This is a genomic window from Paenibacillus sp. YAE3 (genome assembly GCF_057546105.1).
In genome coordinates, this window is the sequence record NZ_BAAIYF010000011.1 from 57,672 (window position 1) to 115,342 (window position 57,671).

Sequence of the window (57,671 nt, forward strand, 5' to 3'; positions counted from 1 at the left end):
AGTTTTTCATCATCGACGATTATTACCTTCAAGGCTTCTCTCCTCCTGGGCAGCGCTGCATTCTCTTACTTTCATTTTAACAGCAAAACGTGCCCAGTTGAACCGAGAAACCCGACTCTTCTATGATTCTTTTTGCAGGATGCGATCCTCTGCTTCCTCTTGGATGACCGAACAATTTTCCCAATCGTCCATTGCCATGTACCCGCGCCGGACGAGCGCGAAAATGGTGTTGGTCGTGCAATACCATTCCAAATCGGACACGCTTGGAGAACGATCCCTTAATTTCGATACGGCTTCCTCATACGTCCAGTATCCGCCTTGCCTCCAGCGGACCAATTTTCCCCCATGCTGCTGCGCCTTATTCAGCGCCTCCTGCTGTATTTCAGATAACATTAATTGATCACCACACAAATCTTTTACGTTATTTGCTGCCAAGACAACCGATAAAATCATGCCGCCCCCCTCCCATTTCAGCGAGTACAAGGCTATTTAAACATAGGGCTCTGAATATATTCTGAAAAATGAACGCCTAGGACCAAAGAAACAGGTTCAGGGCGGCAAAAAACATGCCGAAAACATAAAAAGAGTGCTACAAAAAATTTTTCGAAATGACCGGGCATCCCCAATGCCAAAAAAGCTTGACCCGGTGCAAGCACCAAATCAAGCTTTTGTTTAATTTCTGCGCAGTACCTGTGCCAAAGCGCCTATAAAGATTTTCGGGGCCTGTCGGCCGTCCGGGTGGATTCCGCCGGATTTCGGCGTCCGGTCAACAACAGCATCAGGAACGAAATGGCGACAATGGCCGCGGTCCATGCCCATGCCATCGGCGTATTGCCCGCATCCACCGCCACGTAGATCGCCGTCGGGATGGTTTGGGTTTTGCCCGGGATGTTGCCCGCGATCATCAGCGTCGCCCCGAATTCCCCGAGCCCGCGCGCGAAGCCGAGGATAAAGGCGGTACCGACCGCATGGACGGCAAGCGGCAGCGTAATGTATCGAAACACCTGCCATTCGCTTGCGCCGTTTGCGCGCCCGGCGTTTTCGAGTTCGGGATCGACGGCGGCAAAGCCGTTTTTCATCGTTTGGTATACGAGCGGAAAGGAAACGACCACCGCCGCGATGACGGCGGCCCACCAGGAGAAAATCACCGGCGCGTTGAACAGCCGTTCGGCGGCCTGTCCGACCCAGCTTTTCCGCCCGAGCAGCACCAAAAGCAAAAAGCCGACGACCGTCGGAGGAAGCACCAGCGGCAGCATCAGGACGGTTTCGAGTACGATTTTGCCCTTGAACCTTTTTCGGGACATCCACCAGGCCGCCGCCGTGCCCAGGAGCAGCACGATCACGCTCGACAACGCCGCCACCTGAAGCGAAATGCGGACGGGGGGCCAAAAATCATGCCAGTTCATATCCACACATCCTTTTTACTCCGGAACGGAAAAGCCGTATTTGACAAAGACGTCAAGCGCAGCTTGCGACTGCAAATATTCGTAAAAATCTTCCGCTTCCCGCGCATGTTTGGTGGCTTTGACGATCCCGACCGGATATTCCACCGCCGAATAGGAGGCCTGGTCCACCGTAAACGCGATGCTGATTTTCGAAGAAGACAACGCGTCCGTTTTATAGACGAACCCGGCGTCGGCATTGCCCGTTTCGACGTATTGAAGCACCTGCCGCACGTCTTTGGCCTGGACCAGCTTCGACTGAAGCGGCTCCCACAGCTTCGCGTTCGTCAGCGCTTCCTTGGCGTAATTGCCTGCCGGAACGCTTTCCGGGATGCCGATCGCGATCCTTTTAACCTCAGCTTTGCCCAAGTCTCCGATGCTGCCGACCGGACTCGCGGAATCCGCCGGCACGACGGCGACCAGCTCGTTTTTCAGAAGGGTTTTCACCTTGCCGTCGGCCATAAGCCCCTGCTCGACAAGCGGCTTCATGTTTTTGACCGCGGCGGAGAGGAACAGGTCTGCCGGGGCTCCCTGCTCGATTTGCTTTTGCAGCGCGCCGGAGCCGCCGAAATTGAAATTCAGCTCCACGTTGGGATGGGACTTCTCGTAGGCGGCCTTGATTTCCTCAAGCGCATCGGTCATGCTTGCGGCCGCGGAAATCGTCAAGTCCGCTTGGGATAACGGCTCCGCATTCGGTGCCGCTGGGTTCGAACCTGACGCTGCTTGAGGGTTGGCATCCGTTTTCGACGCGTTTCCGCAGCCTGTCGCCAACGCCAGGATCAGCGCAAAAACAAACCAAACCATACTGTTTCGATACATTTTTCGCATGTCAGCACTCCAGATCATTATATTTAATAATAATTAGTTATAATTGATATAAATTATATTGGGCATTACACGCATTGTAAACCTATTTCAGAAATGTTTCACAATCGGACAACAAATCCGTAGGGCCGCATTCCGCTTGATGATCAAGAAGCAGTATGTTTCTTGGCTTTTTGCAAAATCGGCATGTTACAATGGAAGAAGAAGCATAAGGCTTTTGCCAAACGAGCGTTTGTTTTGAACGAGGAGGATTTCCATGTCAAGCGATATATCCTATACCACCGAAGAAATCGCCAAAATGCTGAAAATATCCAAGCTCACCGTTTACGATCTGATCAAAAAAGGTGAGCTTCCGTCCTACCGCGTCGGCAAACAGATGCGCGTGGACGCAGCGGATCTCGAAGCTTACAAGCAGCGGGCCAAAGGCATCCGAACGGCGTCCGTCCCCGTCCAAGCGGCCGGCAGCCTTCCCCTTTCCGCCGCGCCGGCCATGAACGGAGTTCGCCCGCTGGTCGTGACGGGACAGGATCTCAGCCTCGACATTTTGGTCAAATATATGGAAAAAGGCATCCCCGGCGTCCGTCCGCTGCGCGCCTACGTCGGAAGCCTGGACAGCCTGATCGCCATGTACCGTGGGGAGTCGGACATCGTCAGCACCCATCTGCTGGACGGCGATACCGGGGAATACAACATTTCGTACATCCGCAAGCTGCTCGTCGGCTCTTCCTACATGGTCGTGAACCTGCTGTCGAGAAACGCCGGGCTTTACGTGCAAAAAGGCAATCCGCGCGGGCTGTCCGGCTGGTCCGATCTGGCCCGTCCCGGCCTGCGGATGGCAAACCGAGAGAAAGGTTCCGGCGCCCGCGTTCTGTTGGACGAGCAGCTGCGCCTGCACGGCATCCGGCCGGAGCAGCTCGATGGATATGAAGAGGAGCAGACCAACCATATCGGCGTTGCGGCCAAGGTTGCGTCCGGCGACGCCGACGTCGGCGTCGGCATCGAAAAAGCCGCAGCGATCGTCGGGCAGGTGGATTTTATCCCGCTCATTCAGGAGCGCTACGATCTGGTGATGCTGAAAAAGCCGGAGAACAGGGCATGGATCGGGGCGCTGCTGGACATTTTGCGTTCGGAGGAGTTCCGGAAGGAGCTGCAAACGATCGCGGGGTACGACTTGTCGCGCACGGGGGAAGTTTTGTTCGAGACGTGACCGCCTTCCCTGCTTGGCCATAAATAAAAGGAGCTGCCCTGGGTCCAAATCGACCTATGGGACAGCTCCTTTTTAGTATAAGAATTTAAATTCTTCGGCCCCCCCGCAAAGAACCTGAATCTGCTTCAGAGCCATTGGCCCGGCTTTGCAGGGTTATTTCGCTATCCTTTGAGCAGCAACAAAAGCGTTCCCGCCGTCAGCAGCACCAATCCGGCCGTCGATTTCAGCGACAGCTTTTCCTTCAGAAAAACGAAGGCGAACAGCACCGTGATCAAAATGCTGAGCTTGTCGATCGGCACGACGACGCTTGCCGGGCCGTCCTGCAGCGCTTTGTAAAAGCATAACCACGACAGGCCCGTCGCCAGCCCGGACAGGGTGATAAACAGCCAGCTTTTGCGGTCGATCCGTTTGATCTCTCCCTGCTTTTTTTGGACAAACACGATCAGCCAAGCCATCAACAGCACGACGATCGTCCGGATCGCCGTCCCCAGGTTGGACTCCACGCCCTCGATGCCGATTTTGCCCAAAATCGAGGTCAATGCCGCGAATAACGCGGATAAACAGGCGTAAACCAGCCAGCTTCTGCGGACAGCGGATGCCGCTTTTTCCGATTTGCTTTTCTGGATCATCATATACGTGCCGGCCGCGATGACCACCATCCCGATGGCATTGATCCACGTCAGCCGCTCGCCGAGAAAAACAAACGCCAACATCATCGTCAGCACATTGCTCGATTTATCGACCGGCGTGACCTTGTTGACGTCCCCAAGCTGCAGCGCCCGGAAATAACAGATCCAAGAAGCTCCCGTCGTCAGGCCGGACAACAGGAGAAACAGCAAGCTTTTTCCGCTTAAAGCCGCGATCGTGTTCTGCGACCCGACCACAAAAACCATCAGCCAGGAGAAAATCAAAACGACCCACGTGCGCAGCGCGGTAGCCAGGTTAGAATCCACGTTGCGGATCCCGATTTTGGCAAGAATCGATGTGATGCCGGCGAACAGCGCCGCCCCAAATGCAAAGGCAATCCACATTGCCGATCAGTCCCCCTTTGATGCCAAGATGCCGCCGATCCGATCTTTATGTATCTGACCCTTAATTGTATATCATATGGATTTTAAAGCCGTTTACTCGCCGGGAGGCCCATAAATTCCCTGCCTCTTCACCATATCGGAAACGCAGTCAAGGCAGAAAACCCTTGCCGCAAAAGAAATCGCCCTATCCCTTGTCCGCCAAAATCTCTTCAAGCCTGCAGCAGGTCACACACGCCGCCCAGGGTTCCAGCACATAGCTAGTACAAATCACTTTCCGGTTAGGACCACAGCAAAGGACCATATGATGAGTGCCACCTCAAACGCTGTCTTGCTGACACCCTTTGGGCTGGTTGCTAATTTCGGCAACAGAGCTCTGAGTTGGTATTCAACAAACTGTTAAATGGGTTATTTTATTTAAATTCGTATTTACTGTAATCCACATTGATTCACACACTGCTGCTAAGGATTGTACAGATACATGCTCTCGAAAATCATCGTTAAAAATCCACTCCTTGGGGCTTATATTAAAAAAGTTCTGTGTGCTTAAATACGTTGATTTAATAAACTTCCAAGCCAGTTCTACTTCTCGATTATATGTTTTTGAAATTAAAGATAGATTAACATTATACACTTGGGAATCGTATTGTGGAAAATTAGTGATAATTTTCTCTTGGCAGTCTGATCCATAGATATCAATCAGAAAGTCGGTAAGTTCATTATTATATAAGGATTTTATAAACGTTTCCCTTGATTCCTTGCGTATTTTTTCAATATTAATATAAGTTAAACTTGGATAAGAAATTTTTAGGACATCCTCGAAATGCGGGGCAATCTCAGAAACAACAATTCTATAGTCAGTCTTTTTTTTGATAGGTAAGCTGATAAGGGTATTGCTATAATTTAAAACATAAGGTGCCGTGAAAAAAAGCCCCAGGGTTGTTAGCTCGTGATCTACTGGATCTACAGGTAATTTATCGATTTTTGGCCGTTTTTTTTCTGTATGACTTAATATAGGCCGCCGAACATCACCAATTACTTGATTAGCTTGTACCTCAGTAAATAACTCCATTTAATATCCCTTCTTTCAACCTGCAGTATTTAGTAAAAAGAGTAACACAACAAATGGCACATTGTTGTGTTACTCTCACAAATAAGTACAATCATACTTTAAACTATTTTAAAGTAAACTGATTTGTTTGATGGAACTACCATTGCTACACCTTTATTTGTTAGTACTTCGCCACTTATTGTAGCAGAAAATGAACCACCTTGGGTATAAATGTGGGGGTCTCCTTTACCAACTAAATGTTTAGTGCCTAGTGCTACTCTATATATTGGATCGTATTTATCTCCGTTGTTAAATTCATTTCCGCTATAATACACTAGAAGATCAAGTCCAGTAATAAAAGCATCCGGAGGAGTATCAACTTCAATTTCATAATGCGGGGTAACAAAACGTCCTGCAATAGTCACCCAAAAATCAACATATCCTTCTATTTTAGTTCCAGCTGCTGTTCTGAGACTATCCTTTTGATCTTGAATAATTTCAATTGGAATTCTTAATTTCTCAGAAGTCCACACATCCTGGTCACTGGCAGAATCAGCAAAAACTTCTTGAGAAAACATACCAAATAAAAAGAGTACTGTAAGTAAAGAAATGAGCTTTTTCATAATGTTCCCTCCTATTTTAAGTAGATAATTCAACTAGAATCTCGTTCATTATGGACAATTATATAATTTAGTTAGATTTAGAGTTTTTATTAATGACGGTTGGCCAACCAATGAAAATATACCACAAAAATAAATGTATATAAATGGTTTTAATGTAAATAAGATAATTATTTTTTTCTTTTTTGTCATAACTTTTTTTGTTTATTTACGTTGTATGATTTAATGCAAAGACCCTGCCGGCTACGCCAAATGAAGCGCACAGCCGGCAGCCAAAAAACGACTTCGTTTCCGAAAAACTATAATCAGGCACAAGCGGTAATTCGACTTCATTTTGCGCCAGAAGACGGTTCTGCTCGAACGATGCAGTATCCTGTCGTGTCAAATCCCCGATTAGGATAAAATATCTACACAGAAGTCCGCTAAACGAAATAGTCGTTAGGACCCTTGTTCGACCGCCGCGATCTCAAGTATGCTCTTGCTGCATCCACACGACACTGGATCAAGACCCGTGGCTCCGGAGCCTCGAAGCAGCGAATCAGAAATGGAATGCTTTTCCCACCCAAAAGTTTAATCGCTTAAACTTTAAGAGAAAACCGAAAGAAGGGATTGACACCAAGCATTTATTTTTTACTGTGGTCGTTTTTTATACATCTAAAGTTAAAGCGTTTTTACTTTTATCGAAAAAATCGACCGCCGTTTTTGCCATTCATCACTTTTGGAGGGATAATCCATGAACAACGCAAACAAACAAGCCGCCGCAAGAAAAAAGTTAACCGTATTTCTGCTCAGCTTTACGCTGCTGGGTTCCATGATCGCCATGTCGGGCCCCGTTCCGGTGAAGGCTTTTGCCGACGAGCAGGTTTCGGATGCGGAGCAGCTTGAACCGACGGAGATCTCCATCCCCATGGAAACGGATATCAATGCTGAACTCAACGCAAGCCCTTCGGCCGGAGCCTCCGAGGCGGACGTCCAAGCCTTCGCCGCTGCGGCGGGAAGCCATGACGCCAACTTTTCGCCGGAAACGCTGCAATTTCTGAAAGCCAACACCGGCCTTGACGGCGAGCAGTGGGACAACATCATGAAGCTCGTCAACAAACCGGAGCAGGACGACCTCAACTGGACGAAATATTACGGATATTGCGAGGATATCGGAGATGACCGCGGGTATACCATCGGTATTTTCGGCGCGACAACCGGGGGGCCGAACGACGAAGGGCCGGACGGTCCCGAACTTTTTAAAGAGTACGACCGCGCCAAGGGCGCAAGCAATCCAAGCGTCGAAGGTGCCCTGAAGCGTCTTGGCATCAACGGCAAAATGAAAAACGGCATCCTGGTCATCTCGGACAGCGAAAGCAAATTCGTCAAAAAAATCAACAGCCTGCAGAATGACGCGGCCTGGCGGGAAGCGATGTGGCGCACCTTCTATAACGTATACATCAAATACAGCGTCGAGCAGGCGAAAAAACGCGGCTTCACTTCGGCGCTGACGATCGGCTCTTTCGTCGACACCGCTCTTAACCAAGGCGCCACGGGCGACTCCGGCAGCCTTCAAGGCATCCTGTCCCGCTCGGGAAGCAGCAAGGACGAAAAGACGTTTATGACGAAATTTTACGCCGAACGCACCAAAGTCGTGGACACGAACGACTACAACCAGCCGCCGAACGGAAAAAACCGCGTCAAACAATGGAGCGCGCTCCTGAACATGGGCGAAACCGATTTGAAAAATGCCGATGCGGCGATCCAAAAGGTCACCGATTGGGAGCTGAAGTAAGCCGGAAACCGGAAAAAGCAGCGGGCATCGTGAACGGTGCCCCTGCTTTCTCAGTACAAGTCTTTACAAAGTTAGATCCTGCCTTATTCGTACCAATATCCCTTAATCCCCTTCGACATCCTTACCAGCGCCTCCAGGTAATAATAATCTCCCCAGATCATGTAATCGTCGGGGCCGATGCCGCCTCGGACATGATAAGAGCCATGCTGCAGCAGACCCTCCGCGTCCGGCATGCCGATCGTAGAGTAGTTTTCGACAAGCGACGCCATCATCCGCTGCAAAGCGTCCGCGAAATATCCGCGCTGCGGATCGTGTTCGTCCATCAGCTCAAGCAGCTCCAGCAAACCGCAGGCCACGATGGCCGAGGCGGAGCTGTCGCGCGGCGTTCCCGGTTCGACCGGCGCGTCGAAATCCCAATACGCCACGTCGTCCTCCGGCAAATGTTCGATAAAATATCGGGCCATGCGCTTGGACGTATCCAGAAAACGCTCGTCCCGCGTGTACCGGTAGGACAACGCAAAACCGTATATTCCCCAGGCTTGCCCCCGCGTCCACGTCGAGCCGTCCTGATACCCTTGATGCGTACCGCCGCGGATGGCATTGCCGTTTTCCTGGTTGAAATAAAACGTATGGTACGACGAGCCGTCGCCGCGAACGAGGAAACGCCGGCTGAGGAGCGCGTGGCGGTAAGCGATATCGTAATATTTTTCGTCGCCCGTCTGCAGATGGGCCCAATACAACAGCGGCAGGTTCAGCAGGCAGTCGATGATGATCCGTCCCCCGTTTTCCGGATCGCCTTCGGGTCCCCAGGCCTGAATCGCCCCGATTCGCGGGCGCCAGCGCAGAAGCAGCTTATCCGCCGCCTGCAGCGCCAGCTCACGGGCTTTCTCGTCCTTCAGCACGCGCCACTGGGCCACGGCGGAAAGGGAATACAAAAACCCGATGTCATGATGGTCGAGGCTGATATGCTTTTCCAGACGGTGGCGGTATTGATCCAGTTGTGCCGCCGCCGACTCACGGAAAAATGCATCTCCGCCGTATTCGTAACAAAGCCACATCATCCCGGTATAAAACCCTTCGATCCAGTCCTCGTTCGCACCCCAGTCGTAACGTTTCTCTCCGTTTGCGCTTTGCCCGACAATATGAGGGAACAGCCCCGGATGGCGAACCGCATTACGTTTGATTTTTCCCGCTGCATCTTCAATCGCTTTTTGCCACATCGTACGTTGATTCTCCTTTTCAAGTTCATTCATGATTTGAAGCAAACCTTCACGGCTTTCGGCCTCATCCTCGTGAAAAAACCATGGCCATTTCCTTCATCGGAAGCGGAGATTGCTGCCGTATGCGCTTTCAATTGTATGTGCCGGGGCGCGAAGAGGGGCGCTTGCCGCCCGTCTTTTGCCTCGTTCATGTGGATACCCGCGTAAACGAATCGCCGTTTTCCGGTAAGCCCCAAGAAGCGGACGCTGCTTGAAGCAGGTAAAATAGCGCTGCTGTGCGCGCCGAAATGCGCTTATCAAGATCATAGGCACTGGCCGGCGGATTTGTCCATACCTTATATCCGTGAACAAGCGAACTGCCCCCGTACCTCTTCGCGCGTCCGCTTTGTCCTTAACGGTTTTGCAGCTGCTTCCACACCTTTTTGTTGCTGTACCTTTTGTCGGAGCTGATATCCTGGCCGAACCACGCCGGCGGAACGAAACTTTCCGCCTCCGTTACGGAATCGAATTCCACTTCCAATACCCGCAATTCGATTTGCCCGTATTCGTCGATTTCGATCAGGCGGTTTCCCCAAGCGGCCGTCGTGCGCTTTTTGATCAGCGGTACCGCGCCGTGTTTGGCAATCATTTGCTCATAAAGCCCTGCGGAGATGGAATACTCCACTTCCTCCCGGGCAATGCCGTGGCCCTTTTTGAACGTATGGGTGTATTCCGTCAGGCCGGTCTTCACGTCGGAGATTTTCCGAACCCGCAGCTCCTGGTCTTCATGGATCGCCAGGTACGTCTGCTCGATCATCTGCTCCTTTTCGATCCGCAGCCCCTGTTCATCCAGCAGCGCCGCCGGAAATTCCGGCAGCAAAAATTTGCGTTCAATCTCAAGCGCCATCCGTTTGCCTCCCGTTATGTCATTTTCGTGCATGTACTATCCATTATACGGGCGGGACCGGCGAGGAACAATGAGCACGAACAAGCTCGTCCAGACGCAAATCCCGGCCCATGCCGCGCCATTTAGCCGCGAAACTGTTCCTAAAAAAAACAAAGACCCGGAAATCCGGGCCTTGCCGTCATTTATTTTCAAACAAACCGAGCCGGTTCCGGAAGGAACCTTGAAGCCGGGCACGCTGTTGGCCTTGTTCTTCTTCGCTGTTTAAGCCCTCCAGAAGTCCCGTCAGTTCGTCGAACCAGGCTTCATCCCACGTGGACAAGGCAAGGTCGATCAAGCTTTCGAGATTCTGCCGGTCTGTAAGGGGGGCTGCCGGAAGCTGCTTCAGCCACGAGCTGCGCACCGCGACCGTTTTGCCGACCGCTTCTTCATGATCCGATTGAACGACCCGTACTCGAACGATCTCCTGCTGGGCATCCAGCGTCTCGATATATCCGTGAATAAACTCTCCGTCTACCGTCTTCCCTTGAACCCAATCGCCAATTCCGAATTTCATTCTTCCACCGCCTTACCTTAAATTGGTATACAAACTGTAACTGCGTATATAACAAAAAGAAGATTACTGTAATAATACTAAACACAGTTAGCTATGTCAAATCCGGGTGGCGCGAAATAAAACATCAAGCAGCGATTCGCTTCATGTCTTCATTATATTCAACTCCCGGCCCGCAGTTCCGCTTTTCCTCACGTGACACTCCTCCTTTATTCATCCTTTCCGCATAAGCTGACCCTTATGCCATGATCCCCGGCACCCGCAGCCAATGGAAGGCGCAAGACCATCCTCCTTGTTCAAAAAGTCCCCTTGTCAGGTTCATCCTAATATTGACAGCGTTTACATGACAGTGACATAATGTGTACTAAATTCCACAGCCATGGGAGGAGTCGCGTGCAAAAAGGGTTCGTCTCATTCAAGCATATGAAGATCAAAAACAAACTTTCCCTGCTGATCGCTTTGATCGTCGCGACGACGTTCGCTTTTGCGCTGATTGTCCTGCAGTACGCCTTTTCGGTGTATGACGAGCAGCTGTATCAAAAGTCCTCGCAGGTGCTGCATTTGTCTTCCTCCGCGATCGAAAAGGAGCTGGAGCGGATCGAGCAGCTGTCCTTCAGCGTCGCGACCGACACGCAAATCCAGTCCCTGCTCCGTTCCATCGCCGACAGCGATTCCGACTACGACCGCCTGACCCTGCGCCAGCGCTTGGTCGACCGGCTGCTCAATTACGTCGGTTCCGAGCCGTCCCTCTATTCCATCCATGTCGTGGATGCCCGCGGGGCCCAGCAGGATCTCGGCAGCGTCATTCCGATCGCCCCGGACAAACGGGCTTCCATCTTGAAGCTGGCCGCGGAGGCCAAAGGCGAAGCCCGGTGGACCTATCCCGACGCTTCCGACCCTGCCCTCATCCTGTCGCGGGATATCCGCTCCTACTCCGGAACGCTGTTTGACCTGAAGGAAATCGGCACGATATTTATGCGGATCAACATGGACCGGATCATCCAGGAGCTGGCGGCCGAGGAAGGCGTCTTCATGATGACGGCGGGCACCGTCGTGATTTACCCCTCCAGGCTCGATTTCGACCCGTCCGCCTTACAGGACGCCCTCTTCGCGGGAGCCGGGTATTTTATCAAGGAAATCGATCATCAAACCTATTTCGTCGCTTACAACCGTTCGGCGGATACCGGATGGACCTACTTGAACGTCACGCCTTTCAACCGGATTTTCAAACAAATCGTGTTTATCAAAGAGCTTGTCGTCATCGTATTCATTCTTATTTTTGCCGTGGCCATCCTTTGCGGAATCCGCTTCTCCCGCAGCCTGACCCGTCCGATTGAAAATTTGATCGCCCGCATGAAACTTGCGGAAAAAGGAAATTTCGCCGAAGCGAACGTGCTGGCCTCGGATCAGGAGCCGCCGGCCATGGATGAGCTTGGACTGCTGCACCGGACGTTCCGCCTGATGGTCGAACGAATCAACGCGCTCATTACCGAAAACTATGCCAGCAGGCTGCTCATCAAGGAGACCGAATTCAAGGCGCTGCAGGCCCAAATCAATCCCCACTTTCTGTACAACACGCTGGAATCCATCAACTGGATGGCAAAGGTCAACAAGCAAACCCGCATCTCGCAAATGGTTCAGGCGCTGGCCTTTTTGCTGCGCAACGCCGTCAGCTTAAAGGAACCGATCCTGACGCTGGGGGAAGAACTGGAGATGGTACGGAATTACGTGACGATCCAGAAATTCCGGTTCGAGGACCGGTTGTCCTTCCGCATGGAGCTCGAGGAACGGGAGTATGCGCGCAAAATCCCGAAGCTGACCCTGCAGCCGCTGCTCGAAAACGCGATCCACTACGCGCTTGAGCCTTCGGTGAACACCTGCACCATCGCCATTTACAGCCGGTACGAAGCGGATGCATTTTGCCTGATCGTCGAGGACGACGGGCCGGGCATGCCTCCCGAAACGCTCGAACTGCTGCGGGAAGGAAAACTCGTTGCGGCAGGAAACGGGATCGGGCTGTTGAATATTGACGAGCGGATCCGGTTTGCCTTCGGGGAGCTGTGCGGCGTGGACATCGACAGCGCCCCCGGCCAAGGAACCCGCGTGATCATCAAGTTGCCAAAAGAATTGGAGGGATAAGCAATGTATAAGGTTCTTCTGGTAGACGACGAAAGGATTATTTTGGACGGCATCTCCCAAATGGTCGATTGGTCCGCATTCCGGACGGAGCTGATCGGAACGGCGCAGAACGGGATTCAGGCTTACGAAAAAATCGTCGAGGCGGCGCCGGATATCGTCGTCAGCGACATCCGGATGCCGGGCCTGGACGGTCTGGAGCTGGTCGCCAAAACCCACGGCACCCATCCCGCCGTCAAATTCGTGCTGCTCTCCGGTTACGGGGAATTCGAATATGCGAACCGCGCCATGCAATACGGCGTGAAGCATTATTTGCTGAAACCGACCGACGAGGTCAAAATAGCCGAAGCGCTCAGGGAAGTCACGGAAGAGCTCGACCGGCAGCAAAGCAGGGAAACGTTCATCCGCGACATGAGGCGGCGTTTCGAGAAAGTCATCCCCCACGCGAAAGAACAGGTGCTCAAGGAATTCGTCACCAACAAAACCTACGGAACGCGCGACCTGGAGGAATACCGCGGGCTGTTCCCTTATCCCTTCGATCAGCCGATCCGGCTTCTGCTCTGCCAGCTTGAGGGCGAAACGGATTTCGAGCACCGGTTTGCCGTCAAAAACATAGCCGAAGACGTGCTGCAGACGACGTTATTGAGCACGACGATCGGCGACCACGTGCTGATTTTGATGGCCGATCCGCAGGATCAGGAGTCTTTTTACCGCAGCCTTCAAGACGTCCGCAGCACCTTCCGCCTCTACTACAAAACGAACGTCACCATTGCCGTCAGCGATCCCGGCCCCATGGCGCAGGCCAGAAGACTGTACCGCGAAACGCTGCGATGCCTGGATTACCGGTTTTACCTGGACGAAAGCGGCATCATTACAAGACAAGATGCACTCTCCCCGGGCAGCCAAGACGCGGAGTTTGATTTCGACGAAGAACGGCTCATCCTTCCGGTTCGCTCCGGCCGCGCCGAAGAAGCGGCGCAGGCCTTATCCGGGTTCATCGCCGAAATGAAACGCGCCCAGCTCGGCATCGACATGGCCAAGTCGTACGCGATCCGGCAGTACGCTTCCCTTATCCGGCTGGCCGATCCGGAACGGATGGACGAAGCGTATAAACGCATCCCCGAAATTGCCGAAATGGAATCGCTGCAGGCGATCCATTCTTTTCTCGAACATGCAGTCCAAGAGATTTCGCGCCGCAACGCTGAACGGAATGCGTGCAAATATAACGCCATCGTCCGGAAGGTGATCGACATCGTGGAGGAGCATCTGGGAAACTCCGCGTTGTCCCTGAACATGGTCGCCCATGAAATGCTTTACATGAACGCCGATTATCTCGGCAAGCTGTTCAAAAAAGAAACCGGCGAGAAATTTTCCAATTACGTCATGCGGATCCGCATTCAGCGGGCAACCGAGCTGATGGCCTCCGATCCGGACGTCAAAATCTTCGAAATGGCCGAAAGGCTCGGCTTCGGCGACAATCCCCAATATTTCAGCCAAGTGTTCAAAAAACAGGTGGGCTGCACGCCGTCGGAGTATATCCGCAAAGCTGCCTTGGATTGGGGCCGCGCCAACGCATGACCCGTATAAGGACCGGGCTGGGCATAAGTTGTACATACAACCTGTCCGGCCTCTGTCCCGCCCTCTTTTCCCTAGCGGCATGCAGAAAACCGTGGAGCCCCCGCCGTGCCACACCTCTGCTTTTTAAACAAACAGGTCGGTTTTTTTCCTTACCCCGAAGGAGGCAAATATCGATAATGAACTTGTAAGCACAATCAGTTTAGGAAACGGTTCACGATAAGGGGAGGAAATACGATGAGAAAAACGTTCACTGCCGTATTGCTGTTTTCCTTGATGGCCAGCCTCATCGGTTGTTCGGGAGGAGGAACGGCGGATAAATCGGGCGGCACGGCGTCGACGCCGAAACCTGCGAACCAGGAAGCTTCCGGCGATAAAGGCGGAGATAGCAAAGAGCCGGTCAAGCTCCGCATCGCTTGGTGGGGCGGCCAGTCCCGGCACGATTACACCCTGAAGGTCATCAAAATGTACGAGGAAAAACATCCGAACGTCACGATCGAGCCGGAATACGCGCCGTTCGACGATTACTGGAAAAAGCTCGCGCCTCAGGCGGTAGCCGGCGGCCTGCCCGACATCATCCAGATGGACATCTCGTATTTGAGCCAATATGCCGGGCGCAACCAGTTGGCGGATCTGAAGCCTTTTACGGACAGCGGCGTGCTGGACGTCAAAGACGTGAGCGAAAACGCGCTGAAAGGCGGGGAAGTGGGCGGCAAGCTCGTAGCCATGAACCTCGGGGTCAATGCGCTGCAAACGACGTTCGACGTGGAAACGATGAAGAAAAACGGCATCGATATCCCGTCCAAAGAATGGACATGGGACGATATGGACAAGATGGGCGCCCAAGCGAAAGCCAAAGGGCTGCTAATCGGCGGCTTTGCGTTCCGCCACGACGTCTTTTTCCCTTATTACCTGAGAACGATCGGCCAAAAAATGTACAGCGAGGACGGCAAAACGCTCGGATACGCCGACGACAAACCGTTTATCGATTATTTCACCCGCTACCAAAAATGGTACGACAACGGCTATATTTTGTCCCTGGATAAAGAAGCCCAGAAAAAAGGCGTCGCCGAAGAGGACGAAATCCTGCTCGGCCACTCCGTCTCCGGCACCGGCTGGTCCAACCAGTTCCTGGCCGTCGCCAATCTGGTGAAGGACCGTCCGCTGGAGCTGAATCCGATGCCGGGCCCAGGAACGAAAGAAGGCCTGTTCCTGAAGCCATCCATGTATTTCTCCATCGCGGAGACGTCCAAACAGAAGGAAGAAGCGGCGAAATTCATCAGCTTTTTCATCAACGACATCGAGGCGAACCAGCTCATCAAAGGCGAACGCGGCGTACCGGTCTCCTCCAAGGTGAAAGAAGCGCTGAAACCGAATTTGACGGAAAACGAAGCCAAAATTTTCGATTACGTCACTTGGGTCGAATCCAACAGCAGCCCGATGGATCCTCCGAATCCGATCGGAGCAGTGGAAATCGAAAAGCTGCTGCGCGATCTGAGCGAAAAGATTCTGTTCAAGAAAATCGCGATCGACGAGGCGGCCGCCGAATTCCGCAAAGAAGCAAACGCCATTTTGGCCCGAAGCCAGAAATAACCCAGTAACCTGTCAAAGAGAGCCGAAAACCGGTAGCGGTTGCCGGGCTCTCTTTTGTTGTGCGAAAGACATGCATTTTCCGTGATTCCACACCTCTGCTTTTTGAACAAAGAGCCCGGTTTTATCCATTACTCCATCCGCCGCCCGTTTCTATAATCGAGATATACCAAGGATTTTCGCTAAATCCTGAACCATGTTGAGCCTAGGAGTTGACGTTATGAAAAAGCTGCGGGATAACGAGCACATCACCGGTTATGTTTTTACGGCCCCGTTCGTGCTTGGCTTTCTGATCTTTACGCTGTATCCGGTGTTGTCCTCGCTGTATTACTCCTTCACGGATTATAACCTGATGGAGGCGCCGAGATGGCTCGGCTTCGACAACTACAAACGGATGTTCATGGACGACGAAAAAGTCGCCAAATCGTTTCAAGTCACGTTTACGTACGTCCTGGGCAGCGTGCCGCTGCGCCTCATTTTCGCCTTGTTCGTGGCGATGGTGCTGAACACGGCCACCCGGGCCGTCGGGCTGTACCGCTCCGCCTTTTACCTGCCCTCTCTCATCGGAGGCAGCGTGGCGGTGTCGATCATGTGGCAGCAAATTTTCGGAGACCAGGGGCTGGTCAACTCCTTCCTGACGCTGATCGGCATCCCTTCCTCGACCTCGTGGATCGGCAGCCCCAGCACCGCGCTGTGGACGCTGATCGCGTTATCCACCTGGCAGTTCGGCTCGTCGATGATCATTTTTTTGGCGGGGCTAAAAAACATCCCGAAAGACTATTACGAAGCTGCGAGCGTCGACGGGGCTAACGGGGTCCGCCGCTTCTTCCACATCACGCTCCCGATGCTGAGCCCGATCATCCTGTTCAACCTGACGCTACAGACGATCTCCGCGTTTATGACGTTTACGCCGGCGTACATCATTTCCCGCGGGGAAGGCGGTCCGCTGGATCAGACGCTGCTGTATTCGCTTTATTTGTACCGCAAGGCGTTTTCGCATTTCGAGATGGGGTACGCCTCGGCGCTGGCCTGGATCATGCTGCTCATCGTCGGCGCGCTGACGCTGCTGATCTTCAAATCATCGACCCGCTGGGTTCATTACGAGACGAAGGGAGATTAACCCCATGGCCATGTCGAAACCGAAACGCATCCTCTACCACGTGCTGGTCACGGTGTTCGCCCTGCTGATGATCTACCCGATCCTGTGGCTGGTGGCCAGCTCCCTGAAGCCGAACGACGAAATTTTTGCGACGTCCTACAGCCTCATTCCCAGCCGCCTCGAATTTTCCAACTATGCGACCGGCTTCCAGGGGTTCGGCGGCACGACGTTTGCGACCTTTTTCAAAAATTCTTTTATCATCGTCGTCATTTCGACCATCGGCGCGGTGGCTTCTTCCGCCCTCGTCGCCTTCGGGCTCGCCAGAACAAAGTTTTTCGGGCAAAAATTCTGGTTCGCCTGCATGATGGCCACCATGATGCTGCCCCATGACGTCGTCATCGTGCCGCAATACGTTATGTTCGCCAAGTTCGGATGGCTGTCTTCGTTCAAGCCGCTGATCATCCCGCATTTTTTCGGGACGCCGTTTTTTATCTTCCTGATCATGCAGTTTATCCGGACGATCCCGAAGGAGCTCGACGAAGCGGCCAAAATCGACGGCTGCAGCAAATACGGCGTGTTTTACCGGGTGGTCCTACCGCTGATCGGTCCGGCGCTTATCACAAGCTCGATTTTCTCCTTTTACTGGCGCTGGGACGATTTCATCAACCCGCTCATTTATTTGAACAGCCCGGACAAATATCCGGTGTCGCTCGCGCTTAAGCTGTTCCTGGACGGCGAATCCCTGAACAACTGGGGCGGCATGTTCGCCATGGCGACGCTGTCGCTGCTGCCGGTCGTCGTCGTCTTCTTCATTTTCCAAAAATACATCGTCGAAGGCATCAGCACAACCGGGCTGAAAGGCTGATCCGGCCGGGGGGCGCCGAATGGAATCACGAATGTATTCTCCAAGCACAAAACATTCTCGAAAGGGGCACGAACCATATGCCAGCACTCGTATTTGACGAAAAACAGATTCTTGAAACGATCGACCGCGTGGTCGACCGCACGTTCCGGATGGATTTCAGCTGGGACTGGCCGGGGGGCGTCGCCTTTTACGGCGTCTGCGAAGCTTATCAGGCAACGGGCAAAATCGAATACCTCGAGCCGCTGAAAGCCTGGGTCGATGAAAACATGGAGGACGGATTGCCCAAGCTGTCGGTGAACGGCGTCTCCATCGGGCATTCGCTGCTCACTTTGTACGAGGTGTACGACGATGACCGGTACATCAAAACGGCGCAGGAGATGGCCGACTATTTGACGCATGAAGCCGTCCGCTTCGGCGACGGGATTTTTCAGCACACGGTCAACTCGGAGACGTACAATTTCCCCGAGCAGGCGTGGGTCGACACGATGTTTATGGCCGGTTATTTCCTGCTCCGGATCGGGGCGGCACTGCAGCGGGACGACTATTTCGAGGACGGCCTGAAGCAATACCACGGCCATGAAAACGTGCTGCAGGACCCGGCCACGAATCTGTACTACCACGGATGGGACAACATCGCGGGCAACCATATGTCCGGCGTATTCTGGGCGCGCGGCAACGCGTGGGCGGCCTTGACGATGGCCCGGGCGCTGGAGCTGGTGCCGGTGACGCACCCGTCCTTCATGGTCATCGAAGGTTCGCTGCGCGACCAGCTCAGCAGCCTCGTCCGGCTGCAGGACGAATCGGGGCTGTGGCACACGATCGTGAACGATCCGGATTCCCCGCTCGAAACATCCGGCTCCGCCGGGATCGCCGCCGCGGTTTTGACCAAAGGCCGGATTTACAACAAATACACGCAAAAAGCAATCGACGGCATCCTGTCCAAAATTACAAGCGACGGCACCGTCACCGGCGTGTCCGCCGGCACCGCCGTCATGAAAGACGCCGCCGGATACAAAGGCGTGCCCGACAAGCGGATTCAAGGCTGGGGACAGGGGCTAACGCTGGCGTTTTTGTCGGAGCTGCTTAAAAATAATCCGTACTGAGGGGAGGTTGGCATGAAGAAGGGCCTCACCGCTGCAACGGTAATGGCCCGGGACGTTAATGACTGTGGATGCCACGGCGCGATAATATCGGCTGATCAAGCGAAAAACCACCGTTTAGGCCTACAACCTGCTTAACGGTGGTTCTCGCTTGTTTCGAAGCTTTTTTTGCGCACCAAAGGTAAAGCTTAAGGATGCCTGACCAGGGCTTAGCATTGCCCCAGTCGGTAGGGCATAATCCATGCACCCGTGTAGGGTGCGACGGAAACCGGATGCGGACTGGTTACTGACGTGTGCATATTTCAATCCACGCACCCACCATAGGGTGCGACTCTCTTGCTTAAATACTTGTAAATGCTTTTGACTTTATTTCAATCCACGCACCCACACAGGGTGCGACTCCGTTTTTTCAAACAAAAGGCCCGAAAAAACGGTTTATTACTCTTCATTCTCTAACAATAGATTGAATTTATTTCCATATGTGTAAAATCATCATGACTTTTCAGGTGCGAACCCCCTGGAAATTCATGTTCACTACCAGTTCGCACCAATTCATTTTCCCATTTTTTCACTTTGAGATTTCGACAAAAATCCTCCAAAACCTCCCATGAATAATGAATCCATGTACCATTTTTAAATCATGAACGCTTGCATTCTCCCGTTTTCCCTTTTAAACCGAGTTGCTCTGTCCCCACCGCAGTCCTTTGGAAAAAGAAAATAGGCGATTGCGTTTCTTTTTGGGTTTTTCCGCGAATACATACTCCTGCTCGTTTTGTACGACATTATGGGCAATATGGCGGAAGCGTCTTCCGCTCTCCAGCTCGGGATCCAGCGCGATGGGAATCCCTTTGGCTACCGAACGCATAATATCCATGTCCATATGTATGACTCCAATTAAACCGATATTGAGAATATTCATGATGTCTTCAAGCTTTATGGTCTGTTCGGCCGGATCATCCGCCATGTTGACGATAAGCTGCGGGGGAGCATCGATCATATCGCTCATCAACCCGATGATGCGGTCCGCGTCCTGAATCGCCGTCCGGTTCGGCGTCGTGACGATAATCGCCTCGTCGGCGGCGTATACGGCATTGCGGAACCCGTTTTCGATCCCTGCCGGGGAATCGATCAACACATAATCATAGTCTTGGGCGATAAAATGAACCACATCCCGAAACAACCCCGGGTCCTCGCCATGGTCGGCACTCCCGCTGCAGGAGATGAACGATAGGTTGGACAGGCGCTTGTCTTGGATGGTTACTTGATGCAGGCCGCATCTGCCCGCCATAAAATCGGAAATATCATAATTCAATCTGCTGCTCAGCCCGAGCGGAATGTCCAAATTCCGGAGGCCGAAGTCCGCATCGATCAAACAGACCTTTTGTCCCAAGCAAGCAAGGGATGTCCCTAAATTGGCGGTGACCGTCGTTTTGCCTACCCCGCCCTTACCCGAAGTAATACAAATGACTCTTGCCATTGAAGCAACACATCCTTCTGACCAAAATACGTGCTGTAACATTTATAACCATCGCACTAGGATGGCCATAACCTACTTACTTTAACATAGAGAAATATACAAAAACTCTACAAAAAACTGCTGTTTTTTTACATTTTTATCAGTGTCTATCGCATTGCAGCAGAGAACAGGGAGAAAACAACGCAAAAACCCGCCATTTCTACACGGGCTATTTAAAAAATCCTATTTGCCAAAACCTGAAGGCAGGGGTCAGCTCCGAAACTCATCTTTTTTTTGGGGTCATAAAAAAACGGCAGAAACCCGAACCGGGTTCTGCCGCTTATGCTGCTTGCCATTATGGCTTGGCTTGCGTCAATTTGCTCATCAAATTATAGATCATTTGGGCGCTTTCCGCCCGCGTCGCCGCCCCCGTCGGATGGAAGCGCTGCGGCGATTGTCCTTGCATCAGCCCCGAAGCGTACGCGGCCTGCACCGCTTCCTGTACCCAGGCCGGCGAAGAGGCGACGTCGGTAAACGCGGCCTTGCCGGCAGTATCGCCGGATCCGGGTGCGCCACCCGCCAGCTTATACGCGCGGGCGATCATGGCTGCCGCTTCCTGGCGTTTGATCAAAGCGTTCGGCGCGAAGCTGTTTTCGCTTACGCCCTGCACGATCCCGGCCTGCGCCGCCGCCGATACGGCATCCGCATACCATTGGTCCGCTGCCACGTCTGCAAACGGCGTCGTGCCGCCGCCCTTCAGATTCAGCATGCGTACCAGCATGGCGGCCATTTCCGCGCGGGTCACCGGCTGGTTCGGCGCAAACCGGCTGGCGTCGATCCCTTCGATCAGATGTTTCGCCGCCAGCTCCCGAATGACCTCCGCAGCCCAGTGATGTTCCGTATCCGCAAAGTTTTTGCGGTATTCCAACACGCCATAGGCAGGCTCAAGATCGAAGATTTCGGAGGTCAGCTTGCCGCCGGAAAGCGAGCCCCCGACATAATCCGGCGTGCCCGTTCCGGTCAGGCCGTAGATTCCGGACAGCTTCGCATTGACGTCCGTCGAGATCGGCAGCGTCAGCATGATCGGCTGCTTCAAGTCGGTCAGCGAATATACTTTGCCGTCCTGTGCCGTGATGCTTAGGCTGAACTTCAGGAAATCGCTGCCCGCACGGAGCGAAGCCCCCGCTTCATGTCCGGCTGCCCCAATCCGCTGCGCTTGTTCGCTGCTGCCAATCGGGTTCACGCTGAATCGGATTCGGCTTCCCGCACGCTGTCCTTCAGGGACCCGTTCGCTTACAGCCTGGAACACGGCCGCCGGAATCGTCAACGAGACCTGGCCGACCTGAATGTGTACCGGCTTGTTTTGCAGCATCGAAGCCGCACTGCCGGGCACAACCAATTCCGCGGACGGTAGATCCGTTTTGAAGGAAACGTCGCCTTTGGCAAGCGCGGACAGCTCGCTTTCCGATACGCTCCACGTTCCTTCATTTTTCGGAGGCGTCACCGGAGCAGGCTTACCGCTGCCTCCGCTATGGCCGCTGCCCTCATTGCCGTTAGTTCCGCCAGGATTTCCTCCCCCATTGCCGTTATCTCCACCCGGATTGCCCGGTGCTTGAACGTTCAACACATATTCTGCTTGGAACGCCTCGTAGGTTGCCGAAATAACGGCGGTTCCTTCCGCCAAAGCGGTGACCAGCCCCCGTTCATCGACGGATGCGACGTCCTTGCTGCTGCTGTCATAAATGACGCCTTCCAACAGCGGAATGCGGGTCCCGTCCTGATAGACCGCTTCCGTGACGGTCTGGTCGGTTTCGCCGACTTTCAGGCTGCCTTTTCCTTTCAAATGCAATGATTCCATCTTGCCATCAGGAACCCGGTCCACGGTAATCGTCGTCTCTCCGTACAAGTTCGGGTCGACGGCGCTTGTTGCTCTGACGACCGCCGTGCCCAGCCCCCGGGCAGTTACCAGTCCTTCGGCCGACACGCTGACCACCTCTGGATCCGCAGGGTCGGAGCTGTACACGGACCAAGTCACGCGTTTATCCGTCGCCTGCTCCGGCTTCACCTCCGCCGTAAGCTGGCGCGTTTCGCCGACGGCGAGCTTAACGTCCTGCTCCTTGATTTCCACGCTTTCCGGAGCCGTCATGTGTTTGGACAACGTGAACTGATCGACTATGCGCCCTCCTACCGTTTTCGTCACGAACTTGAGCTGATCTCCGTCGACTTCGACCGAGGCGTACATTTGCGTCGCTTCATCGTCCGTCACGCGCTGCCAATCCCGCTTCGTCAGCGAATAAAACTTCGGCCCCGTCGATCCGGCAACGACGTACGTCGTGCCTTGGCCGTCGCCGACGATTTGGTTGTCCAGCATCGGGTGCGTCCGCAAATAAATATGATCATGGCCGTTCAGGACGAGATCGACCCCGTGCTTTTCAAGAACCGGCGCCCACAACTGGCGGATGTCGGCCGTATCGTAGATGCTGCCGTACGGGCCGCGGTGGAAAATCGCGATTTTCCACGGTTTCGTCGTCGCGGACAAATCCTTTTCGAGCCATTTCTGCTGCTCTTCATACTGATATTCGCTGTTCAGCACCACAAAGTGGATGTTTTTGTAATCAAAGGCGAAATGGCTTCCCTTCAAGCTGTCCAGTCCGTTCCCCGGCTGATTGAAATGGGCCAGGAAATCGTTGTTTTCCTTCGTACCCATCACCTCATGGTTGCCGATCGCTGCAACGAGCGTCGTGTTCAGGAACGCCTCCTGCGCTTCGCTGAACCACCATTTCCATTCCTGCTCGTTGAAGCCTTTGTCGACCATATCCCCGACATGGACCATAAATTCGGCGTTTGGCGTACTTTCAAGCGCTTTTTTAACCGTGTTCCCCCACAGATGGAACCCTTTCAGGTCGCCTGCCTGGGAATCGGCAAAATACAGAAAACTCGTATGGTCCCCGGAAGCTTCGGCGGTTTTGAACGTCCCTTGCTCGCTGTAACGGCCTTGACCATCCCCTACGCGATACACGTATGCCGTTCCCGGTTCCAGTCCGTCGACGGTCGCTTTATGCACGCGCACGGTTCCGAGGTCCAGCGTTTGATACAAGTAACTGGTGCCGTTTGCTTTTTTGACGTTGGCCTGATCGAATCCGCTAAACTCCGACCACTTGGCAACTTCCACGACGGTCGGCTCCGTGCCGGGATGGGTATGCCAGGTGAACCCTCTGGAGGAGGCCGGGTCCGCGCCCATGCTGACGTTGATGTTGTACGGCGTTTCCGTTCCGGATAACGGGGACACCTTGAATTCGGCCACCGGACTGTACATGCCGCCTTTAGCCGCCTGTACCTTGTATGTCTGCACGTTCGACGTCAGGGATTTGGTTTTCAGCTGCCCCTGCGCGTCGGTCATGCCGATGGCCGCTTCATTGGCCAAAATTTGCGCCCCTTCCACGGGAGCCCCGGACTCCTCTTTCACCTGGAACACCGTCTCGTATCCTTGAATGTTTCCGTCCTCGTTCCAGGATAACGTCAGGCCGCTTTGGATCGCGGAGGACAGCGGCAGCCCAAAGAAGGTGTATTTCACGTCGCCCGTGCCGACGAACGAAACGCTGCCCGACTCGAAACGAATGACATGCTCGCCCGTCGCATCCTTTTTGACGTCGTATTGAATTTGTCCGATCAAATCCTGGTCGGTCAACGCGGCTTCGTTCAGCCTGCTCATCGTCAGCACGACCGTGCCCGTTTTGCCGTCGATGTCTGCCTGAGCCTGGGAAGCATCCAGCTTATGCCCCGGGACGAACCGCAGATTTTCCACTTTCGCGGGATCAAAAGCAAGCTTGATTTGCGCGTCCTTCAGTTCCGATGCTTTGACGCCTTTCAAGTCGACCGAATACGTATTTCCGGTATAAACCTTTTTTGGCGTGTCATAGGCGATCTTGGAAGCGCCGGTATCCACGTTGAACGTCCATGCTTCGGTCGTCCGGTTGCCGGACCGGTCCTTTACCGTCACCCGCGCCTGATGAACCCCGTCCGCAAGCGGCGTGGCCGGCGTGTAATAAATTCGCCCTTCCGGCGGATACAGCGTATGCTGCACCCGGACCCCGTCCACGTCGAAACGGATCGAATCGGGATCGATCAAGGTCGTTCCGGGATGCTGCGCCGGATCGTATCCGGCATCCTCGGCGTACACCTTGATGACCGGCTGGTTCGTACGAACCGTTTCGCCCTCGGCCGGGGAGAAGTTTCGGAGCACCGGAGGCTCCAGATCGTCTTCCGCCGGGCCATACAATGCGCGGATTTGGTCCACGTAGATGACGCCGGCGTCCTTTTTCGCTCCCGAAGTCTCCATGTAACGCACGGGCATGTCCATCGTCAGCGGCAGCGTTCTGCCCTTAGGTACATCGGCTTCGACGTACTTCCAGCCTACCCAGTTCACCCCGGTGTCTTGAGGAGTCAAATCGAGCGGGATCGCTCCTTTGCCGTCGCGCAGCTGCGCGCGCAGCCAGTGGGCTTTGCCGTCCCCGTACACCCACATGCTGATTTTCTCCGGATACCCCGGAATCGCGATCGGGGCGTTTTTCGTTTGCAGGTAAGCGCCCGACGTGCCCGGCATGCCGGTAAAGTCATATTCCAGCTTCAGCGAACCCGTGCCGAACCGCACCAGGTCCTCATTCGTTTCGATGCTGACCTTGGACGTTTTGAACTGGGCCCCGGCCGACGGCTGGTAAGCATCCAATCCGTTTTCGAAATCCTCCAATATGACCGGCGGCAATCCGATGTTTACGTCCACCGATGCCTCAACCCCTTTATAGCCGACAATAATTTTGCCGCTTTGTTCCGTTTGGTCCGTCGCCGTAAAGACGCCGTTTGCGTCGATCGATCCGATCGGCCCTTCCACGCGCCATTTCAGCTCGCTGTTATCGGCCTGAATGACCTGGCCGTTGCGCAGCGCCGTCACCTTGAGCTTTTCCGACTTGCCCGGCGCGAAGCTTTTCACTGCATCCCCGAAAGAAAGCTCGGTCAGCGTATCCACGACCTCCACTTTCGCTTCTCCGCGCAGCGCGCCCGAAGTCACGGCAATATCCGCCATGCCGGCTCCCGGTCCGGCCGTAAACACGCCTTGGTCGTCAACCGTGCCGATCTGCGGGTTCACGCTCCATTGCAGGGAACCGTTAAAAGCCGCCGGATGCAGGTTCGCATCCACCGCCGCCGCTTTGAAGGAAGCCGACGACCCTGCAAGCACGCGCTGCAGCTGCGGCTGAACGACAAGCTTGTCCGCCGTTCCTTCCGGCGCTTTGTTTACGAGCAATATCCCGTTTGCCGTCTTGCGCTCCCCTCCGTCCGAAGGGGAATTCAGCAGCTTCCGCTGGGTTTCGCCCGGCATCCGCGCAATGAAGGTGGAAGACCCTCCGCCATCGAGGTTCAGCGCGTTGACGACGCCCATGTCCTTCATGATCTGCGCAAGTTCGGCCAGCGTCACGCCTTCGCTGAATCCCGGCTGGCGCCCGTCGATTTCGAGCAGCACGACCGAGCCGTCCGCTTTCGTCCCGACCGCCGTGCGGGGATGGGCCGCCGGATCGGAATTCGGCTGAACCTGCCCGTCTTTGACGAGCAGCGCCGAACCGCCGATCGCCATCATAACGTCGCTCCATGCGCCGCTCAGCTGCAAGCTGACGCTGACCTCGTCCCCGACTTGGAGCCCGGCGAGGATATCCCGCTGCGTGCCCGAAGCGGACAAGACGACTTTGCCGTCCGCGATCGGCGTATTCCCTTTGTTCCCGTGGATGCTCTCCACTTTCAGCTGCAGCGTCTGCCCGCTTTTGACTTCGCCCTTCAGCACGCCAAGAACGACCTCATCCCCCAAATCGTTGGTCATCGTGGACGCGTGGAAATCCGGGGTATACAGCACCAGATCGTTGTTGCCGCGGGTCCGGTTGATCGCGCTCAGTTCCGCCGTTTTGCCGCCGATCGTCAACGTTTTGGCCAGGCTGGGGCTTGGGCCGTACAACGTCGTGCCGTCCGCCTTTAATCCGAAAGCGTACCAGTCCTTCGGGGGGCTGACCAGCAAGTTGCCGCCGCCCATAAACATCCCCAGCGGAACGCCACTGGACATATCGTAAAAATCCCCGTTAATCCCCGCGATGACCCGGTTTCCCGGCTTGTCCGCGTCGCCGGCCATCTTGCTGACGCCCTGCATGCCGTAGACCTTGCCGTCCGTCAGGCCCGGCTCCAGGGTAAGCGCGGCACTTTTCGGATCAAACTCGACCATATGGAGCTTTTCCAGCCCGCGATCCAGCTTCATATCCCTCCACGTATAGGTCGCGCCCGGCCCGATCTCGGCCTGCCTTTCATCGATTACGGTTCCGAACGCCGCCGCCCCCGCGACCTCCGCCCGCGCCTGCTGCGCCGGAAGCAGCATCGACAGCATCAGCGTGCCGCTCAGCAGCGAGGACCAAATCTTTTTCGTCCTTTTCCTCATCATCCTATCTTTCCTCCCATTCTTCCGCCAGCATTCGAGTCTTGCGTAGAACCATTTCAGAAAAGTATAGCGGCCCCTTGTTAAGCCTCCTCCCGTCCTTTCGTAAACGCATTGTAAAATATTATTTTGAAATTAATCTAAATCTAGCTGACTTTACTATAAAATTTAATTTCATAGAATTTAAGGAACTTTTTTCCTAGGGACAAGGGGCTATGCCCTTTGCGGCTTGGCGTCACCTTTTTCCGAAATTCAACATTTCCGGTCATCGATTGCCCGATTTCGCTGAACGCCGGATCTTGCCCTTAACCGCCCATCCATCATTTGACAGACTTCTCCAAAAAGCTTCATACTATGAATATGTGAAACTATGTACAGAAGGAGTCATTCCATGTCAGACAATCCGATCGAACAAATGAGGGTCATCCAAAAAGAGCTGAAACGTTTTATGATGACATATAAGTTTGCCTTGCAGGAAGTCGAAACGAAAATCAAAATTTTGCAGGAAGAATTCCAAATGCTCCACGATTACAATCCGATCGAACATACCAAATCCCGCTTGAAGTCGCCGGAAAGCATTTTGAAAAAGCTGATGCGCAAAGGCGGGGCAAGCTCCCTCGAGGAAATCAAGAAAACGATCCGGGATATCGCGGGCATTCGGATTACCTGTTCTTTCATTTCGGACATTTACCGAATCAGCGACATGCTGCAGAGCCAAAACGATCTGAAGACCCTTTCCGTCAAGGACTATATCAAAAACCCGAAACCAAACGGCTACAAAAGCCTCCATATGATCGTCGAAGTCCCGGTGTTCATGTCCGATCACGAGGAATCCGTCTGCGTCGAGATCCAAATCCGCACCATCGCCATGGACTTCTGGGCAAGCCTGGAACATAAAATTTTCTACAAATACTACGAATCCGTGCCGCAGCGATTAGTCGACGATCTGAAAAAAGCCGCGGACACCGCCTATGAGCTGGACACGACGATGGAGCAGCTTCACCATGAGATGGAGGATATCAAACGGTCCAACCAAGCGGACGGCAAAGGGGATTTTCAGCTGTTGATCGATAACGAGCAGTTTAAAATCCCTGAAAAATTGTTGAGCATCATTTCGCCCCCATCATGAACATTTGAAAATAGAGGCATGTCGCCGAAAAAGCAAAAAAACCGGTCCTGGATGGGTCCGGTTTTTCTTGTTTTATTTTGTACTGCTGTGCTGCGCCCTTTAGTTGCTCCCGCGATACGTCCAGTAGAGGAACTCGTCGTCCTCGCGGTCGATGCCGAATCCCAGCTTTTCGAGCACCTTTCGGGACGCGCGGTTCCCCGGCTCGCATCTGGCGGTCACTTTTTTGACCCCGTCCTGGCTTGTCGCCCATGCCAGCAAACCCGATGCGGCTTCGAAGCAGTAGCCCTTCCGCTGCTGGCTTTCGTTGGTCGCAAAACCGATCTCGATCATGCCGTTTTCATCCGGTTCGCCCAAAAAGCCGATCCCGCCCACGATTTCCCGCTCCGCCTTCGTTGCGATGATCCACGAATCGAATCCGCGAGTGCCGTTATTTTTGACCAGCAGCTCCCGAAAAAACGGCAGCGCATCGTAGAAGTCTTGTCCGGGCCATTCGCCGTTGGTTTTGTACCCTAACGCTTCAATGGCCCGCGCATCGCGCTCGGCTGCCGCATCCATGAGGTCCAGATCGAGCGTCTGCAGGATTAACCTGTCGGTTTCAAGTTTCATAAAGTCGTACCATGCCTCCTACACCAAAGTTCCACGGCATAAACGTTCATGCCCGGCATCGTACTATTTCGATATCGGCAGGCCAACATCCTGTCAGGGACCGGCTTATCAAGGCCATGGCCCCCTCCTTCCGGAGTATGTTGCGCCGTGGCCGCTCTACCGCTTTCACCCTATTCAGCTGTGCGCGTTTGTTGTTTTTGAAATGTCTACGATATAAGAGGTGATTTCCTTGATTTTTGTTTTGTTTAGACTGCTGTTGAAACGATAAACATGACAGAAGGCGTAGCTGGTATGGCCTTCGAGGTTCAGGATGCCGTTTAAAGAACCGGTATATCCGTGCGTAATGATATTGCTGATCACTAACTCCGTGGGCTTTTTGCTGATCAGTTTTTCAAGCATGCCGAGGACTTCATCTTTACCTTGCAATACGTTGCTGCCGATCAAATTCCATTGGATATCGTCAATGATCTTTTCCATGATAAAGCCGATATCGTTGGAAACGCAGGCAACATTAAACGCTCTAAGAAATTCCTTTTTGGGTGCGTTCCCGCAATCTTCGGCACAAATAATTTTCACCTGTTCGTTTCGGCTGTTGTCCCCTGACATACTCCCGATCCCCCTCATTCAAAGTATCTTTGACCATCATATTATACAAGCCATAGAGCTAATGCAAATATGAAACAGCAACAACCATGGCTTTATGAAAAATCGTTTCGGCATTTCGTCAAGCTGATTTTACACCGTTGTATTAAGAGGGTTCTTCCCTGTTTGTCAATGGGCCCATCTCATGAACTTAACAGAAACCTGCTGTTTTTTCTCACCCAAGTTTTTCAATTTCCTGTATGATGATGCTATGAAAAAAATATTATCCTTCATGGATTGGGGCATATTCGCTCTTCGTTTATACCATTACATGTTGCTGTTGTCCCGGGTTCTGGCAGGAAGCGAGTTTTCAGGTTGGACGTTGCTTAACGCAACCTGGTTGAGCATAGCCCTTGTCGTTCCTCTGCTGTTCTGGTTTCCCGGGCGCCGGATGAACAAAGCCTGGTTTTGCGTTCTGGAGCTGTTGCTCGGCGGTTCTTATTATGTGAATTCCGTCCTCCATCCGGAACTGACCTCCAAAGCGGACTATTTGCTGCCGAGTCTTGCCATAGGGTACTTATTAACGAAGCAGACATTCTGGATCATCCCCTTGCTTGCTGTCGTTCCTTTTTCCTTCCAGTCTTACTTAGGATTGTCTTGGGAACAAACCCTGGGCATCGGCACAGACAACCTGCTGTTCTGCTTCATCGGGATGTGGGCAAGCGTGGTGGCCAATGCGTATGATCAGAAAAATAAACTGGCAGCCGAAGTGGAGCAGCAAAATAAGCTGTTAACCCACTACACGGCCGAGATCGAGAACATGACTTTGCTTGAAGAGCGCAACCGCATGTCCAAGGAGCTTCATGATACGCTGGGGCATTCTTTTATCTCGCTCATTCTGAGCCTGGACGCTTCTATCGCCCTATTGGATAACAAGCCTGCCGAGGCCAAAGAACGGTTAATCCGCTTAAGGGCATTGGCTGAGCAAAATCTGGACGATATGAGAAACATCGTACATGAGATGGGGGAAGAAGAGGAATCCAGCCTGGTCCGGCAGGTCGAATCCCTTGCGGCCCGTTTCCGGGAGCACACGGGTGTGGCCCTGACTTTGAGTCTGCCGGGGACAGAGCGGTCCATACGTTTTGAAGTACGGCAAACGATCCTTCGGGTCATCCAGGAATCTTTTACGAATGCGCTCAAACATGGAAAAGCAACTCAACTGCATCTGGAGCTTGGTTTTTCCGGGAACCATCTGCAATTGTCCGTTCGCAATAACGGCAAGCCAATCGATAAACTCAATTACGGCTTCGGCCTGACCACGATGAAACAACGGGTTGAGCGGTTGGGAGGCAGCCTGCGCCTATCATCCGGGGAGGGAACTCCAGCGATCACCGAAGTCCGATGCGAAATTCCGCTTAAAGGAGCGATGCCGCATGGCGAAGATTAAAGTGCTGCTTGCCGACGATCAAGAGTTGATTCTCGAGAGCTTACATATCGTGCTGTCCATGGAAGAGGATTTGGAAATCGTCGGTTTAGCCAGAAATGGAGAAGAAGCCGTAAAGGGCTGCGAGCAGTTTAAGCCGGATATGGTGTTGATGGATGTCAACATGCCGGTCATGGACGGCGTCGCCGCAACGGCCCTGATTAAAGAGCGAATGCCCGCAACCAAAATCATCATGCTGACCTCCTATAAAGAAGTGGAATATGTGTTAGCGGCGTTAACCCATGGGGCGGAAGGTTATCTGCTCAAAGCCATTCATCCCAAAGACCTGGCTGCAGGCATCCGGGTGGTTCAGGCGGGAGGAACATTAATTTCGCAGGAAATGGCGGGTAAACTGATCAAGAACATGAACAATCCCCCCCTAGCGAAAAATAATGAATTCGGCCTCACCGCCCGTGAAATCGAAGTGCTGCAAAAGCTGGCTGCAGGCCTGCGTAACCAGGAAATTGCCGAGTTGTTGTATCTTAGCGAAGGGACGGTTAAAAATTACATCTCAACGATTTATTCGAAGCTGCATGTAAAAGGCAGGCGTGAGGCTGCCCGTAAAGCCCGGGATTCAGGAATCATGGATCATTAATTGTGACTAAAGCGCACTGCCTCTTTATGACTTTTTCAGCCTATACTCATAGCATCAAACCACAAAAGAGGCGATAAAAGGCATGAAGAAAAAAATGTCCGGAAAAGAGCAGCGGCAGCGCGGCCGGAAGTTAAGTGCTTGGAGTTCATTTTGGCGTTTCCCCGTCGTCTGGATGATTGCGGGGGCCGGCGGCATCATTCTCATCGATACGTTATTCAGGCAGCTGACGGCGCAAGTCGAGGGGACGGTTTCCCTTATTCTTACGCTGGTGATGGGCGCTCTGGCCCTCCTGGTTTATAAGCTCACGCTGACGTTCCTGGCCCGGCGGTCCACTCCGGAGATATCCGGACAGCGCGCAGGGATGGAAGCTATTCTGGGCGTATTGACCGGGACGATTTTTATCACAGGGTCCGCTTTGATTATTATGGCTCTGGGAGGGTACTCCTTTCAGTGGGCAGGTTCCGGGAATATGATTTCTGTTCTAATATCCACCATTGTAGCAGCGTTAGGAGCAGCCATTGTTGAGGAGCTTATCTTTCGCGGGCTTATGTTTCAAGCCATTGATCAATTGGGGGGAAGACCGCTCGCGCTTGCCGTGACCTCTCTATTCTTCGGCGTTGCCCATCTTGGAAATACAGGGGCAACCGTTTGGAGCGCGTTCGCCATCTTCCTGGAAGCAGGCGTGCTGCTCGGAGCCGCCTTCTTGTGGCGGCGGAACTTATGGTTTAGCATGGGACTGCATTTTGCTTGGAATGCCATGGAAGGCTTGCTTGGCATTCCGGTTTCCGGGCACGCCGCTGCCGGTCTCTTTACTGTAAAAGTGAACGGTGCCGCACTTGTCACAGGGGGCGATTTTGGACTTGAGGGCTCTATTGTTCCGGTTGCAGGCAGTCTTCTGTTCTCCATTCCGATGCTTATTGCGAGTGCAAGGAAGCGTAGGGGCGACGCCGGCGAGCCTCAGCATTAAAATAAACGGCAGGTTGGCCATCAGGCCGGCCTTTTTATATTTTGCAGACCGTAAACTCTACTTCCGCTCCCCGGATTGATTCTTTAGATGAAGAAAGTTCCTCATTAGGAGCGGCAAAGATACCAGAATTGGGGGATCATCTTGCCGGGCGGGATGAAGCATGACTTCCTGGTAACGGACAGGCGTGTAAGGTTGAACGGTAATCGGCGCGTGCGCTCGGGTACGCAAGGTCGCATGCGGCAGCAGGAAATCCTTCGTCTGCATCTCCCAAGCGACGGACGTTGCCATCAAATAATAAGTGCCGGGCCTGACATCCGTAAAACGAAAGCGTCCCAAGGAAGGAAGCAGCGTCCCGTATAACGGGAATCCTTCGGGAATCGGCTTGGCAAACAAGCCAATCAGGATGAAGCCGTCGAACGGAACGGCCGAACAGATCTCGCCTTCGATCGTGGAGTTGCCGGAAAGCAGAACAGAAGACATCGTTCCCCAGTCGCTCAAATTCCGCAACGACTTGAAGTGCGCTTCCGCTTCTTGCGCTGACCGGCGAAATTCGGACGGCGTCACGCCTACCCGCTCGGTAAACCGGGTCGTGAACGTGCCCAGGCTCTGCTGCCCGATCTCGAGTCCGATATCGCGAATGGTCAAGTTCGTCTGCAGCAGCAGGTCTTTGGCTTTCTGCAAGCGGAGAGCCGAGACATAATACATGGGCGAAAGCCCGATCTTCTCTTTGAAGATGCGCGTAAAATGAAACGGGCTGTATAGCGCAATGTCGGCCAGGCGCGAAAGCTGAAGCGGTTCGTCGATATGCTTGTGAATATAGGCAATAACTTCGTCGATTACTGGATAGTCATCGGTTACCTCTTTCGCCACGCCGTCACCCCGTTTTGAATATTTATCATGCTTTTCCATATTTTAAACCAGATCCGGCTTCTTCGACAATGATCGTCCCTAAAGCGATGATTCAGACGCGGCGGTTTAAGCCCAAAAATCCCCGCGGCCTGTTCGCCAGCGGGGATTTGTTTCGCGATCCGGTGCAGCTTCTGCGGGTTCGATTTCCTAGGATTTGATCAAATCCTCCCGCAGCGGGGTGAAGCAATCGAGCAGCGCGCTGGGCTCCAGCGCTTTGGCGCCGTGCCTTGCTCCGCCGGGAATGACGAGCGTTTCGCCGGCGGAAATGATGCGTTTTTCCCCGTCGATCGTAAATTCGACCCGTCCTTTCAGGCAGTAGGACAGCTGTTCATGCGGGTGGGCATGCTCGTAGCCTTCGGCCCCTTCCTCAAAATGAACCTCCATCATCATCAGCGAAGCGCCGGGCGGCATGATTTTACGTCTAACGCCAGGCTCCGCGTCTTCCCATACGCCGATATTGCTCATAAAGAATACCTCCTCCTTCAAGTTTGCTCGCGGCAAATCGGACGCCGGCGTCCCTTCGCGGGGCCCGTCTAAAACGCCTTCGGGATTTCTATTTTTTGCGTTTTGCCCTGATCGGTCAAATACAGGTTATAGCTGAACCCTTGGTCGTCCATAAAATATGAAACGTATTTGCCGCGCTCATCGAGCCGTTTCGGCAGCAGCAGTGTGGCGATCCGGTGCGACGACGCTTCCTTCGTTTCGGCCGTCAGATGCCAGTGCTTGCCGAGCCCTTCGATTTCCGCCGGATCAACGCCGGCAAATTCGTTTGTTTGGCTAAGCGCCAGCTCGCCCGACGAGCTGAAGATAAACCGCCCCTCCATCAGCGCCCGCTTGCCGTTGACGTGAAAAGATTGCCCGCGCAAATCCATCTTGTATAACGTGTGGAACAGCCACTGCACCCGGCCCGGCCGTTCCAGATCGACGGCGTCGACGACGACGAAATACGCGTTTTGCACGAAATAAATTTCGCGCTTGTATTGCTTCAGATAAGGAACATGCTCCTGGTACGCCTGCGTCGGATTCATGCGGACGTACGCGTAATCCTTGCCCCGATGCGCGTCTTCGACCTCGCCTTTGGCCGCGATGTTCAGCGCCTTGTTCATGTCGGCGAACTGCCCTTGGCCGTCGATCAGAATGGCGTTTTTCGATCTCGTCTGCCGGCGCCAATTTAAATGCATGGAGCTGTTAAACGCGACGTAATAGCCGCTTTCCACCGCCAGCGGTTCGCCGTATGCATGCAGCATGAACGCGCCCTGATCTCCGTGGCTGTGGCTGACCGAGCCGTACCGGCTGCTTTTGGCCACCAACGAAATTTGCTCCTGCGGGTGGTGCATCCGGTGATGCATCGCTACCCAGCCGACGTCCTGAAACCATTTGACCGGCTCGATATCGGACGGTTCAACGGCTTGAACCCGGGGATAATTACGGTAATAAAGCAAATCGTCGAAATGAAAATCCCACCAGCCGTAATTGTAGAACATCCGGTCCGCTTCCGGATTCCGGTCCTTCAGCTGCTCGTAATACCACTGGTACCAGCCGTTCCCCGTGATCCCGGCATATTGGCGCATGTTGTAGCCGACCTTTTTGATGATGTCGTCCCCCAGCGTCGAGTTGTCGCCGAACGATGTCCGGGTCGATGTCGTCGGGCTGTAGCAGTAAAGCGGAAAATCGCCGGTATGCCGGAAAAAAGGACGCTCGAACACGTTGATTCCGGCGAAATTTTTCATCAGGTCCAGCGCTTCGGTCAAATAAGCCATGCCCGTCGTCCAATAATGCGGGCCCTCGGCCCAGCCGCCGTCGGCGCCGCCCCATGGGGAAAATAACGTGTAATAATATTCTATCGTATAATCCAGCCACGCCTTCGCTTGCGGCTCGTCGTCGAACAGCGCGATGCAGCAGGGGACAAGCACCGAAGACAAGGAGCGGACCGCATGACTGTCATACGGGATATGATGGATTTTCGAGCGTTTGATCACATGGTCAGCCACCTGCTCCGTTCTGCGCAGCAGCCGCTCGCGCACCGTCTCCCGTTCGCTTTCGTTCAATTGATCGTGCAGCCAGTCATATCCCCAGGCAAGCGCCCCCGCGATCCGAAAGGCGGCTTCATCGTTATAATCCCGGCTTGTCGGCCCTTCCGGGTCCCAGGAGGCGGCGTGCAGCAGCCACGCTTTCGCTTTGGCAAGCACATCCGCATCCTGCAGCACGACGCCCGCGATGCTCAGATGCCGGATGGCGTACAGTACTTCCTGGCAAGCAAGGTAGCTTTCCCGCCATAACGCGGCCGTGCGGCGATGGCCCGGATAGGGCTTCGGTTCCGCGATCAGCTCGCGCGTCAGCCATGGCTTGACGGAATGCTCGTAAAACGCGCGCCACCCGGTGCCTTCCGCATCCTCCGCGATGCTGCCGCGGTACGCGTCGATTTCGCCCGGCTGCAGCCACAGCCTCGGGTGGCCGCCCTGCACCCGGCGGTAACGGTCCGCCGCGGGTGCCAGCGGCGTCTCGGGCAGTCCCGCCGGTACATGGAAGGCGCGCACGACGCTCCATTCGGATTGCCCTCCCGCCGCGCCTCCTTCCGATTCAAGCAGCGCGTACCGCCAATAGTAATCGCCCGGCTCCAAGGCCTCGTCCGGCGTAAAAAAGTTGTACCCTATAGGCTCGTATCTTCTCGTCGTTTCCTGCCGAAAGTCCGGGGAAGACGAAATCTCCAGGACGTACCGGTCATCCTCCAGCTTGGCCGGAATCCACGTGAAGCGCGGCGGATTCTCGTACAGCACGGTGTCTTCCCGCGGCGCGTACTGAACGGTCAGATCCCCGCTTACGGGCTGAAACAACGCATTTACTGCATTCATGCTTTTCCCCTCCATGTGCCATGTCGTCGTTAACGCATAAACAATCCGCCGTTCACTTCGATCGTCTCCCCGGTCAGGTAATCCGATAACTGCGACGCCAGGAACAACACCGCGTTGGCCACGTCCTGCGGTGTGCCTTCCCGCCCCAGCGGGATTTTGGCGACGGTCGCGGCCCGGCCTTCGTCCGAGGTAAAGGTCGCATGAAAAGCCGTCTGACCGATAAAACCCGGCGACACGCAGTTGACGTTGATGCGATGGCAGGCCAGTTCCTTGGCCAAGCCTTTCGAATAGGAAATGACCGCCGCCTTGCTCGCCGCATAAATCGATGCGCCCGGGCCGCCGCCGTCATGCGCCGCGACGGACGTCATATTGACGATTTTCCCGCCGCCCCGGCGGATCATGCCGGGAATGACCAGCTTGCTCAAGAACACGCAGGACTTGAAGTTCACGTCCATGACCCGGTTGTAATGCTCCTCCGTCATGTCGACGTTCGGCACGCGTTTCACCAAATGGCCTGCGTTATTCACCAAAATATCGACCGGGCCGCCAAACTCCGCCTGAGCGGCCTCCACCATGGCCTCCAGCTGCCTTGTATCGGTCACGTCCGCTCCGAACGCGGCCGCTTTGCCGCCGGCTTCCGCGATTTCCGCGACCAATGCTTCCGCCTGCTCCCGGCCGCTGCGGTAATGTACTCCTACCGCGGCGCCGCTTGCTGCCAGCGTCTTTGCGATCTCGCGGCCGATCCCTGAGCTTGCCCCTGTCACAAGCGCGATTTTGCCGTGCAAATCCACTGTCATCCCACCCTCTCTTCATATATGCATGCCATGTTGCCGTCCAGCGGCAGCGACATCGTTATGACCGTCCCCTGGCCCGGGACGCTGTCGATCGCAAGCCCGTAAGCTTCGCCGTACACCATTTGAATCCGGCGATGCACGTTCATTAGTCCAAGGCCGCCTTTATGATAGAGCGACCCCGTATCGGATTCGGCCAGCCGGTTCAGCCGCAGCTTTTCCCGCACGGCGCGCAGCCGTTCCGCCGTCATGCCCGCCCCGTTGTCCTCGACGATGACATAGAAGCGGTCACCCTCGGCTGCTGCACCGATCCGAATCCGGTGGTGATCCTGAATGCCGTCAGGGAACGCATGCTGGAACATGTTCTCGATGAGCGGCTGCAGCGTAAGGCGCACCATTTTGTGCAGCAGCAGCTCCGGCGGGATCGCCACGTCCAGCTCGAATTCGCGCTGCGTCCGGTACTTCAGGATCGTCATATAGCTGAGCACATGCTTCAATTCGTTGACGACCGTGATTTCCGCCAAATTCGTCTGAAGCGCGTACCGCAGCATGTGGGCCATCGCTTCGACGATCTCCATGATTTCTTCCGAGTCCTGGACGACGGCGTAACATTTGATCGTCTCCAGCGTGTTGTACAGGAAATGCGGGTTCATCTGCAACTGCAAAGCCTGGAACTCCGCTTTGTGCTGCTCCAGCGCGATCCGCTGCAAATTCAGCTCCGTTTTGTTGGACCGGATTTCGGCTTCGTACACCCGCTCGATCATCTCGGATAACCGCGTCAGCATCATGTTGTAGCTGCGGATCAAAAAGCCGAATTCGTCCTGCCGCCCGTCATCGTCGATCGTTTTCCATTCGCCTTTGTCCATCATGCGCATGTTCCGCACCAGCTTCTTGAGCGGCTGTACGAGCGAATTGCCGAACCGGCCGGCGAACCACAACGCGATCATGAGCGTAAATGCGCCGGCGATCACCGTCGTGTACCGGATGCTCATGATGGGCTCGCGCAGCTCGGACACCGGCACGGAGATAACCATCCGCCAATCGGCCGCATGCAGCCGCTGCGACACGTACATCCGCCGCTCGCCATTCACCTTCGCCGTGAACGTGTCCCGGTCTCCCGCCAGCAGCTGACGTTTGATCTCCTCATCCATGTATTCATCCGTTGCAACCTGATCCGGCTGGTCGACGAAGTGGCCCTGTCCGTCTACGATGAAGGAATACCCCTTTTTCCCGAGATCCATCTGGCCCCACAGCTTCGATATTTCCTTCGTGTTCAGCTTCATCCCGAGAATGCCCCGGGGCTGGTGGGAGACGATCCCGCGCACGCGGCGGATGAACGTAATGTACTGTGCGTCCCCCGGAGCGACCGAAGCCGAGTTGATCAGCGCCCCGAGCCCGTCCTTCGGGATTTGCCCTTCGATCAGCTCGTAATACGCTTTGTAATCCTTCACTTCGTCCTGAATGATGTCTTTCGTCGTAATCGCCTTGCCGTCCTGATTGATGACATAGATCAAGTCGATCTGCGGATAGATGATAAACGCCTGATCGAACTTTTTTTGAATCCGCTCGGACAATTCGTAATACTGGAAGCTGTTGTCCGGGTCCATCTCCATGAATTGAAGCACGTCCCGGTCGGACAAAATCGTTTTGCTCGCATTGTCAAAGGTCTGCAAATACAAATCCGTATGGTACGCGGCATGCGCGATCATTTGCGATAAATAGCGCTCGAGCTGGCGATCCAGCAGCTTCGAGGATTGCACGTACGTGATGGCGCCGACCACCGACAACGAAATGACGATAAGCACCGTAAAATAAAAGAAGATGCGGTGCGATATGCTTTTGCCGAACATCAAGAGGAGATCCCCAGCTTCTGCCGGTATTCGGACGGCGAGATGCCCTCGTATTTTTTGAAGGTTTTCGTGAAGTTGGAGTGGTCGGCGTATCCAACCGCATAAGAGATGTCCGTGATCCGGTGCCGCTCTTCGCCAAGCATCCGCTTGGCGTATTCCATGCGCCGTTTCGTGCGGTATTGGACGAAGGTCTCGCCGGTCGTCTGCTTGAACATGACGCTGAAATAATTCGGATGCAGCCCGAGCAGGTCAGCCACCTCCTCCAGCGAAACCTCGCTGGCGAGATTGCGTTCGATATACGCCTTGGCCTCCTCGATCGGGTCCTTCAGCTTGCCTTTTCTGCGCCGGTGCAGGTTTTCCAGCGTCTGCCCGACGTTATCCTCGAACCGATTCCAGGCATCCGCAAACGGCAGACCGCGCTCCAGCTGCAGGCATTCGGCAAGCGTAATGGGGACATCCCTTGCTTTCAGCTTTTTCATCAGCAGCGCATAAAACTCTTCCAGCATTTCGGACTTCTCGGCATCATGCAGCCGGTAACCCGAAATTTCGCCCGCCCAAGACCGCAGCAGCTCCTGCGCCTGCGCACGGTCCACGTAATAAATCGCCTGCTCGAAGCGTTCCAGCCATTCGTCGATTTTGGCCACTGACAAATAAGCGGAGCGTCCGAGTTTGGACGCGCGCTGCACGAGCCGCCCCAGCGTATCATGCAGCTGCCTTTTGCCGATCGGCTTCAGCAGGTACTCCCTCACCCCGTAGCTCATGCAGGTCTGGGCATACGTAAAATCGTCGTACCCCGAAATGACGACCGTCTGCACGGGAGCATCCATTTCGGCGAGTTTTTCGCATAACGCCAGACCGTCCATGACAGGCATGCGGATATCCGTGAATACGAAATCGGGGAGCTCTTCCCGGACGGCCTCCAGCGCTTCCGCTCCGTTGGCGGCCTCGCGGATGGATGAAACCGGAACCCCGGATTGCCGAATGAATACGGTCAGGCCTTTCAAAATCATGGGTTCGTCATCAACAATGAGAATGCGATACATCCGATGGAACAGCTCCTTTCGATTTCGATCATCCGGTATAGGCCGGGTTTAGCTAAGACACCTGCTTCGTCCAAAGGCCGGCTGAGCCGGTTTATTTGCGCGGCAGGAATACGCCTTCTTTTTTCTGGAACCGTTCGTTCGCTTCGGCCAGCACGTCCTTGCCGCCTTTCGATTTCCACTCCTCGATCACCTTCGGCCAATTTTCGATCGGCTCCTGTCCGTACACCATTTTCACCATATGCGTGATGAGGACCGGCGGCGGCGTATCCGACAGCGGCGTAATGTCCGGGTTCTTTTTAAGCGCTTCCAATCTCGGCTCGAATTCCATGCCGTCGCGTCCTTCATGTGCGAGAATGTTATCGAACACGCTCATCAGGTTGCGTCCTTCTTCCGTCAGGCTGAGCGAACCTTTGTTATAAGTCGTATCCTGCACGAGCCACAAAAACGACTGGCGGTACCGCTCTTCGTCGACGCCCTGGGAATCGGTCGGCTGCTTGTAGTCGATTTTGTCGCCGTTCATCGTGTAGTTCTCGCCTTCGACCCCGAACGTGAAGAACTTCTCCGCTTCGTCGGATACCATCCAGTCGAGGAATTGAATGACCTTCTCCGGATGCTTGTATTTGGCGTTGATGAAGTAGGAGCGGTTGACGTCGCCGTACAAGTAATATCCGCCTTTGCCGTCAGGTCCGACCGGGGACGGAATGATTTCCAGCTTCGCGTTCGGCGTTGACTCCTTCAGCTGGGTTTCCCACTGGATCAGCTCGTTGGCGTTCATCGACCACATGCCGGCTTTGCCCGCCAGGATCGTGTTTTTGAACGTCGTCGGATTGATCGTCGCGAACTCTTTATTGATCAGCCCTTCATCGTACATCGTTTTATACGTAGAGAGCGCTTTCATCATGTTTTCCGAATCAAAAAATTTCGGCTGCACTTCACCGTTCACTTCTTCAAACTGGCTTAAATACGGGAATACGTCATACGCGCCGAAAAACGTATCCGCATATTTGAAATCCTGCCTTCCCATGTACGGGTTCTCCACGCCGAGCTTTTTGAAGGCGCGCAGCACGTTCAGATACTCGTCGACCGTCTTCGGCACGGGCAGCCCCGTCTGATCCAGCAAATCCTTGCGAATCCACGTCGCCCGGCGGGAAGGATTGGACAGCCATTCCGGGATACCATAAATTTTACCTTGATAGGTCATGCGATTCCAAGCTTCCTTTGGAATTTTCTTCAAAAGGTTCTGCCCGTGCTCCTTCAGCAAATCGTCAAGCGGCATGAACACGCCGGCCTCCACGGAACCCGCCATTTCTTTGCCCGTCACGCCGCCCTGGCCCTGCACCACGTCCGGAATGTCGTTCGTCGCGAACATTTGCGCCATTTTCTGCTCGTATTCCTTATGCGGCACCAGACGGATATCCAAATCCGTTTTCGTCAGCTCTTCAAGCCGTTTCACCCATTTGTCCTGGTTGATATCGGGCGATTTCTCGACATGTCCGAAATTGAGCGTCCGCAAGGAAATCGAAAACTTCGTGACCTCATCCGCCGCTTCCTGCTTCGTTTCTTCCTTGCTTTCCCCCTGCCCGCCGGACGTCTCCTGTTTTCCCGAGCATCCCGCCAGCAGCCCTGCAGCCATAACGCCCGCCAGCAGCAAGTTTGCCCATTTTTTCATGTTATCCCCTCTTCTCAAAAAAATGATGTTTGCAGGTCATGGATGATTTTCGCTAGCCAGATTGTATCGTCAAAGCCCCAGCGACCGTGAGGGAGCAACTTCATGTGCGCTGGGCATTTTTTAAGATTTGACCGCTCCGAGCGTAAGCCCTTTCACGAAATGCCTTTGCAAAAACGGGTAAATCAAAATGATCGGCAGCGTCGCGATAATGATCGTCGCCATTTTGATGCCTTCCGGGGACGTAAACGCCAAATCGCTGAATTGCGATGCGCCGGGGTCAATACTGATATCGTCCGTTTCGAACATTTTTTTCAGCTTTACCTGCAAAGGCCACCATTTCGGCTGATCGATATAATACAGTGCGCTCATGTAGGCGTTCCAATGTCCCACCGCGTAAAAAATGCCGAGCGACGCCATCACCGGCTTGGACAACGGCACGACCATGCTCGTCATGATTCTCAATTCGCCGCATCCGTCGATTCGTGCGGAATCGATCACCTCGGCCGGAAGCTGCTTGAAAAACGAATGCATCACGAAAAAGTTGAACGCACTGATCGCTCCCGGCAGAATCAGCGCCCATGGCGTGTTCATCAGGTGCAGGTTTTTGATCAAAATAAAGTTCGGAATAAGCGGCGCGCTGAAAATCATCGTCACCAGCACCAGCAGCACGACGATCCGCCTGCCCACGTATTCCTGCCGCGATACCGGATAAGCGAGCGTCGCCGTGGCGACCAGATTGACCAGCGTCCCGGCCACCGTGATGAACACCGAGACGGCAAAGGAGCGCCAAATGGATGCGTCGCTGAACACGTATTCGTAATTGATCAGCGTGAATTCGATCGGCCAAAAGGTTACCTTTCCCGACGTAATCGCCGCCGAGGAGCTGAAGGACTGCGCGATCACGTTCAGGAACGGCAGGAACATGACCAGCCCGAGTATCGTCAAAAACAAAATATTAAACGCGTTAAACGTTTTGTAGCCGCCGGACATTTTCCGGTTCATGGGTCCTCCTCCTCTTCATCGGGATGTTGCTAAAATCCTCTAATACAGGCTTTCGCCCGTCGTCTTTTTGCTGAAGAAGTTCCCCGCCATCACGAGCACCAGGCCGACCACGGACTTGAACAGCCCGACCGCCGTCGTGTAGCTGTATTGCTGGGACAACAGGCCCGCCCGGTAGATGTACGTATCCAAAATTTCGCCGTTTTCCATGTTCAGCGCGTTGAGGAACACCCATACCCGTTCAAACCCGAAATCCAGGAACTTGCCGATATGCAGCAGGAACAAGATCATGATGGTCGGGAGGAGCGCCGGGAGCGTGATTTTCAGCGTCTGCTTCCAGCGGTTCGCCCCGTCGATCTCCGCCGCCTCGTACAGCTCCGGGTTGATCCCCGCCAAAGCCGCAAGGTACAAAATCGTGCCGTACCCCGTATCGCGCCAAATGCCCGAGCCGACCAGCACGCTGCGGATGTAATGGTTATCGCCTAAAAAGTACAACGGATCGATGCCGAACAACCCGAGCAGCTGATTGAGAATGCCCGTGGTCGGCGACAAAATGGCCACAGACATGCCGGCGATGACGACCCAGGACAGGAAGTGGGGCATGTACACGACGGTTTGGACCACTCTTTTGAACATGACAAGCCGCAGTTCATTGAGCAAAATGGCCAAAATGATCGGCGCCGGAAACGCGATGACGAGGTCGTACAGCCCGATCAGCACCGTATTTTTCAAAATCCGCAAAAAGTCGTAATGCTCGAACATCGTCTTGAAATGCGTAAAGCCCACCCACTCGCTGCCGGTAAAGCCTTTAAAAATGTTGTAGTCCTGAAACGCAATGACCGAGCCGCCAAGCGGGATGTACTTGAAAATGAGAAAATACAAAATGCCGGGAAGCGAAATGATGTACAGCGCCTTATACTTCCACATCAGCTGGGCGATGCCGCCGCTCTTGGCGCGTCTTCGCCCCATGCCCGGGGGCAGCGCCTCGGCCGCTTCGGGTTTCATTGACATATCGATCCTCCTTCTGCCGTATGGGAATAGGTTAGAGACTCCAGGGTCTTCGGATTTTGCCAAATCCTCTACTTTCATACTAACGGCGGAAGGCGGGATGCTCCATGGCTGGATTCTTTGTGGGCTGGTGATTTTTTAAGGTGGAAAAAGGGGATGGATCGGAAGAATGGCGTTGCTTGGAGAGTGAAACAGCCGGGGCCGCTCGCGGGCACAAAAAAAGCCTCATCTCCCGGAGTGGAGAAGAGGCTATGATCATGTCCAGTATGGGGATCCGTCCAGAGAACGGGAACGGCCGTGTGGAAAAATCTCAGGCTTGCTTGCGTTTGCGTCCAAACAGCTCTTGGCGGAGTTCGTCCAAATGACCCAGCACCTCGCGCGATGCTTCTTCAATCGGCTTCAGCACGTCGTAGGACTGGGACGCCGCGGTCTTGCCGTCCATCATCCGGGAGGCCTCCTTCGCCAGCCGGTGAATCCGCGCATGCGGTTCATCGAGCGCTTGAAAGGACGGCAGCTTGGCGAGGGCCTCGCTTGTTCGGCGTTCATCGTACCACTTGCCCAAACGGCATGCATGGTGGTCGCCCGCTGCCTCGAGATCGAGCCGATGAAAACCGAGCAGGCTGTTGTATACCCACCAGCGCCACAGCAGATGGTCGGTTTTCACGGTGCGAAGGGTCTGCTCTTCGCTCAGGCGCGGAAAAAGACCCAGAGTTTGCAGCCGCAGCCCGTTTACCTTTTTGCTCGCTTCGTAAATGTCTTTGCCGGTTGCCAGCGCATGCTGCTGAATCCGTTCCTGATGCTCCAGCATGACGGCCGTGCGCGCCGATATGTCCTTCGTTGCCGCGGCTTGCTCCTGTACGACCGCCGCAATGCCGGAGGTGGATTCGCCGATCCCTTTGATCTGCTGCATCATGTGGTCCAGACTGCCGATCGCTTCCTGCGCGCGGTTTACGTGCCCGAAGATGTCCTGCTCCATCTCTTCGGTTTGGCGCCGGACGTCGAACGTCGTCTGATCCATCCGGGCGATGCTGCTTGTCACCTGCTCCACCGAGCCCTTCGTCTGTTCGGCCAGTTTCCGCACCTCGCTTGCGACGACGGCGAAACCTTTGCCGTCCTCCCCGGCCCTCGCCGCTTCGATCGATGCGTTTAAAGCCAGCAGATTCGTCTGCTCCGCCACCTCGCGGATGAGTCCGACAACCTGGGTCACGTTTTGCACCGTCTCATGCAACTCTTCAAAACGGCTGCGGGTATCGGCGAACCGTTCGATGATCGCCAAAAATCCGTTCAACGCCGAAGCGACCACTTCCTGCCCCTGCCGCGCCTGCTCCAGCATCCCTTTGCTGCTCACCGCCATGCGGGTGGCGTGTTCGGCCACCTCCTGCACCGATGCGGACAGCTGCCGGGCGCCCGTACTGACATTGTTCGTCTCCTCCAGCGATTGCGCGACCGAATCGAGGAGCGGTTTGATTTTATCCATTTCGATCAACGTTTCGACGATCTGGCTGTTCGTTTCGATTACCTGGTAATGATGCGCTTCATCGTACGCTTCCAGCACCAGCTGCGTGTCCAGCGTAATGATCCGGTTCAGCGACGTGATGATCGCCGCGGCTTTGTGCCGGTTCGGAAATTCCTCTAAAATGAGCGGAACAAGCTCTTCATAAATCCGGGTAAACGCCCCGATAAACCATTCCGGCGCAAGCTTGATGCGGCTGTGAATATGCCCGATCCGCATCCGCGACTCGAAGTAGGACTGATCCAGCTCCACCCGCGGGATCGATTTCAAATAAGCGATAAACGTGCCGGTCAGGCGCTCCCTGTTGCTGTGCTGCTGGATGATCTCCCGCATCTCCTGAACTTGCGCCAAAATTTCGTAGTGCCGATAGGTAATCCGCTCCGCGTGCGCATCAATGAGCGCGGTTAACTGGCGTACGTTCTCCAAATCGGTCTGATGAATTTGCAAAAATTCTAGCTTTTGCTTCAAATGCCCCTTCGCCTTTATGTCGGTCGAAGCCTGCAATGGTATGCCATCATCCCTCCGACTCTTCTTTTGAAAAAACATCTGATCCCCTCCTGTTGTATTTGGCTCTCGTTGATCCTCCCAGCGCTGCGATCTACGGCCTACCTCTCTTTAGCTTATCCTTGACGCCGTTTTCCGGCATTGTAGAAGGCTGCCGCCGGCTTGCGCAAGCCCTGGCTGCCGAGACGATGCGACCGTCTCGAAACCGTTTACGATTCCTGCTTTCTTATTTATCGGCAATTCTGATTAAGAACTGGATATCGACATAGCGTAAATTCCAATAACACAAAAAAATGCCCCCCAAGAGCGTGCCGGATGAACCAAAGGCTTCGGTTCCCGCTTCGCTTTTAAAAGGTGCACTTGTTAAAATACGGCCAGGGCGATCGAGAACACGACCCAGTTCAATCCCGAGTTCATTAAGTCGTTCCTGACAGGATACGAAAAACATCGCCCATTAAGCAAGGCTGCCCGAAAAACCATCGCGGGCCGTTTATGCTCAGATTTGGGTCCTTTGCCTTTATGAGTTATGCGTTTCCCGCTTGATGGTTCGTTTGCTCCTTCTTATTCAATCCAATGACCTGACTCCGTGGAATTAGCGGATTATAATACACGACATAAGCCTTGTTAAATCGCTCGAAACCCCATGATGAAACCCGTCCACCACAATGAGGTCAATTTCTTAACAGCATCCCTTGAAAATGAGGGCTTCCTTCGCCCATATGCCGAGTATGGAAGTATTCCATATGAAAATAGATTTGGATGATCCGCTGAATCTCCTCATCCGGGTACATGGCAAAGTAGCGCTTCGGCTCATACGTATCCTGCTCCCAAATGCCGTCCGTGGACATGCCTCCATAAAGCCCTAAATAGAACAATCCGCCGGGCTTCATAACGCGTTTGATTTCCGCGAGCACGCTAGGCAGCTGGGCTTTCGGGACATGCAGCAAGCAGTTCATGGCGTACACCGCATTAAAGGAGCGATCCGCAAAATCCAGATGGTAAAAATCCATCACCCTTGCGTGCAGCCCTTTTTGCCTGCATAAACGGACCATTTCTTCGGATAAGTCTACGGCCGTGACATCAAACCCATGATGTTTAAAAAACAGGCTGTCCCGCCCCGGACCCGCGCCGATTTCTAGAACGCTGTGTACATCATTCGACCGGAACGCATTCAGCACGTTGTCACGTTCCTCGGCTTTCCAGCCTTCCAGTTCTGCCGAATCCCTAAGATTCGCATGATTGTCGTATGCCTGTTTCAGCGTTGATTTGATGGATGAAAGTTCTACGCTCCTCTGCCTCCCAACCATGGTAATGTCTTCCGCTGGCTGTGCTTGTCCAATCGAGCATCCCTCTTCAGCCGCAAGCATTTCAACGAATTTAACATCTGCGGGAGCAAAGGTATACTTAACTAGTTCATGCCGCTTCACCCATCGTACTTCGTCATGATCTACAAGTTGGATGGTGCCGTCAATGAATCGGGCTTTATATGCAATCAACTGGATATGCTTTTCGCCATAATGATGATCGTTTATTCCGAACCATGCGTAAGGCTCGATTGTGATTTGCATTTCCTCGCGAAGCTCGCGCTTCAGACAGTCGATTGGCGATTCTTCTGGCTCCAGCTTGCCTCCCGGGAACTCCCACAGGCCTGCCTGGGGTTTGCCGGACTTTTTTCTGGCGATGAGGACTTGTCCTTGCTCGTTTTCGATGACGGCTGCGGCGACTTGGATCAATGGGGGGGACCTCCTTGTTTAATAGCTCAATTCATCCTTCTCCTAACAACTATTATCTTATTATCCCATATTGTCAAAGAGTGTATTTCATAGCCTTTCAATTTTATATAAATTTATATAAAAAATTAACGGGAAAACTCTGGATGAAATCAAAAGAAGCCGTTAAAGTTAATTAAAGACTCTCCACCGATTATTATTAAAAAAAGGCTCTGGACGAAGTGATTAACGATCGTTCCTGAGCCTGTTTTTGTGTAAAAATAAATATTTCGATGCAGTTCTACTCGAACCCCTTTATAACCCCCAGGAATCCCCCTAATCCCTAACATGAATCAAAATATACTTCGTCGTTTGATCCCATCCCAAATCGAATGGTACACGGTACCGGTCGGCGGTATGGGAGTTCACGAGGGGATAGCCGTTGGCGTCGTGCCCGACGACGATGGAAAAGTGGTCCGTGTCCCCTTTCAGCTCGTAGCCGATCAGATCGCCCGGCTGCAGCTTGGCAATCGCGCCGTGCGGGTGCTTGTCGCTGGATCGCGTAATTTCTTCAAAAGTTCCTTTGGCAACCAGGCGGCCGTATCCGGAGTAAAACAAGAAGCGCTGGAAGGCATCCGTCTGCACCCAGGCCTGGCTTCCGCCTCCCCGATATCCCCAAATGCCGGACATCGGCAATCCGCCGCCTTCTTTTTTATCGCCAAGCACCTGGGATGCGAAGTTGGTGCAGTCTCCTCCCAGAGACGTATAATCCCTATAATTCCGGTTGTATCGATTGTTATTGCCGGCTCCCCAAGCCAGTCCCGCATATTTGTTGGCGTAAGCGACGGCGCGTTCCCGTTTGTATCTGCCTTCTTTTTGGGCCGCCTCGGGTTCGGGCGAAAGATGCGGAAAGCCGGGAGGGGAATCCGGGATCAGATCCGGATTTTCTTCAAGCGGATCGAGGTACCACTCCTTTTTAACGATCCATCCGTCGCTCGTTTTTTTCAGGATAAGGGCATGCCGGGTACCGATTCCAAAAGACTGCGGAGGAACGGACGACGACTTGTAGCCGTAAGAAATTTTGGTGGATTGGACCAGAGAAAGTACGGCTTGATCCCCTACTTCCTTCAAACGGGCGATTCGGATGCGGGGTTCGGCGGCGATCAGCCGAAGTCCGCGTTTTTCAACCCATGCGTGGACGTATGTTGCGCGTTTTAATTCCATTTGGTAAGCGTAGCGGCCCCCAGATTCGGACAGGTCGTAATATTTTTCAATCGTCGTCGGCTGCTGATCAATGAGCAAGCGGTTGCGGTCTTGGTACAATTGCTCCAAAAACGGCATCATCTTTACTTTATCATCGTCCTGCTCGGGGGAAAGCGCATAAGTATCCGATGGCGATAAGCAAAGGATCAAAGACATGCCAATCAGCAAAAACAGTCGTAACACGGCGGAAATCTCCCTTATCAAGGTTATTTAAGCGTCAGGGCTTTATTGAAAATCCTTGAATATCCTTTTGAGAATCAACCTTTATGCTTCCCATGATGAACGGAAATATCCTTTGAGGTTCGAATTCCATATCCTGGTTTCAGACAAGTTTCGGCCGCTAATTGGGACTACCTTCACCGTTTCGCTCATATAATTTGGGGACAACGTTTTTTGGGGTGAAAAGATGCCGCTTCCTTCCGTCCTTAAACAAACCGTTATGCGCACAAGCATCATTTTTCTGGTGAAAGCCATCGGGCTTGCGGCCCGCATCCCATTGTTTCGGCTGCTCGGCTCGGAAGGAACAGGGATCTATCAGATCGTATACTCCATCTTCGGATTCGCGCTTACGCTCACCGTAGGGGGCTTCCCTACACCACTGGCGCTCATGACGGCAAAAAACGCAGCTCGCGGTCTGCAACTTTTCAACCGGCTGGTTGTCCCGTTTTTGATCCTGGGTGTATGTTCCGGCTCTCTTTACTACGCCATAGCTCCATATATTGCTTATGATCTCGGGGACAGCCGTCTGGCGTTTCCCATCCGCTGCATTGCGCCGGCGCTCGCGGTGATTCCATTACTGCAGCTGTACCGCGGTTATTTGCAAGGGATCGAGTCTTACCTGCAAGCGTCCGTTTCCGAACTCGTCGAGCAGGCGGTGCGCGCCGGTACGATGTTATTATTGGCGGTTTTATGGCTGAAATACGGCATTCATGCTGCGGCCGGCGGGGCGGCGTTCGGGGCCTTTACAGGCGGCGTGACCGCATTATGTTTTCTTTGGGTTTTGCGAAATAAAAATCAAAAGGGTTCGCCGATCAGTGCGGGGAAAACGTCCACGTTACGCTGGTTCATCCTGGGGCCGGAAGCCTTTCTTTTCGTAAAGTCATCCCTTGCCATGATGTTTACCCGTTTAATTTCCCCGGCAGCCGATCTTCTGGATGCGCTGATTATCCCTCGCCGACTGCAGATCGCGGGACTTACCCACTCGGGTGCCCTCGCCGTTTACGGGGAAATATTCGGCATGGCATCGATCATCGTTTACCTGCCTACCATTGTGACCGCCGCTTTATCCTATACAGTTGCCTCGAAGCTGTCAGCCAGTTGGCAAAGCAACAACAGGAAAGATTTTATAGAACGCTCGAACATATGCCTGGAAATCGGGTGGTTATGGGGGATCAGCTCTGCCATCATCCTTTTCTTTCATGCGGACGAGCTCTCTAGGCTCATTTTTGGAAACGAAGATGCGGCCGCGGCCATTCGCTGGATGTCCTTTGCCCCGATCATTGCGGGGATGAGGGAGCTGACGACGACGATTTTATGGACGACCGACCAAAGGAAAGCGCCCTTCATCGGCTCTCTTTTCGGCCTTGCCTGTTCCGTGATTGCAGCATACTTCTTAACGGCCATTCCCGGGTTCGGTTACGCCGGCGCGGCCATCGGCATCTTCCTATTCGAACTCGTTCCATTGCTTGGGAACGCCATCGTTTTGCATAAACAGTGCAAAGGTGCGTTTTCCATCGGCCACTTGTTTAAAATCTCGCTGTTTCTGGTGCTGATTCCCTTTCTCCATGCTCCATTGGATGCCTTTCTGGCGCACATCGGCCTGGCGTCGTCGGCTCTCCGATCGGCCATAAGCCTGTTGTTTTTTACCGCCAATATGGTTTTATACATCCTGTACCGATTCCGGAAAAAATAATCCATGAATCGGGAGGGCCAATGAGTGCTCTACACCCGAAAAAGCAAAAATAAAGCCTTATCTATCGCGAAGAATAGATAAGGCTTTTACGATTCAGCACGTTTACGATTCCGTCTTCCCATACGGCTCCAACAAACGCCCGCTTACCTTGGTAAGAAACGCCGACCATCTCTCTTGAAATTCGGGGTCGCTTGACTCAAGGCCGGTCATGATCTGCGTGATGTTGCTGAAAATGATCGGATACGTCGTTAATGCGGTCAGCGCCAGCGCCAAAAGTTCAGGGTCGAGATCCGGCGGCACCATCCCCTTTTCTTGTTGGGCCTTCCAGTACGACGCGTAGGATTGCAGGGCATTTTCCCCGCCCTTATTCCATGAGGTTTGCTCGGCTCGCGCCTCAAGCGCTTCCCAAGCGCTGAACTTAATGAAGTCCGCCCTCGCCTGGCTGTTGACTCTGAAACGGTGCTCCGCAATATGGAGAGGATCGTCGGGAACCTGGGCAACCCACTCTGGTTCACTCGTCGCTGAATACGCCAAAACCGCTTCCAGCAGTTCCGCTTTCCCTTTGAAGTAATGATAGATCAGCTGCTTCTTCACCCCGGCGTTTTCCGCGATCGCCTCAATCCGCGCCCCCTTAAAGCCCTTGTCGAAAAACTCGCGTTTTGCGGCTTCAAGAATGTTCTTTTGCGTACGTTCCGCGTTGCGTATTTCTCCCACTCGGCTGTACCTCCATCCCAGTCTGTTAAAATCATCGTACCCGCTTACTGAACTGCTGTCAAATTTAATTTTACAAAAATAAAATTATACTTGACGATAGTAAAGTTATAACTTACCATGTAGTCAGTAACCAATATTTGCTACAAGGTGGCGATGGGAACAAACGCGTAGCTTCGCTGAAGGCAGGAAAATCCGAATGGTCTTGAAGGGGGCTGTGATGCCGAAGAGCGAAATTCGGGTGGCGAAAATGATTTCCTGGATTGAATAAGCTTTGCATCGGTATCGTAAAAAAATTAAATCAATGGAGGAATTCCCATGACCGTGTTATCGATCGTTCTTCAAAGCTTGCTGATTGCTTATTATGTCTTTTCGGGTTCCGCGAAGATCGCGGGGGCCAAATACTGGGTGGATGTGTTCAACGGTTTGAAGCTGCCTCAATGGTTCCGCGTCATCACGGGCCTGGTTCAGTTGGCCGGAGCGGCCGTGCTCATCATCGGCTATTGGTATGCAGAGGCGGTTGCATGGGGCGGCATTTGGCTTGGATTTACGATGCTGGTCGCATTTTTTGCGCATATCAGGGTTAAAGATTCGTTCGGCAAAACGGTGCAGCCCGTCGTGTTCCTTGCGCTTATCCTCGTTGTAACCCTTATGAATGCGGACGGCATCATGAACCTTTTATGATCACGATCGATACGCCGGGACCTACGGCTGCGGCTCCCGGTTATTCCGCTCCAACGAAAAAACACCCGGCAACCCGCCGAGTGCTTTCCCCACTAAATCTGCTATTCCAACCTTTTTTATCTGATCTTTTCTATCTATTCTTTTTATCTAACCTTGTTTTAACTAATCTTCATTCACCTTACAACCCGATGCCCTTCGGCAAATCCTCCTGCTTCACCTGCTCCCATTCCTGCACGTACGCTCCCTTCGCCAGCACCTTCAAATAAACTCCCTGCTTCAAATCGACGCTGGACGTAAACGTCACGTCTTTCTTTTTGCCCTCGGCATTGTACCCGGTCAAGCTGTACTTGAATCGGCCGTCGTCCGGTTCCGAAGGTTTATTGACCTGGACGTAGACATATTCTTTGGTGATGAACGGGTTGAAACGATCGACGACGTCTTTGTACGAAAAAACGAAAAATGCTCCGAAAATGACGATGATAAAAGCGGCAACTGCGCCGAATTTTTTCATGATGGTTCCTCCTCTTTTCCCATGGTTGAATCATGGATTTGCTTGATTTCAGCCTGTCAGGACATGGCGTTTTTGACGATTTTCCTATAGTAGCCGATGGTCAGGACCGCAAACACAAAATAGATCAAGGCGTACATGACCATCGCAATCACCGAGGGTACGGTGATGTCGGACAGCACCAGGATGGACGCCGCTTTGACGGCAAAGATAGAATGCAGGATGCCGATCAAGAGCGGTATCGCGAACACGAACAGCTGCTTGCGTACGATGCCCCTCATGATGTCCTTCACGTCAAAGCCGAGCTGCCGCAAGGTCTTGAAGCTCCTTTTCTCCTGTTCCGCTTCGGTCATTTGCTTGAAGTACAGGATGCTGCCCGTCGAAATGAGGAACACCAGACCTAGGAAGGCCGAGATGAACATCAATAACCCGAGCGAATGAAGCGCCCCCTCATATTGCGTATGAAAATCGGGTTCGAAGCCGTCCTTCGACACGTATTTGGCGTAAAGGGCCGATGCCTTGGCACGCTCCGCTTTGCCCGGGACCTGGTACGTATCCAGGCGGACTTTTTCGTATCCGGAAGATCCCGGCATGTTTTTCGCCAGCTCCTGCACGGTGTTTTCTGAGGTCACGAGCTGGGCGCCGTAAACGTTGAAGTTCATAACGTATTGCGTGACGAGGTTCGTCAGCCGCATTTTCGTTTCCCCGTGTTTGCCCAGCGCGATTTCCTTCGGGAACTCCATGCCTTCCTTATCGGTTTTTCCTTCGAGGTTCACCCGGGCATCATACAGCACGGCCTCGCCTTTCGGCGGCACTTTCACCTTCATGCCCGCATTTTGAAGCTGCTCCGCCGGCAGGAACAACATGCCTTGCGTCGATTCTTCCGGCTTGCCTTGCAGATCACGGATCGTTCCCTTCAACCGCACCGCTTCAATCGGGTGATGATCGAACCGGATGCCCGCCTTCTCCAGCTCCGCGCCGAACGACTTGGCGTCCTTTTCTTTGTTTTCGAACACAAAATCGTACGGCAGCGAGATGCGCGTATCGCTTTCCGCCGAAAAATAAAGCGAGTAGGCCAGCGCCACCATCGTAAGCGTCATCGCCGACAACACCGTGATCAACGTGAGCGAGTTGGCGTTGGCTTTCATCCGGTGCATGAGCGGTGCAAGGGACAAGCTGTTCAGCAGCCCGAGATGCCCGTTTTTTCTTTTCCGAAACTGGTAAAACAGCCACCCGATCGTCACCCGGAACAGCAGATACGTGCCCAGGATCGTCGAAAGGAGCACCAGTAGCATGTTAAAAAACAGCATGTCGTTCACCATATGCCCCGACAGGTCATAGCCGCAGATGATCAGCGCGATGCCAAGCAGGGCAAGAAACGCGGCGACGACGGTTTTCGGCTTCTTGGGATGGTCGCCTTGGCGATCCGCGTTAAACAATTCCAGCAGCGTGTTGCGGTAAACCGTAAGCGTCATCTGTATCGAAGTGAACACGATCAAGGCGGCAAAAACGATCACCGTCTGCACCGCCGCCGCGGCCGAAAAGGCGATCCCGACGATGACGTCGAAGCCGAGCAGCCTCATCAGAATCAGCAGGAACAGCCGCGATACGAGCGCGCCGCACCCGATCCCGAGCAGAAGGGCGCCCAATCCGAGCAGCATGTTTTCGATGATCAAAAACCGGGCCACGCCCAGCTTCGACAGGCCGATCAATTGGTATAAACCGATCTCCTTGCTGCGCCGCTTCAGAAAAATGCTGTTGGCGTAAATGGTAAAGATGGCGACGATGACGAGCAGCAAAATTCCCGCCACCCGGAACGACGTTGCAAAATTCACGTCCGCGCCCATCCGCTCCACGATCGACGAATCATGCTGCAGCGTCGCAAAGACGAAATACAGGCTCATGCTGAAAATGAGCGCAAAAAAGTACAGGTAATAATGTTTGATGTTTTTCCGAATGCTGCGGATGACCAGTTCAAATAACGTCAATGTTGTCCCCCCCAAGCACGGCCTGCACGTCCATGATTTCCTTGAAAAACGACGGTCTTGTTTTGTCACCGCGGTACAGCTCGGAGTAAATTTGTCCGTCTTTCAGGAACACGACCCGGCTGCAGTAGCTGGAAGCGACGGGATCATGCGTGACCATGACGATGGTGACGTCCCGTTTCCGGTTCAGGTCTTCCATCGTTCCCAAGAGGGAGGAAGCCGATTTGGAATCCAGCGCCCCCGTCGGCTCGTCTGCAAACACCATCGAGGGCCGGTGGATCAGGGCGCGGCCGGCGGACGTGCGCTGTTTTTGCCCGCCCGATATTTCATGCGGATATTTATGCGCCAGCTCCTTGATGCCCAAAATGTCGGCGATGATGTTGAACTCCTCTTCCGCCATTCGTTTATCCATTTTGCTGAGGGAAATAGGAAGCAGAATGTTTTCCTTCACGGTGAGCGTGTCGAGCAGGTTATAATCCTGAAAAATGAAGCCGAGTTTTTGGCGGCGAAAAGCGGAAAGCTCGGCATCCTTCATTTTCGAAACGTCGGCGTCGTCGATCCGAATGGTCCCCTCCGTCGCGCGGTCGATGGTCGCCAGCACGTTCAGCAGGGTGGTTTTCCCCGACCCGGAAGGTCCCATGATGCCCACGAATTCCCCTTCCAGGACGCGAAGATCGATGCCTTTTAACACTTGTTGGGCGCTGCCTTTCGAACCGTAGGTTTTGCGGACGTTCTGCGCATGCAGCACCGTTTTTTGCAAATTGATGTCATTCATAGCGAACCTCCATGTTTTGCTGTATCCTCATTGTACTTTCGACCGCCGGGTCTTGTCGCACGTTTTGGATGACAGGCCGGCAGGGCAAGGTGACAATATCGTCATGTTGCTGCTGCGGCAAATCAAAAAAAGCAGTCAGGACGTACCCGGCTGCTTGTCTTGTATAGATTCCATTATGGGGAACATCGGAAGGGGATATTCCCTTCGAAGAAACAAGGATTGGGGCTATGTCAGCATCCCTCTCCGGATCGCCTCAAACTCGTTTTTAGCCGCAAAAATCATGCGCATGTTCGTTCCGTTTGGCGGCTCCGACTGCGCTTGAAGCGTAATCCCGATTTTGGACGCGACTGTTTGCGCGAGATACAGCCCGAGGCCTGTTGCCGCATTTTGGATTCGGCCGTTCCCGCCCGTAAAGCCTTTATCGAAAATGCGCGGCAGGTCGTGCGCGGCAATGCCCGGCCCTTCGTCCTTCATGTTCAGGACGGCGTTCCCGTTCTCCGTGACGCTTGTCCCGATGACGATGATCCCGCCCTCCGGGCTGTATTTGACGGCGTTCGTCAGCAGCTGGCGGAGGATGAACCGGCACCATTTCCGGTCGGTCACGACCTCGGCGTCTTCGCCTTCGAATTCGACCGCGATGTTTTTCTCCATGCACCAGGAAGCCAGGTCGCGCACCTCCTCCGCGGCAAGCCGCCGCACGGACGCCGGCTCCAGCACGTAATCCGACTCAAGGGACGGAAGGCGCGCCATATGGAGCTGCCGGTCGATCAGCAAATGGATCCGCAGCCACTCCGCTTCGATTTTCCGGATCGCCGGATCGCTGCGGTTGGCGTCGATCGTAAGTTTCATCGCGGTCAGCGGCGCTTTCACTTCATGAATCCAGGAGGAGGTAAAATCATTTTCGATCAGCTGCGCCTGCTTCACGTCGGATAGCTTTCTTCTGTAAAAAAGATCCGCCGCACGCAAAATGTCGTTCGTTACCTCATCCGGATAAAAAGCCGGTTTCGGCAACGTTTCCAGCCAGTCCTCGTGCAGCTCTTCGCTTCGTGCCGCCAGCGCCGCCGCATACTTCGTTTCCGTTTTATAACGCCAACCCAAAAATACGGCAAAGACGAGCAGGAACAACACGTTCAAATACATTATGGAGCTGGCATGGACCGCGATGCCATGGTCGAGCAGAATCAGCACGTCGGTAAACACGAGCAGCGCCAAAAACAGAACAATCCAGCTTTTTTTATAAGCCACGTAACGTAAAAACAATTCTCCGACTCGCCTCCTTTATAACGTGATGGCCATGTAACCAAGCCCTTTTTTCGTGACGATCGCTTCTTCGAGCCCGAGCACCGCCAGCTTTTGGCGCAATCGCGTCATGTTGGCTGTGAGGGTGTTGTCATTCACGAAATGCTCGTCCTCCCACAGCTTCCGGATCAGATCGTGGCGGGACACGATTTCATTTTTCGCTTGGACGAGAACGGCAAGAATAAAAAATTCGTTTTTCGTCAAATCGGCCTCCTGGCCGTCCTTGCGGATGACGCCGCGCTTCATGTCGATGACCGCACCGTTCCACTCGATAATATCCGACGCCTCTTCCCCGTATGCATACGTCCGGCGGAGGATCGCCTGGATTTTGGCCAGCAGCACGTCCATATGGAACGGCTTCTGGACGTAGTCGTCCGCGCCCATGTTCATCGCCATCACCATATCCATCGGATGGTCCCGCGAGGACAGGAACAGGATCGGCACCTTCGATACCGCCCGAATTTCCCGGCACCAGTGAAAACCGTCGTATTTCGGAAGCTGAATATCCAAGACGACCAGATGGGGCTGCGCATCGGCAAAAGAACCCATCACATCGTCAAACGATTCCGGTCCCGTCACGCGCAAAGACCATTTTTCCAGCCTTTCCTTCAGGGCTTCAAAGATGTGGGCATCGTCTTCGACGATAAAAATGTTCATATCCATCGGTATACCGTCCCCTTTCATACCATGTATTGTAAATCATAGCGGGCGTGATTTGAAATACAAGGCAGGATAAAGGACTCTTCCTTAAATAGAAAAAGACCCTCGAAAGAGAGTCATATGGTATAATATGGATAGTACAACATTTCGGCTATAAGGGCGGTCGGCTAGTCTCCCTAACGGGAGGTGATGCCTATGACAGCGTATGAAGCGATAAGCTTAATGCTTACCTTCGGGACATTAATCGTCGCGCTGCTTTCGTTTAATAAACGAAAATAGACCGCCCCAGGTAAGGATTCGGTCTATTTTCTGATCAACCTTACGGCCGACCGCTCTTTTTAGCGGCTGTTGTGCTGAGGGATCGTGTTCCAGCACGGTCCCTTCTTTAATGTTATCTTAGCATATGGAGAAATATACCTCAAGGTTCGTGGCAATTAGGGCTTCCGTAAATTTCTTAGCGACCCGTTTCGCGTGATTTTCTTGTGTTTAAAAAGCGGCCAAACGGGAGGTGAGTTCTACGACGGCTTATCTTTCGATCCACGCATCCGGATAGGATGCGACTTATTGACATGCAAAGTTTCTATGCCAGCGTTGAATTTCAATCCACGCATCCACATAGGATGCGACCAACCATATCGATGATCCGGAATTGGTCCATGTTATTTCAATCCACGCATCCACATAGGATGCGACGTCGATTGGGATCCTCTCAAGACGAATTTCTTGAAATTTCAATCCACGCATCCACACAGGATGCGACGCGGCGAACACAACC

The 57,671-nt window shown here is 53.7% G+C and carries 47 protein-coding genes and 1 CRISPR repeat array (2 of these 48 cut by a window edge); of the genes, 15 read left to right on the forward strand and 32 right to left on the reverse strand.

From position 1 onward, the window contains the following. From AC27KL_RS20555 to modA, 4 genes are all read right to left on the reverse strand, one after another. On the reverse strand, window positions 1–32 hold the start of the coding sequence (locus AC27KL_RS20555; RefSeq protein ID WP_487170851.1) for a response regulator. It extends 1,123 nt beyond the left edge of the window; 32 of the gene's 1,155 nt are visible here — the first part of the coding sequence; it begins with the start codon at window positions 30–32; the stop codon falls past the left edge of the window. A gap of 88 nt (window positions 33–120) precedes the next feature. After that, the gene (locus AC27KL_RS20560; RefSeq protein WP_487170852.1) at window positions 121–393 is read right to left on the reverse strand and encodes a hypothetical protein; all 273 of its coding nucleotides are present in this window, start codon (window positions 391–393) and stop codon (window positions 121–123) included. A 311-nt stretch (window positions 394–704) separates the two neighbouring features. Continuing rightward, complete coding sequence (gene modB / locus AC27KL_RS20565) at window positions 705–1,406, reverse strand: molybdate ABC transporter permease subunit (protein ID WP_487170853.1); 702 nt, start codon at window positions 1,404–1,406, stop codon at window positions 705–707. 15 nt (window positions 1,407–1,421) lie between these two features. Then, window positions 1,422–2,270 (reverse strand): molybdate ABC transporter substrate-binding protein, encoded by an 849-nt coding sequence (gene modA / locus AC27KL_RS20570; RefSeq protein ID WP_487170854.1) that lies wholly within the window; start codon window positions 2,268–2,270, stop codon window positions 1,422–1,424. Window positions 2,271–2,523: 253 nt separating this feature from the next. Between modA and AC27KL_RS20575 the strand changes: the two genes are divergently transcribed. Next, a complete protein-coding gene (locus AC27KL_RS20575) occupies window positions 2,524–3,474 on the forward strand; it encodes a substrate-binding domain-containing protein (protein WP_487170855.1) in 951 nt (316 codons plus the stop codon). A gap of 161 nt (window positions 3,475–3,635) precedes the next feature. On the opposite strand, the gene AC27KL_RS20580 is transcribed toward AC27KL_RS20575, so the two are convergent. The 3 genes from AC27KL_RS20580 to AC27KL_RS20590 form a co-directional block, all read right to left on the reverse strand. Further along, window positions 3,636–4,505, reverse strand: a complete 870-nt coding sequence (locus AC27KL_RS20580; RefSeq protein WP_339323617.1) for an EamA family transporter — start codon at window positions 4,503–4,505, stop codon at window positions 3,636–3,638. A 385-nt stretch (window positions 4,506–4,890) separates the two neighbouring features. Next, window positions 4,891–5,574, reverse strand: a complete 684-nt coding sequence (locus tag AC27KL_RS20585; RefSeq protein ID WP_487170856.1) for a hypothetical protein — start codon at window positions 5,572–5,574, stop codon at window positions 4,891–4,893. A gap of 98 nt (window positions 5,575–5,672) precedes the next feature. Continuing rightward, window positions 5,673–6,176, reverse strand: coding sequence for a hypothetical protein (locus AC27KL_RS20590; RefSeq protein WP_487170857.1), 504 nt, complete (start codon window positions 6,174–6,176; stop codon window positions 5,673–5,675). 730 nt (window positions 6,177–6,906) lie between these two features. Here AC27KL_RS20590 and AC27KL_RS20595 point away from each other — a divergent pair. Then, window positions 6,907–7,947: a chitosanase gene (locus AC27KL_RS20595; RefSeq protein ID WP_487170858.1), complete on the forward strand. Its 1,041-nt coding sequence runs from the start codon at window positions 6,907–6,909 to the stop codon at window positions 7,945–7,947. An 83-nt stretch (window positions 7,948–8,030) separates the two neighbouring features. Here AC27KL_RS20595 and AC27KL_RS20600 read toward each other — a convergent pair whose 3' ends face one another. The 3 genes from AC27KL_RS20600 to AC27KL_RS20610 form a co-directional block, all read right to left on the reverse strand. Beyond that, entirely contained in the window at window positions 8,031–9,167 is a 1,137-nt protein-coding gene (locus tag AC27KL_RS20600; RefSeq protein WP_339325050.1) for a glycoside hydrolase family 88 protein, read from the reverse strand. Between the two features lie 391 nt (window positions 9,168–9,558). Then, window positions 9,559–10,053 carry a CYTH domain-containing protein gene (locus tag AC27KL_RS20605; protein WP_487170859.1) on the reverse strand — a complete coding sequence of 165 codons (495 nt, stop codon included), beginning with the start codon at window positions 10,051–10,053 and terminating at the stop codon, window positions 9,559–9,561. A gap of 178 nt (window positions 10,054–10,231) precedes the next feature. Continuing rightward, window positions 10,232–10,606, reverse strand: coding sequence for a hypothetical protein (locus tag AC27KL_RS20610; RefSeq protein ID WP_487170860.1), 375 nt, complete (start codon window positions 10,604–10,606; stop codon window positions 10,232–10,234). Window positions 10,607–10,996: 390 nt separating this feature from the next. Here AC27KL_RS20610 and AC27KL_RS20615 point away from each other — a divergent pair, with 390 nt between their 5' ends. The 6 genes from AC27KL_RS20615 to AC27KL_RS20640 all read left to right on the forward strand — a co-directional run bounded on the left by AC27KL_RS20615 (window position 10,997) and on the right by AC27KL_RS20640 (window position 18,971). Further along, on the forward strand, window positions 10,997–12,742 hold the full coding sequence (locus AC27KL_RS20615; RefSeq protein WP_487170861.1) for a cache domain-containing sensor histidine kinase: 1,746 nt from the start codon (window positions 10,997–10,999) through the stop codon (window positions 12,740–12,742). Window positions 12,743–12,745: 3 nt separating this feature from the next. Continuing rightward, window positions 12,746–14,317 (forward strand): response regulator, encoded by a 1,572-nt coding sequence (locus AC27KL_RS20620; protein WP_487170862.1) that lies wholly within the window; start codon window positions 12,746–12,748, stop codon window positions 14,315–14,317. A gap of 234 nt (window positions 14,318–14,551) precedes the next feature. Next, on the forward strand, window positions 14,552–15,907 hold the full coding sequence (locus AC27KL_RS20625) for an ABC transporter substrate-binding protein (RefSeq protein WP_487170863.1): 1,356 nt from the start codon (window positions 14,552–14,554) through the stop codon (window positions 15,905–15,907). 193 nt (window positions 15,908–16,100) lie between these two features. Further along, the gene (locus AC27KL_RS20630) at window positions 16,101–17,024 is read left to right on the forward strand and encodes a carbohydrate ABC transporter permease (protein WP_339323610.1); all 924 of its coding nucleotides are present in this window, start codon (window positions 16,101–16,103) and stop codon (window positions 17,022–17,024) included. A 10-nt stretch (window positions 17,025–17,034) separates the two neighbouring features. After that, a complete protein-coding gene (locus AC27KL_RS20635) occupies window positions 17,035–17,868 on the forward strand; it encodes a carbohydrate ABC transporter permease (protein WP_487170968.1) in 834 nt (277 codons plus the stop codon). Window positions 17,869–17,945: 77 nt separating this feature from the next. After that, window positions 17,946–18,971, forward strand: a complete 1,026-nt coding sequence (locus tag AC27KL_RS20640; protein WP_487170864.1) for a glycoside hydrolase family 88/105 protein — start codon at window positions 17,946–17,948, stop codon at window positions 18,969–18,971. A 667-nt stretch (window positions 18,972–19,638) separates the two neighbouring features. Here AC27KL_RS20640 and minD read toward each other — a convergent pair. Both minD and AC27KL_RS20650 read right to left on the reverse strand, forming a co-directional pair. After that, window positions 19,639–20,445: a septum site-determining protein MinD gene (minD, locus tag AC27KL_RS20645; protein WP_487170865.1), complete on the reverse strand. Its 807-nt coding sequence runs from the start codon at window positions 20,443–20,445 to the stop codon at window positions 19,639–19,641. A gap of 334 nt (window positions 20,446–20,779) precedes the next feature. Then, window positions 20,780–26,896, reverse strand: a complete 6,117-nt coding sequence (locus AC27KL_RS20650) for a phosphodiester glycosidase family protein (RefSeq protein WP_487170866.1) — start codon at window positions 26,894–26,896, stop codon at window positions 20,780–20,782. A gap of 385 nt (window positions 26,897–27,281) precedes the next feature. On the opposite strand from AC27KL_RS20650, the gene AC27KL_RS20655 reads away from it, so the two are divergent. Then, on the forward strand, window positions 27,282–28,019 hold the full coding sequence (locus AC27KL_RS20655) for a GTP pyrophosphokinase (protein WP_487170867.1): 738 nt from the start codon (window positions 27,282–27,284) through the stop codon (window positions 28,017–28,019). Between the two features lie 99 nt (window positions 28,020–28,118). On the opposite strand, the gene AC27KL_RS20660 is transcribed toward AC27KL_RS20655, so the two are convergent. Both AC27KL_RS20660 and AC27KL_RS20665 read right to left on the reverse strand, forming a co-directional pair. Next, window positions 28,119–28,625 carry a GNAT family N-acetyltransferase gene (locus AC27KL_RS20660; RefSeq protein WP_487170868.1) on the reverse strand — a complete coding sequence of 169 codons (507 nt, stop codon included), beginning with the start codon at window positions 28,623–28,625 and terminating at the stop codon, window positions 28,119–28,121. A gap of 174 nt (window positions 28,626–28,799) precedes the next feature. Continuing rightward, complete coding sequence (locus AC27KL_RS20665; RefSeq protein ID WP_487170869.1) at window positions 28,800–29,231, reverse strand: nuclear transport factor 2-like protein; 432 nt, start codon at window positions 29,229–29,231, stop codon at window positions 28,800–28,802. 247 nt (window positions 29,232–29,478) lie between these two features. On the opposite strand from AC27KL_RS20665, the gene AC27KL_RS20670 reads away from it, so the two are divergent. The 3 genes from AC27KL_RS20670 (at window position 29,479) to AC27KL_RS20680 (ending at window position 32,252) form a co-directional block, all read left to right on the forward strand. After that, the gene (locus tag AC27KL_RS20670) at window positions 29,479–30,654 is read left to right on the forward strand and encodes a sensor histidine kinase (RefSeq protein WP_487170870.1); all 1,176 of its coding nucleotides are present in this window, start codon (window positions 29,479–29,481) and stop codon (window positions 30,652–30,654) included. Continuing rightward, window positions 30,641–31,285, forward strand: coding sequence for a response regulator transcription factor (locus AC27KL_RS20675; protein WP_487170871.1), 645 nt, complete (start codon window positions 30,641–30,643; stop codon window positions 31,283–31,285). The genes AC27KL_RS20670 and AC27KL_RS20675 overlap by 14 nt, the downstream gene beginning before the upstream one ends. 82 nt (window positions 31,286–31,367) lie before the next feature. Beyond that, window positions 31,368–32,252 (forward strand): CPBP family intramembrane glutamic endopeptidase, encoded by an 885-nt coding sequence (locus AC27KL_RS20680; RefSeq protein ID WP_487170872.1) that lies wholly within the window; start codon window positions 31,368–31,370, stop codon window positions 32,250–32,252. A 57-nt stretch (window positions 32,253–32,309) separates the two neighbouring features. Here the strand turns inward: AC27KL_RS20680 and AC27KL_RS20685 are convergent, their stop codons facing one another. From AC27KL_RS20685 to AC27KL_RS20740, 12 genes are all read right to left on the reverse strand, one after another. Beyond that, window positions 32,310–33,161 (reverse strand): helix-turn-helix domain-containing protein, encoded by an 852-nt coding sequence (locus AC27KL_RS20685; protein WP_487170873.1) that lies wholly within the window; start codon window positions 33,159–33,161, stop codon window positions 32,310–32,312. A gap of 147 nt (window positions 33,162–33,308) precedes the next feature. Further along, on the reverse strand, window positions 33,309–33,626 hold the full coding sequence (locus AC27KL_RS20690; RefSeq protein ID WP_487170874.1) for a cupin domain-containing protein: 318 nt from the start codon (window positions 33,624–33,626) through the stop codon (window positions 33,309–33,311). A 68-nt stretch (window positions 33,627–33,694) separates the two neighbouring features. Then, on the reverse strand, window positions 33,695–36,013 hold the full coding sequence (locus AC27KL_RS20695; RefSeq protein WP_487170875.1) for a DUF4962 domain-containing protein: 2,319 nt from the start codon (window positions 36,011–36,013) through the stop codon (window positions 33,695–33,697). A gap of 29 nt (window positions 36,014–36,042) precedes the next feature. Then, window positions 36,043–36,810 carry an SDR family NAD(P)-dependent oxidoreductase gene (locus tag AC27KL_RS20700; protein WP_487170876.1) on the reverse strand — a complete coding sequence of 256 codons (768 nt, stop codon included), beginning with the start codon at window positions 36,808–36,810 and terminating at the stop codon, window positions 36,043–36,045. After that, the gene (locus AC27KL_RS20705) at window positions 36,807–38,654 is read right to left on the reverse strand and encodes a cache domain-containing sensor histidine kinase (RefSeq protein ID WP_487170969.1); all 1,848 of its coding nucleotides are present in this window, start codon (window positions 38,652–38,654) and stop codon (window positions 36,807–36,809) included. The genes AC27KL_RS20700 and AC27KL_RS20705 overlap by 4 nt, the downstream gene beginning before the upstream one ends. Then, complete coding sequence (locus AC27KL_RS20710; RefSeq protein WP_487170877.1) at window positions 38,654–39,697, reverse strand: response regulator; 1,044 nt, start codon at window positions 39,695–39,697, stop codon at window positions 38,654–38,656. Before AC27KL_RS20710 ends, AC27KL_RS20705 begins: the two co-directional genes overlap by 1 nt. A gap of 91 nt (window positions 39,698–39,788) precedes the next feature. Then, window positions 39,789–41,366, reverse strand: coding sequence for an extracellular solute-binding protein (locus AC27KL_RS20715; protein WP_487170878.1), 1,578 nt, complete (start codon window positions 41,364–41,366; stop codon window positions 39,789–39,791). A 120-nt stretch (window positions 41,367–41,486) separates the two neighbouring features. Further along, the gene (locus AC27KL_RS20720) at window positions 41,487–42,368 is read right to left on the reverse strand and encodes a carbohydrate ABC transporter permease (RefSeq protein WP_339323592.1); all 882 of its coding nucleotides are present in this window, start codon (window positions 42,366–42,368) and stop codon (window positions 41,487–41,489) included. 39 nt (window positions 42,369–42,407) lie between these two features. Next, entirely contained in the window at window positions 42,408–43,334 is a 927-nt protein-coding gene (locus tag AC27KL_RS20725; protein ID WP_487170970.1) for an ABC transporter permease, read from the reverse strand. Between the two features lie 349 nt (window positions 43,335–43,683). Next, complete coding sequence (locus AC27KL_RS20730) at window positions 43,684–45,354, reverse strand: methyl-accepting chemotaxis protein (protein WP_487170879.1); 1,671 nt, start codon at window positions 45,352–45,354, stop codon at window positions 43,684–43,686. 707 nt (window positions 45,355–46,061) lie between these two features. After that, complete coding sequence (gene mutT, locus AC27KL_RS20735; RefSeq protein ID WP_487170880.1) at window positions 46,062–47,123, reverse strand: 8-oxo-dGTP diphosphatase MutT; 1,062 nt, start codon at window positions 47,121–47,123, stop codon at window positions 46,062–46,064. A gap of 312 nt (window positions 47,124–47,435) precedes the next feature. After that, the gene (locus AC27KL_RS20740) at window positions 47,436–48,545 is read right to left on the reverse strand and encodes an amidase domain-containing protein (RefSeq protein WP_487170881.1); all 1,110 of its coding nucleotides are present in this window, start codon (window positions 48,543–48,545) and stop codon (window positions 47,436–47,438) included. Between the two features lie 223 nt (window positions 48,546–48,768). Here AC27KL_RS20740 and AC27KL_RS20745 point away from each other — a divergent pair, with 223 nt between their 5' ends. Further along, on the forward strand, window positions 48,769–50,274 hold the full coding sequence (locus AC27KL_RS20745) for an oligosaccharide flippase family protein (RefSeq protein ID WP_487170882.1): 1,506 nt from the start codon (window positions 48,769–48,771) through the stop codon (window positions 50,272–50,274). Between the two features lie 102 nt (window positions 50,275–50,376). On the opposite strand, the gene AC27KL_RS20750 is transcribed toward AC27KL_RS20745, so the two are convergent. Then, window positions 50,377–50,988: a TetR/AcrR family transcriptional regulator gene (locus tag AC27KL_RS20750; protein ID WP_487170883.1), complete on the reverse strand. Its 612-nt coding sequence runs from the start codon at window positions 50,986–50,988 to the stop codon at window positions 50,377–50,379. Between the two features lie 315 nt (window positions 50,989–51,303). Here AC27KL_RS20750 and AC27KL_RS20755 point away from each other — a divergent pair, with 315 nt between their 5' ends. Continuing rightward, the gene (locus AC27KL_RS20755) at window positions 51,304–51,669 is read left to right on the forward strand and encodes a DoxX family protein (RefSeq protein ID WP_487170884.1); all 366 of its coding nucleotides are present in this window, start codon (window positions 51,304–51,306) and stop codon (window positions 51,667–51,669) included. A 178-nt stretch (window positions 51,670–51,847) separates the two neighbouring features. On the opposite strand, the gene AC27KL_RS20760 is transcribed toward AC27KL_RS20755, so the two are convergent. The 5 genes from AC27KL_RS20760 to AC27KL_RS20780 form a co-directional block, all read right to left on the reverse strand. Beyond that, window positions 51,848–52,180, reverse strand: a complete 333-nt coding sequence (locus AC27KL_RS20760) for a YxeA family protein (RefSeq protein WP_339323557.1) — start codon at window positions 52,178–52,180, stop codon at window positions 51,848–51,850. Window positions 52,181–52,236: 56 nt separating this feature from the next. Continuing rightward, window positions 52,237–54,165, reverse strand: coding sequence for an ABC transporter permease (locus tag AC27KL_RS20765; protein ID WP_487170885.1), 1,929 nt, complete (start codon window positions 54,163–54,165; stop codon window positions 52,237–52,239). Continuing rightward, window positions 54,152–54,937, reverse strand: coding sequence for an ABC transporter ATP-binding protein (locus tag AC27KL_RS20770; protein WP_487170886.1), 786 nt, complete (start codon window positions 54,935–54,937; stop codon window positions 54,152–54,154). Before AC27KL_RS20770 ends, AC27KL_RS20765 begins: the two co-directional genes overlap by 14 nt. 225 nt (window positions 54,938–55,162) lie before the next feature. Further along, window positions 55,163–56,197, reverse strand: coding sequence for a sensor histidine kinase (locus AC27KL_RS20775; RefSeq protein WP_487170887.1), 1,035 nt, complete (start codon window positions 56,195–56,197; stop codon window positions 55,163–55,165). Window positions 56,198–56,215: 18 nt separating this feature from the next. Then, window positions 56,216–56,899 (reverse strand): response regulator, encoded by a 684-nt coding sequence (locus AC27KL_RS20780; RefSeq protein WP_487170888.1) that lies wholly within the window; start codon window positions 56,897–56,899, stop codon window positions 56,216–56,218. Between the two features lie 192 nt (window positions 56,900–57,091). Between AC27KL_RS20780 and AC27KL_RS20785 the strand changes: the two genes are divergently transcribed. Continuing rightward, the gene (locus AC27KL_RS20785) at window positions 57,092–57,175 is read left to right on the forward strand and encodes a putative holin-like toxin (RefSeq protein WP_487170971.1); all 84 of its coding nucleotides are present in this window, start codon (window positions 57,092–57,094) and stop codon (window positions 57,173–57,175) included. A 250-nt stretch (window positions 57,176–57,425) separates the two neighbouring features. Continuing rightward, window positions 57,426–57,671: a CRISPR direct-repeat array (repeat unit 32 nt; unit sequence ATTTCAATCCACGCATCCACACAGGATGCGAC) (it continues 650 nt past the right edge of the window).

What these genes read in the sequence shown, in the direction of transcription:
- AC27KL_RS20625 (WP_487170863.1), top strand. Translation starts at nt 14,552, where the DNA reads ATGAGAAAAACGTTCACTGCCGTATTGCTGTTTTCCTTGATGGCCAGC.
- AC27KL_RS20590 (WP_487170857.1), bottom strand. Translation starts at nt 6,176, where the DNA reads ATGAAAAAGCTCATTTCTTTACTTACAGTACTCTTTTTATTTGGTATG.
- AC27KL_RS20780 (WP_487170888.1), bottom strand. Translation starts at nt 56,899, where the DNA reads ATGGATATGAACATTTTTATCGTCGAAGACGATGCCCACATCTTTGAA.
- AC27KL_RS20660 (WP_487170868.1), bottom strand. Translation starts at nt 28,625, where the DNA reads ATGAAACTTGAAACCGACAGGTTAATCCTGCAGACGCTCGATCTGGAC.
- AC27KL_RS20700 (WP_487170876.1), bottom strand. Translation starts at nt 36,810, where the DNA reads ATGACAGTGGATTTGCACGGCAAAATCGCGCTTGTGACAGGGGCAAGC.
- AC27KL_RS20580 (WP_339323617.1), bottom strand. Translation starts at nt 4,505, where the DNA reads ATGTGGATTGCCTTTGCATTTGGGGCGGCGCTGTTCGCCGGCATCACA.
- AC27KL_RS20640 (WP_487170864.1), top strand. Translation starts at nt 17,946, where the DNA reads ATGCCAGCACTCGTATTTGACGAAAAACAGATTCTTGAAACGATCGAC.
- AC27KL_RS20665 (WP_487170869.1), bottom strand. Translation starts at nt 29,231, where the DNA reads ATGTCAGGGGACAACAGCCGAAACGAACAGGTGAAAATTATTTGTGCC.
- AC27KL_RS20745 (WP_487170882.1), top strand. Translation starts at nt 48,769, where the DNA reads ATGCCGCTTCCTTCCGTCCTTAAACAAACCGTTATGCGCACAAGCATC.
- AC27KL_RS20690 (WP_487170874.1), bottom strand. Translation starts at nt 33,626, where the DNA reads ATGAGCAATATCGGCGTATGGGAAGACGCGGAGCCTGGCGTTAGACGT.
- AC27KL_RS20585 (WP_487170856.1), bottom strand. Translation starts at nt 5,574, where the DNA reads ATGGAGTTATTTACTGAGGTACAAGCTAATCAAGTAATTGGTGATGTT.
- AC27KL_RS20725 (WP_487170970.1), bottom strand. Translation starts at nt 43,334, where the DNA reads ATGGGGCGAAGACGCGCCAAGAGCGGCGGCATCGCCCAGCTGATGTGG.
- AC27KL_RS20770 (WP_487170886.1), bottom strand. Translation starts at nt 54,937, where the DNA reads ATGAATGACATCAATTTGCAAAAAACGGTGCTGCATGCGCAGAACGTC.
- AC27KL_RS20760 (WP_339323557.1), bottom strand. Translation starts at nt 52,180, where the DNA reads ATGAAAAAATTCGGCGCAGTTGCCGCTTTTATCATCGTCATTTTCGGA.
- AC27KL_RS20635 (WP_487170968.1), top strand. Translation starts at nt 17,035, where the DNA reads ATGTCGAAACCGAAACGCATCCTCTACCACGTGCTGGTCACGGTGTTC.
- AC27KL_RS20600 (WP_339325050.1), bottom strand. Translation starts at nt 9,167, where the DNA reads ATGTGGCAAAAAGCGATTGAAGATGCAGCGGGAAAAATCAAACGTAAT.
- AC27KL_RS20715 (WP_487170878.1), bottom strand. Translation starts at nt 41,366, where the DNA reads ATGAAAAAATGGGCAAACTTGCTGCTGGCGGGCGTTATGGCTGCAGGG.
- minD (WP_487170865.1), bottom strand. Translation starts at nt 20,445, where the DNA reads ATGGCAAGAGTCATTTGTATTACTTCGGGTAAGGGCGGGGTAGGCAAA.
- AC27KL_RS20605 (WP_487170859.1), bottom strand. Translation starts at nt 10,053, where the DNA reads ATGGCGCTTGAGATTGAACGCAAATTTTTGCTGCCGGAATTTCCGGCG.
- AC27KL_RS20685 (WP_487170873.1), bottom strand. Translation starts at nt 33,161, where the DNA reads ATGGAAAAGCATGATAAATATTCAAAACGGGGTGACGGCGTGGCGAAA.
- AC27KL_RS20630 (WP_339323610.1), top strand. Translation starts at nt 16,101, where the DNA reads ATGTTGAGCCTAGGAGTTGACGTTATGAAAAAGCTGCGGGATAACGAG.
- AC27KL_RS20595 (WP_487170858.1), top strand. Translation starts at nt 6,907, where the DNA reads ATGAACAACGCAAACAAACAAGCCGCCGCAAGAAAAAAGTTAACCGTA.
- AC27KL_RS20610 (WP_487170860.1), bottom strand. Translation starts at nt 10,606, where the DNA reads ATGAAATTCGGAATTGGCGATTGGGTTCAAGGGAAGACGGTAGACGGA.
- AC27KL_RS20560 (WP_487170852.1), bottom strand. Translation starts at nt 393, where the DNA reads ATGTTATCTGAAATACAGCAGGAGGCGCTGAATAAGGCGCAGCAGCAT.
- AC27KL_RS20785 (WP_487170971.1), top strand. Translation starts at nt 57,092, where the DNA reads ATGACAGCGTATGAAGCGATAAGCTTAATGCTTACCTTCGGGACATTA.
- AC27KL_RS20710 (WP_487170877.1), bottom strand. Translation starts at nt 39,697, where the DNA reads ATGTATCGCATTCTCATTGTTGATGACGAACCCATGATTTTGAAAGGC.
- AC27KL_RS20650 (WP_487170866.1), bottom strand. Translation starts at nt 26,896, where the DNA reads ATGATGAGGAAAAGGACGAAAAAGATTTGGTCCTCGCTGCTGAGCGGC.
- AC27KL_RS20655 (WP_487170867.1), top strand. Translation starts at nt 27,282, where the DNA reads ATGTCAGACAATCCGATCGAACAAATGAGGGTCATCCAAAAAGAGCTG.
- AC27KL_RS20720 (WP_339323592.1), bottom strand. Translation starts at nt 42,368, where the DNA reads ATGAACCGGAAAATGTCCGGCGGCTACAAAACGTTTAACGCGTTTAAT.
- AC27KL_RS20620 (WP_487170862.1), top strand. Translation starts at nt 12,746, where the DNA reads ATGTATAAGGTTCTTCTGGTAGACGACGAAAGGATTATTTTGGACGGC.
- AC27KL_RS20575 (WP_487170855.1), top strand. Translation starts at nt 2,524, where the DNA reads ATGTCAAGCGATATATCCTATACCACCGAAGAAATCGCCAAAATGCTG.
- AC27KL_RS20695 (WP_487170875.1), bottom strand. Translation starts at nt 36,013, where the DNA reads ATGAATGCAGTAAATGCGTTGTTTCAGCCCGTAAGCGGGGATCTGACC.
- modB (WP_487170853.1), bottom strand. Translation starts at nt 1,406, where the DNA reads ATGAACTGGCATGATTTTTGGCCCCCCGTCCGCATTTCGCTTCAGGTG.
- AC27KL_RS20755 (WP_487170884.1), top strand. Translation starts at nt 51,304, where the DNA reads ATGACCGTGTTATCGATCGTTCTTCAAAGCTTGCTGATTGCTTATTAT.
- modA (WP_487170854.1), bottom strand. Translation starts at nt 2,270, where the DNA reads ATGCGAAAAATGTATCGAAACAGTATGGTTTGGTTTGTTTTTGCGCTG.
- AC27KL_RS20705 (WP_487170969.1), bottom strand. Translation starts at nt 38,654, where the DNA reads ATGTTCGGCAAAAGCATATCGCACCGCATCTTCTTTTATTTTACGGTG.
- AC27KL_RS20680 (WP_487170872.1), top strand. Translation starts at nt 31,368, where the DNA reads ATGAAGAAAAAAATGTCCGGAAAAGAGCAGCGGCAGCGCGGCCGGAAG.
- AC27KL_RS20675 (WP_487170871.1), top strand. Translation starts at nt 30,641, where the DNA reads ATGGCGAAGATTAAAGTGCTGCTTGCCGACGATCAAGAGTTGATTCTC.
- AC27KL_RS20670 (WP_487170870.1), top strand. Translation starts at nt 29,479, where the DNA reads ATGAAAAAAATATTATCCTTCATGGATTGGGGCATATTCGCTCTTCGT.